At 48.6% G+C, this 57,671-nt stretch carries 43 protein-coding genes (1 of these 43 running past the window's edge); 25 read left to right on the top strand and 18 right to left on the bottom strand.

Annotation, left to right across the window (positions count from 1 at the left end; all coding sequences use genetic code 11):
• Positions 1–390: 390 nt before the first annotated feature.
• Both ST42_RS08045 and ST42_RS08050 read right to left on the bottom strand, forming a co-directional pair.
• Positions 391–597 (bottom strand): hypothetical protein, encoded by a 207-nt coding sequence (locus ST42_RS08045; protein WP_022317069.1) that lies wholly within the window; start codon positions 595–597, stop codon positions 391–393.
• 286 nt (positions 598–883) lie between these two features.
• Positions 884–1,672: an arginase family protein gene (locus ST42_RS08050; protein WP_044073140.1), complete on the bottom strand. Its 789-nt coding sequence runs from the start codon at positions 1,670–1,672 to the stop codon at positions 884–886.
• A 290-nt stretch (positions 1,673–1,962) separates the two neighbouring features.
• On the opposite strand from ST42_RS08050, the gene ST42_RS08055 reads away from it, so the two are divergent.
• Complete coding sequence (locus tag ST42_RS08055; protein WP_044073141.1) at positions 1,963–3,012, top strand: carbohydrate porin; 1,050 nt, start codon at positions 1,963–1,965, stop codon at positions 3,010–3,012.
• A gap of 122 nt (positions 3,013–3,134) precedes the next feature.
• Here the strand turns inward: ST42_RS08055 and pafA are convergent, their stop codons facing one another.
• The 4 genes from pafA to ST42_RS08075 all read right to left on the bottom strand — a co-directional run bounded on the left by pafA (position 3,135) and on the right by ST42_RS08075 (position 10,202).
• On the bottom strand, positions 3,135–4,769 hold the full coding sequence (gene pafA / locus ST42_RS08060; protein WP_052488284.1) for an alkaline phosphatase PafA: 1,635 nt from the start codon (positions 4,767–4,769) through the stop codon (positions 3,135–3,137).
• Between the two features lie 112 nt (positions 4,770–4,881).
• Positions 4,882–6,264 carry a right-handed parallel beta-helix repeat-containing protein gene (locus ST42_RS08065; protein WP_044073142.1) on the bottom strand — a complete coding sequence of 461 codons (1,383 nt, stop codon included), beginning with the start codon at positions 6,262–6,264 and terminating at the stop codon, positions 4,882–4,884.
• Positions 6,265–6,314: 50 nt separating this feature from the next.
• A complete protein-coding gene (locus ST42_RS08070) occupies positions 6,315–9,146 on the bottom strand; it encodes a TonB-dependent receptor (protein ID WP_044073143.1) in 2,832 nt (943 codons plus the stop codon).
• 3 nt (positions 9,147–9,149) lie between these two features.
• Positions 9,150–10,202 carry a metallophosphoesterase gene (locus ST42_RS08075; RefSeq protein WP_044073144.1) on the bottom strand — a complete coding sequence of 351 codons (1,053 nt, stop codon included), beginning with the start codon at positions 10,200–10,202 and terminating at the stop codon, positions 9,150–9,152.
• Between the two features lie 388 nt (positions 10,203–10,590).
• On the opposite strand from ST42_RS08075, the gene ST42_RS08080 reads away from it, so the two are divergent.
• Genes ST42_RS08080 through ST42_RS13200 form a run of 3 tightly spaced genes read left to right on the top strand, consistent with a single transcriptional unit; the run spans position 10,591 to position 13,076 of the window.
• Positions 10,591–11,589, top strand: coding sequence for an aminodeoxychorismate synthase component I (locus tag ST42_RS08080; protein WP_044073146.1), 999 nt, complete (start codon positions 10,591–10,593; stop codon positions 11,587–11,589).
• Between the two features lie 39 nt (positions 11,590–11,628).
• Complete coding sequence (locus tag ST42_RS08085) at positions 11,629–12,243, top strand: aminotransferase class IV (protein WP_052488285.1); 615 nt, start codon at positions 11,629–11,631, stop codon at positions 12,241–12,243.
• Positions 12,240–13,076, top strand: coding sequence for a helix-turn-helix domain-containing protein (locus ST42_RS13200; protein ID WP_022317059.1), 837 nt, complete (start codon positions 12,240–12,242; stop codon positions 13,074–13,076). The genes ST42_RS08085 and ST42_RS13200 overlap by 4 nt, the downstream gene beginning before the upstream one ends.
• 314 nt (positions 13,077–13,390) lie before the next feature.
• Here ST42_RS13200 and ST42_RS08095 read toward each other — a convergent pair whose 3' ends face one another.
• Entirely contained in the window at positions 13,391–13,930 is a 540-nt protein-coding gene (locus ST42_RS08095) for a hypothetical protein (protein WP_044073149.1), read from the bottom strand.
• Positions 13,931–14,203: 273 nt separating this feature from the next.
• On the opposite strand from ST42_RS08095, the gene ST42_RS08100 reads away from it, so the two are divergent.
• Positions 14,204–17,188: an ATP-binding protein gene (locus tag ST42_RS08100; RefSeq protein WP_197068931.1), complete on the top strand. Its 2,985-nt coding sequence runs from the start codon at positions 14,204–14,206 to the stop codon at positions 17,186–17,188.
• A gap of 396 nt (positions 17,189–17,584) precedes the next feature.
• Here ST42_RS08100 and ST42_RS08105 read toward each other — a convergent pair whose 3' ends face one another.
• Positions 17,585–18,220 (bottom strand): TetR/AcrR family transcriptional regulator, encoded by a 636-nt coding sequence (locus tag ST42_RS08105; protein ID WP_044073213.1) that lies wholly within the window; start codon positions 18,218–18,220, stop codon positions 17,585–17,587.
• A gap of 200 nt (positions 18,221–18,420) precedes the next feature.
• Between ST42_RS08105 and ST42_RS08110 the strand changes: the two genes are divergently transcribed.
• The 4 genes from ST42_RS08110 to ST42_RS08130 all read left to right on the top strand — a co-directional run bounded on the left by ST42_RS08110 (position 18,421) and on the right by ST42_RS08130 (position 24,073).
• Positions 18,421–20,715, top strand: a complete 2,295-nt coding sequence (locus ST42_RS08110; protein WP_042519472.1) for an NADP-dependent malic enzyme — start codon at positions 18,421–18,423, stop codon at positions 20,713–20,715.
• Between the two features lie 267 nt (positions 20,716–20,982).
• Positions 20,983–21,462, top strand: a complete 480-nt coding sequence (locus ST42_RS08120; RefSeq protein ID WP_022317368.1) for a hypothetical protein — start codon at positions 20,983–20,985, stop codon at positions 21,460–21,462.
• 85 nt (positions 21,463–21,547) lie between these two features.
• Complete coding sequence (gene nadC / locus ST42_RS08125; protein ID WP_022317367.1) at positions 21,548–22,396, top strand: carboxylating nicotinate-nucleotide diphosphorylase; 849 nt, start codon at positions 21,548–21,550, stop codon at positions 22,394–22,396.
• A 42-nt stretch (positions 22,397–22,438) separates the two neighbouring features.
• Complete coding sequence (locus tag ST42_RS08130; RefSeq protein WP_022317366.1) at positions 22,439–24,073, top strand: dipeptidase; 1,635 nt, start codon at positions 22,439–22,441, stop codon at positions 24,071–24,073.
• 235 nt (positions 24,074–24,308) lie between these two features.
• Here ST42_RS08130 and ST42_RS08135 read toward each other — a convergent pair whose 3' ends face one another.
• From ST42_RS08135 to ST42_RS08175, 9 genes are all read right to left on the bottom strand, one after another.
• A complete protein-coding gene (locus ST42_RS08135; RefSeq protein WP_022317365.1) occupies positions 24,309–25,373 on the bottom strand; it encodes a bifunctional 3-deoxy-7-phosphoheptulonate synthase/chorismate mutase type II in 1,065 nt (354 codons plus the stop codon).
• 171 nt (positions 25,374–25,544) lie between these two features.
• The gene (wecB, locus tag ST42_RS08140; RefSeq protein ID WP_044073152.1) at positions 25,545–26,636 is read right to left on the bottom strand and encodes a non-hydrolyzing UDP-N-acetylglucosamine 2-epimerase; all 1,092 of its coding nucleotides are present in this window, start codon (positions 26,634–26,636) and stop codon (positions 25,545–25,547) included.
• Between the two features lie 160 nt (positions 26,637–26,796).
• Complete coding sequence (locus tag ST42_RS08145) at positions 26,797–27,750, bottom strand: SPFH domain-containing protein (protein WP_022317363.1); 954 nt, start codon at positions 27,748–27,750, stop codon at positions 26,797–26,799.
• Positions 27,751–27,771: 21 nt separating this feature from the next.
• Positions 27,772–28,224: an NfeD family protein gene (locus ST42_RS08150; RefSeq protein ID WP_044073153.1), complete on the bottom strand. Its 453-nt coding sequence runs from the start codon at positions 28,222–28,224 to the stop codon at positions 27,772–27,774.
• A gap of 331 nt (positions 28,225–28,555) precedes the next feature.
• Complete coding sequence (locus ST42_RS08155; RefSeq protein ID WP_231556976.1) at positions 28,556–29,908, bottom strand: serine hydrolase domain-containing protein; 1,353 nt, start codon at positions 29,906–29,908, stop codon at positions 28,556–28,558.
• Positions 29,909–29,963: 55 nt separating this feature from the next.
• Entirely contained in the window at positions 29,964–32,384 is a 2,421-nt protein-coding gene (locus tag ST42_RS08160) for an ATP-dependent helicase (protein WP_044073155.1), read from the bottom strand.
• 57 nt (positions 32,385–32,441) lie between these two features.
• The gene (gene mtgA, locus ST42_RS08165; protein WP_042519467.1) at positions 32,442–33,188 is read right to left on the bottom strand and encodes a monofunctional biosynthetic peptidoglycan transglycosylase; all 747 of its coding nucleotides are present in this window, start codon (positions 33,186–33,188) and stop codon (positions 32,442–32,444) included.
• 66 nt (positions 33,189–33,254) lie between these two features.
• Positions 33,255–33,956, bottom strand: coding sequence for an OmpA family protein (locus ST42_RS08170; RefSeq protein ID WP_022317358.1), 702 nt, complete (start codon positions 33,954–33,956; stop codon positions 33,255–33,257).
• Positions 33,957–34,380: 424 nt separating this feature from the next.
• Positions 34,381–35,172, bottom strand: a complete 792-nt coding sequence (locus tag ST42_RS08175) for a DUF5715 family protein (RefSeq protein ID WP_044065933.1) — start codon at positions 35,170–35,172, stop codon at positions 34,381–34,383.
• Between the two features lie 146 nt (positions 35,173–35,318).
• Between ST42_RS08175 and ST42_RS08180 the strand changes: the two genes are divergently transcribed.
• The 9 genes from ST42_RS08180 to ST42_RS08220 all read left to right on the top strand — a co-directional run bounded on the left by ST42_RS08180 (position 35,319) and on the right by ST42_RS08220 (position 47,516).
• Positions 35,319–36,266 carry a PhoH family protein gene (locus ST42_RS08180; protein WP_042519466.1) on the top strand — a complete coding sequence of 316 codons (948 nt, stop codon included), beginning with the start codon at positions 35,319–35,321 and terminating at the stop codon, positions 36,264–36,266.
• A gap of 113 nt (positions 36,267–36,379) precedes the next feature.
• Positions 36,380–37,333, top strand: a complete 954-nt coding sequence (locus tag ST42_RS08185) for a phosphoribosylaminoimidazolesuccinocarboxamide synthase (RefSeq protein ID WP_022317355.1) — start codon at positions 36,380–36,382, stop codon at positions 37,331–37,333.
• A 39-nt stretch (positions 37,334–37,372) separates the two neighbouring features.
• Complete coding sequence (gene ubiE / locus ST42_RS08190; protein ID WP_042519465.1) at positions 37,373–38,110, top strand: bifunctional demethylmenaquinone methyltransferase/2-methoxy-6-polyprenyl-1,4-benzoquinol methylase UbiE; 738 nt, start codon at positions 37,373–37,375, stop codon at positions 38,108–38,110.
• A gap of 9 nt (positions 38,111–38,119) precedes the next feature.
• Positions 38,120–38,872, top strand: a complete 753-nt coding sequence (locus ST42_RS08195) for a shikimate dehydrogenase family protein (RefSeq protein WP_042519464.1) — start codon at positions 38,120–38,122, stop codon at positions 38,870–38,872.
• Positions 38,873–38,919: 47 nt separating this feature from the next.
• Complete coding sequence (locus ST42_RS08200; protein ID WP_231556978.1) at positions 38,920–40,089, top strand: AIR synthase-related protein; 1,170 nt, start codon at positions 38,920–38,922, stop codon at positions 40,087–40,089.
• 177 nt (positions 40,090–40,266) lie between these two features.
• Positions 40,267–40,980: an HAD family hydrolase gene (locus tag ST42_RS08205; RefSeq protein WP_044073157.1), complete on the top strand. Its 714-nt coding sequence runs from the start codon at positions 40,267–40,269 to the stop codon at positions 40,978–40,980.
• Between the two features lie 195 nt (positions 40,981–41,175).
• On the top strand, positions 41,176–43,863 hold the full coding sequence (locus ST42_RS08210) for a valine--tRNA ligase (RefSeq protein WP_044073158.1): 2,688 nt from the start codon (positions 41,176–41,178) through the stop codon (positions 43,861–43,863).
• A 164-nt stretch (positions 43,864–44,027) separates the two neighbouring features.
• Positions 44,028–46,406, top strand: coding sequence for a TonB-dependent receptor (locus tag ST42_RS08215; protein ID WP_044073159.1), 2,379 nt, complete (start codon positions 44,028–44,030; stop codon positions 46,404–46,406).
• 153 nt (positions 46,407–46,559) lie between these two features.
• Complete coding sequence (locus ST42_RS08220; RefSeq protein ID WP_042519460.1) at positions 46,560–47,516, top strand: helix-turn-helix transcriptional regulator; 957 nt, start codon at positions 46,560–46,562, stop codon at positions 47,514–47,516.
• Here the strand turns inward: ST42_RS08220 and radA are convergent, their stop codons facing one another.
• Positions 47,517–48,896: a DNA repair protein RadA gene (radA, locus tag ST42_RS08225; protein ID WP_042519459.1), complete on the bottom strand. Its 1,380-nt coding sequence runs from the start codon at positions 48,894–48,896 to the stop codon at positions 47,517–47,519.
• Positions 48,897–49,066: 170 nt separating this feature from the next.
• Between radA and ST42_RS08230 the strand changes: the two genes are divergently transcribed.
• The 7 genes from ST42_RS08230 to ST42_RS08260 all read left to right on the top strand — a co-directional run.
• Positions 49,067–49,903 (top strand): ABC transporter substrate-binding protein, encoded by an 837-nt coding sequence (locus ST42_RS08230; RefSeq protein WP_197065823.1) that lies wholly within the window; start codon positions 49,067–49,069, stop codon positions 49,901–49,903.
• 8 nt (positions 49,904–49,911) lie between these two features.
• Positions 49,912–52,137, top strand: a complete 2,226-nt coding sequence (locus ST42_RS08235) for a tetratricopeptide repeat protein (protein ID WP_044073161.1) — start codon at positions 49,912–49,914, stop codon at positions 52,135–52,137.
• Between the two features lie 140 nt (positions 52,138–52,277).
• Positions 52,278–53,126, top strand: coding sequence for a nucleoside triphosphate pyrophosphohydrolase (mazG, locus tag ST42_RS08240; protein ID WP_044073163.1), 849 nt, complete (start codon positions 52,278–52,280; stop codon positions 53,124–53,126).
• A gap of 54 nt (positions 53,127–53,180) precedes the next feature.
• Entirely contained in the window at positions 53,181–53,747 is a 567-nt protein-coding gene (locus ST42_RS08245) for a lipocalin-like domain-containing protein (protein ID WP_042519457.1), read from the top strand.
• 3 nt (positions 53,748–53,750) lie between these two features.
• Positions 53,751–54,689 (top strand): ribonuclease Z, encoded by a 939-nt coding sequence (locus tag ST42_RS08250; RefSeq protein WP_044065901.1) that lies wholly within the window; start codon positions 53,751–53,753, stop codon positions 54,687–54,689.
• Positions 54,690–55,219: 530 nt separating this feature from the next.
• Complete coding sequence (lepA, locus tag ST42_RS08255; RefSeq protein WP_022317340.1) at positions 55,220–57,001, top strand: translation elongation factor 4; 1,782 nt, start codon at positions 55,220–55,222, stop codon at positions 56,999–57,001.
• Between the two features lie 81 nt (positions 57,002–57,082).
• Positions 57,083–57,671, top strand: the 5' portion of a protein-coding gene (locus ST42_RS08260; protein WP_044065902.1) for a Crp/Fnr family transcriptional regulator. It continues 8 nt past the right edge of the window; 589 of the gene's 597 nt are visible here — the first part of the coding sequence; it begins with the start codon at positions 57,083–57,085; the stop codon falls past the right edge of the window.

Raw genomic sequence — 57,671 nt, forward strand, 5'->3', positions numbered from 1 at the left:
ACAAACTTGTACATTTGGTCACAGCCATGGTCAGAAATCGCCAAACATTCACCCCTGAATATAAAATCTCAGCATAAATTGAAAATAATGGTCAAAACATTTGGATATTAACATAGAAAGCGATTTGTAGCTAAAAACAACCTCTCTTTTGCTATGTTGACTTGCTTAAATGATGTATTTTGTGGCAAAATGCGAATGCATTTGAAAAATATTTGCACAAAATGAAAGGCTTTTAAAATAAATGGTATATTCAGCCCCCAACGCTCATTACACCGTTTGGGGGCTGAAAAAAGAAATATTGCTGTTTGGAGGAAAACTCCAGGCAGCAATATTTCTTTTTAAGCCAAATCAATTATTTTTACTTGTTGCGACAAGATTAATTAGAACAGGTTATTTTAAGCACTGTTCAATCAAGTCTTTTGCACTATTGGCGTGAAATACATTTCCTGTCTTGACATCGTTAAGTGCCTCTTCAAGTCCAGACATCTGTTGTGAGGTGTTGTTTATAGTCCATCCGAATTTTTTTGCTAAATCCTTGAGTAAGGACAAATCCATTTTGGGAATTGTTATTGAGGTCGTAAGTGTAGAAGTATTCATATTTTTGTTGTTTAAAGTGATTAATGCAAAAATAATTATTATTTCTTTAAGTTGCAAGAGTTTTCTTGTGAATCTTATTTGTCACTAACCTCCAATCTTCTTTGAACTCATTATTAGATACAAGAAAAGATATGATTGTTTCACTTTCTTTCGTCTGATAGCACAGAAAAGTTACACTTTTCAGCTGAAGCAGTCAAGAAATGGTGCAGTTTCCCCACGCCAAGGGGAATTTTGCAGGCATGGTTCTTTGTCAGTATAAAGAACCGGCACTTGTTTGTGTTTTTGTTCATTCTCGCTTTTGATTTGTATGAGTCTGTTGTTCTTCCGCCAATATCATTTTCATCAGTTCGGCATTGGCTCTGTTGTTGATTTCAGCGTTTCTCGTTTCAGAAAGATAGTCGAGAGTGGCAGAACATTCGCCGGTAATGTCAACGCCTATTACCTCCTCATGGGCATAGATAATGCGGATCACGGCTTGAAGCTGCAATAGCGACATGTCTCCATTGCTCCAATCAGTGACGGCGTCATGCTTTCTCAGCACGTCCTTGTCGATGGAGATGTAAACAGGCTCATGTATCAGTCTGCCGGCTTTTGAAGGCCATGCTTGATGATGGTCGATTTCGTCCTGACTATAGAACAACACCTTTTCTCTGAGATGAACAGGTATTTGTGAAATCAGTTCATCCGAAGCCCCCACGATAATGATATTTCTGACAAGTGGGTTCTTTTCCAACACATCAGTCACCCATCCTCCACACGACACGACGCCGTTCCATTGCGGTTCTTGCATGTCGGGATGATGGTCGAAGACAATCAGCGAGAACGGTTCCTGCAGTCTGGATACCCAATATTCAGTGAGATAATGGAAATCGCCGGAATCTATGAAATGCAGAGCCTTGGCAGGAAATGGTGAAAGTCTGCGGTTCAGTTCCTCCTTTGCCTGCTCATCACAATAGCAGTCCACGCCATTGATGTCGCTACAGTCAACATGGGTGATGTTCCGGTTTGAGGCAAACGATTCATAATTGTATATGCCTGTGAAATTCAGGAGTATGATGGGAAGTTTCTTTATCATGGATGCGAAAATACATATTATTCCCGATAGTGACAATAAAAAAAGCGTCTTTTGCCTGTTTTTTATCCGTCCATCATGAATGTGCATCCTGACCTTGAAACTATGTCTGCAGATTCGCCATACAGGCAATCAATCATCTTTTAGGCATGATTCCAATCAATTCCTAATACCTGTATGATGCCTTTCTAATCAAAAATAGGATTTTTTTTGTAATTTTGCACCGTAATAACAAGATATTCTTAACGACAGAATAATAGTATACTTACGGAAGAGCACCGTTTTTTTAGATTATGAAGACAACGAGACGCAACATCCTTCTGTCGGCACTATGCTGCATCAGCACCAGTATGGCGAATGCACAGAGTTTCTGGGGCAACTATACCACTGAGTGGCAATGGGATATGAATAAAGGTACCAATTGGGTGAACCTGCTGCGACTGGAAATGAGCGTTCCGCTATGGAAGGGCGGTTCCTTGGAAGCCGCTACGCTGCATGTGGCGAAGACTGGCGACGGCATCATCGACGACTGGCAGGGATTCTCAAACATAGAGGCAGACAATATGTTTGCCGGCATTGCCGTGTTGGGGTATATGCACGAATGGAAGGCAGGACACCTATTCGTGGGAGTGAGAAACGTGAATGAGGATTTCTTCACTTCCGATGTCACTGCACTCTTCACTAACAGTTCGTGCGGCATCTTCCCTACAATCGCCGCAAGCTATCCGATAGCCAACTATCCACTGTCAGGTCTGACGGTATATTTCGACGTGAGCAAGGGAGGATGGATATTCAAGAACAGCCTGTATAATGGGGTAGGCTACAACGGATGGAAGCACCATGACAATCCGTTTATCATCAATCCAAAGCGTGACGGCATCTTTAACATGTCGCAGCTGGAGTATTCCTGGCGTGGCGCTTTGTATTATGCCGGAGTTACTCTCCATACCCGCCGGTTCGTCTTCGACGACGAAGGTGAGATGGCGCCAGCCGATGAGGCTGTCCACAAGACGAGCTGCGCCTGGTGGGTGTATGGCGAACAGCCGGTGTGGAAATCAGACGGGAAGACCATCACCTGTATGGCACAATATTCAGAAAACACCTGCCGCGAGAGCGGTTGCTACCGTTATGCCGAATTGGGAGGCGCTTATACCGACAGTCTCAACATGTGTGGCATCTCCGGACAGTATGCACAGTTCTGTCAGGACAATGAATTCTCGCTGGAACTGACATGGCGGCGACAGCTCACCAAGTCGATAGCCATACAGCCGTCATTCCAATATATCAACAATGGTAACGGAAACTTCACTGTGCTCAGCACACGCCTTTGTTGCAGTTTTTGAAAGAGAGCACATTGCCCCGCATAAAAAAATGGTCATTAGGGCTGTAATCCTAATGACCGATCAAACAAAATAACCTCTTCTAAAAAATCAAGTTACAGACCAGCGCTAATGGCCGATTGGGGTTAAGGAAGAAGCGGTCTTCCTACACAACCGCTTGGTGCCTGCACATGTAGCAGGGCAGCTATTGTAGGAGCGATGTCCGTCATCTCCGTGAGCTCTGTGGTGCAGCCGTGGCTGATACCCCATCCCATGAAGATGAGGGGGATGTGTGTGTCGTAGGGAGTCCATGCTCCATGGTCGGTGCCTTTCATGCTGTGGGCATAGAAACCAGGTTTGAGCACAATTTGCACGTCACCGCTTCTGCCGTGGCAATAACCGTTGATGATGCGCCGTTTCACGTCGTCGGGAATGGTGGCAGTCATCACTTTGTTCATATCGCAGGCATAGTGCACTGAAGAGTCTGTCAGCAGTTCGTCAACGACACATTGTTTGATGCGGTCGTAGTCGAGATGCTGCTGGCGGATTCTGGCGATATCGAAGAACACCTGATAATTCATCACCTCACTTACTATCTTGCCACAACCGGGGAATGTCTCTGAGAGTCTGGCATTGAGACGGTCGGCGATTTCAGAGTTGCTCCATGCCCCAGCCGGGATGCGACGGTCTTGAAGGAAGCGGGCGTTGTTCATCGCTCCATGGTCGGCAGTGAGGAACACGAGATAATTCCCCTTGCCCACCTTCTTGTCGAGATAGTTGAGGAAGTCAGCGATGCTGCGGTCGAGTCTGAGATATGTATCCTCAATCTCAACGGCGTTGGGACCCACCTGATGGCCGATATAATCGGTGCTCGAACAGCTCACAGCCAGCAGGTCCACATCATCGTCTTCGCCAAGGTGCTCACCCTCTATTGCGGCGCGGGCCATATCGAAGGTCAGAGAATTGCCGAACGGTGTCTTGCGTATAATCTCATAACCATATTTCTTGTATAGCGACGGCAGGTCGAGAGGCAGCAGTGCCTTTTCGCCAGCCTTGATGCCGTCTTCATATTCCGTGTTGTCGGCAGTGCTCTCGATGTAGGAGTCTTTGGGATATATTGTCTGCCATTTTTCAGAGAGATATTTCTCGGCGTGCCTCTCGCGGTTGAAACGAGTCACCCATGCGGGCAGCTTGTCCATATAGTATGTGCTTGTCACGAAATTGCCAGTCTCGTCGTCAAACCAGAATGCCCCGTCTGGGTTATGTCCGGCAGGAAGGATAGAGGCACGGTCTTTCAGCGAAACGCCTACGACCTTAGATCGACCGTTGGTGGCGAGTTTCATCTCGTCGCTGATTGTGGTTACCCACAGGTAGCGCGGCGACATCTGTCCTGATTCGCTCTTCGTTCCCACGGGGGTCACCGTCTTGTCGGTGGTGCAATATACCTTCTTGCCGCCTTTATAGAAGTTGTTGCCAGCAATGCCGTGTATCGTTGGCACGCTGCCGGTATATATACAGGTGTGGCCTATCGCCGTGACTGACGGGATATATGGGATGCGAGTGTTCTCGAATGAATATCCCTGGTTGAGCAGGCGTTTGAATCCACCTTCTGTATAGCGCTGTTGATAACGGTAGAGATAGTCCCAGCGCATCTGGTCTATCACGATGCCCACCACGAGGCGAGGTCTTTGGAATGTCAGATTAGCGGACTTGCCGTCCTGTGCCTGCATGCCGTAGCATGACAGGAACAAGGCTGCAAGAACTGTGATTGTCTTTTTCATTTTCAAATCTTTACTTTGTTTCTTTATCCCCAATCGGTCATTATGATTTACTTGGATTTTAGTGTTTTAGAAGAGTGGATTTCAATCGTCAGACCGTCTGGAAGTATGGTAATTACATCCATGCTCCGAATCGTGTGCTTGGCAGTGGAGCGGTGAAATAATAGTTGATGTCGTTGTTGCTGTCGAGGAAGTTCACCTTCTTCATTCCGAAGAATGGGAGTCCGCCGGGGAAGAGACGGCTGAAATCTGTCACACCGCCAGAGAGGGCAGGACTGCCGGGCTGAAAGTTGAAATCCCATGTCTTGTCGAAAGCCAGTGGAGCACCTTTCTCCAATTTGTCAGCTTCACAGTTGATGTCCATATTGTCGCTTTGACGGAAATTCTTGAAGAGCGGGTCGAGCTGACCTGCCACGCTGCTCTTGATGTCGGTGTCAAACCATATAGCGAGCGATGCTCCCTTTGCCATCTGCTCCACGCCCTTCTCTGTAGAAGCGTAATAGTAGTTGGGAGTGAGGCGGCTGTGCTCAATGTCTACACCATCTTGTTTCGGCTGCTTCAGACCGTAGCGGCAATCATATACGAGGTTGTTCACGAAGACTGGCTTTGCTGCCTTCTCCACCCATACCGAACCACCTTTCTTGTTCTTGGAGCGGCGCCATCCGCAATCCACTATGGTGTTGTTGTAGACAGTCATCTCAGTGAGTGGAATCACTTCGCTGTTGCCGGCATTAGAAAGCTTGAATGCATTGGTGCAGGCGTTGTAGATGACGTTGTTGGCAACATCGAGCTTGCAGCCAGCTTTCACGTTGATAGCCTCGCCACCGTCGGCGGCATTGCCGGAATCGGCAAAGATGTTGTTTACGATCACGCCGTTGCCGCCGGTGAAGTATGTCTGGTCGTTGTAGTTGTCGTGGAAGAAACTGTCAGCAATGACGAACTTGCCGTTCACATTGCAGAAGTGGAAGGCAGGCACACCGCCGTCGATGGTAGTCTTGAACAATTTGTTCTGGAACGATGCCGACGATTCCGTCGGTGTGGCTCCGGCATAGGCGATGTTTACATGGCTGAGCACTACCTCCTCGGAATTGTATCCGCAGATTATTCCTCCCCAGTCTTCAGTCTTCTTGGTGTCGGAAGTGAAAGTGACCGGCTTCTCTGCCGTTCCCATACAATAGAGATTGCCAAGCACTACGATTTCTACAGGCACCTGAACCTCCGACTTGCATGTCACGGTGACTCCAGGCTCGATGTATAGCGAGGTGCCGACAGGTATCTCTACGCTCTCGCTCAGAGTGGTGTCCTTGGTCCATACCAGAGAGCCCTTGGGATATTCAGCCATGGCGGTTTTGATTACATCGGCAGAGCCCTGGTTCCCGTTGCTGCCGTTGTTGTTAACGTAATCGTATGGATTGATGTTGTCGTTCTCGCAAGATGTTGAGAACAATGTTGCAGCTGCCATAATCAGTGCACTGTATATTACTTTTGACCTTGTCATTTTATTTTTTTTTTGTGATTTGGGTTTCTGAAAGCTAAACACTCTTTGCATTACAGTTTGTATCTCACTCCGAGAAGGAACGTCCTGCCGTATTTGTATGTTCCCACGATGGTCTTGTCCTTCTTCTGTCCTTCGTATTCCAGATTGTCCGGGTTTACGGTTTTCAGATATCTCTCGCGCTTTGCGTCGAGCAGGTTGTTTGCCTTGAAGAATATCGAGATGCCGTTTTTGAACTGCTTCTCGGCGCTGAGGTCCAGACCGAACATCGCCTTGTCCCATTGGTCGGCATCTTTGAAGGGCGATACGAGAGCAAGTTTGGTGCCGGTGTACGAAGCGGCGAGTTGTGCGTTCCATCCGTTCTCCGTGTCTTTGTAGAGCAAGGAGAGGTTGGCGGTGTGAGGGGCCTGGTTCACGAGCGGACGGGTCTGTGTCACTCCTGTCTTATACTCAGCACTGCCCTCCTGGTATTCACGCTTTGATGTGGTGATGCGGGAGTGGGTGTAGGTGTAGTTTGCCTTCACACCGAAGTGGCGGATATATTTTATCACGTCGATCTCGAAGCCCATGTTCTTGGCGTTACCGAGGTTGTCTGGCATATAGTAGGCATCCGTTCCGGCACCAATCTTGCCGTCGGAAGTTACGAACACCTGCTCGATAGGATTCTTCAGGTATTTATAGAATACGCCGACGAGTATCTGCTCCGTCTTACTTGGAAACCATTCCCATCTCAGGTCCAGATTGTCGATGCGTGCACGTTTCAGGTTCGGGTTACCTTTCTCCTGATATTCCTCGCCCTGAATCTGATAAGGCACGATTTCATAGAATCCCGGACGGTTGATGCTGCGGTAGTAAGAGAGTCTCACGTTCATCTTCGCCGTCGGTGTCCATTTGAGCGATGCCGATGGCAGATAGTCCCAATAGCTCTGTTCGCCCACCTGTCCCATATTGCGGAAATGCTGAAGCATAGTGTATATCTGATTGGTGTGCTCAGCACGGAAACCGGCATACACTTCGCCTATCCTGCTCTTCAGAGTTACCATAGCATAGGTACCGCCGATATGCTCCTTTGAGTCGTAGTTGAGCTGTGAGGCTTGAGAATACGGAGTCTTGCACACCCAGTCGACATTGGCAAACTGGTCATAGCCGTTGCCGTCGAGCTTCTGCGAGATGTCGGCAGGATTGAAGATATACGAGTAGTATCTGTTGCTGCGCTTCTTGCGGCGATATTGTGCTCCGGCTTTCCATAGAGCGTCAACGCCGTTGCCGAAATGTGTGTCGTATGAGAAATTGATGTAGCCCGCCCAATCGGTGTCTTTGTTGTGTTGGAATCTGCGTTCGGCGTTCTTCGGCAGCGTCTTCGTGATGTTCTTGTCCGTGTTCCATATCGAACCGCCCACCACGTCGCCTTCAGCACTGGCATCTCGGCTGACGGAATTGGTCAGCGTGATGTATGTTCTGTCGGGGTCTTCCTCCTTGGCCTGTGAGAATATTCCTGACCAGTCCACGGTGAAGTCTTTAGTGAGATGATGTGTTCCTTTCAGGTTTGTGGCGAAGATGCTCTGTGTGGCAGATGTGGAGCGCACCTCGTCGTCCTGTGTGTATGAGTCGGCAGCGATATATTCTGTGCTGATGCCGTTGTCGTAGCGAACGCCTTTAGAGTTAGACCTAACGTACATGTTATACCATTCCAGCTTGTGTTCAGGCAGTGTCAGGTCTATCTTGGCGTGCAGACCAGAGGTTAGGTCGTGGATGCTGTAGTAGCGGTGGTGTAGGTTTGAGATATACATCGCCTGTTCTCCCGATGCCATCTTCACGGAGTTGTATGTACGCTCAGTGCCACGGAAGGTGTTCTGGATGCTTCCGGCGAGCATCACTCCGAGACGGTCTTTCCAGAAACGGTCGCCGATGCTCAGTCCGCCCACGAAGTTGGGGGCAGGAGTAGAGTGGCTCTTCAGGCGCACCGGACCGTTCTTGAAGTCGCTCATCGTAGCCTTGTAGTCAGCACCGTTAGCCTCGTATGGCGATTTGTGGGTATAGTCAGAACGGTCGGTTGTGAGATAGTCTCTGCCGTCTTTCCCAAAATAGTCGGTGGCTCCGATGGCGGCATTGGCCTGCAGCTGGAAGCGAGAAGGCGCATCCTTCATTACCATGTCTACCACACCTCCTGCTGCATCACCCTCCATATCGGCGGTGAGTGACTTTGAAACCACAAGACGGTCCATCATATCGGATGGGAAGATGTTCAGAGGCACATAGCGGTTCTTGTCGTCGGGGCTCGGAATCTTCACGCCATTCACGAGTGTGTAGTTGTATCTCTTGTCCATGCCGCGCAGGATGGCATAAGAAGCTTCTCCGGAGGCATCACGCTCCATAGTGACTCCCGACATGCGCTGGAGCACGCTTGCCACATTCACGTCTGGCGAGAGTTGGATGCTCTGCTGGCTCATCACGTTGAGCACTGTGCCGGCATTCTTCACCGTCTCCACAGCACTGCGGTCTGACCGGTATTCGCGGTGACCCGTTACCACCACTTCGCCCAATTGTCTGGAGTCTTCGTCCATGGCGATTGTCAACTGTCCGTCCTTGCCGTCTTCAGAACCTTTGGAGTAGTCTTTCGCAACATCCACCACCATCTCCTTTGTCTTGTATGACATATAGGTGATGACGAGGGTGAACTTGCCTTTTTCGGGCAGTTCGTGCAGAGAGAACGTACCGTCGAGACCTGTGGTAGTACTTATGTTGGGCAGTTCCTTCACCCGCACCACTGTGCCGATGAGCGGTTCGCCCGTCTTGTTATCCTTGACTATGCCGTCGAGCGTATGAGCACTGACGGCTGTAGTCGCAGCGGCAAGAAGAGCCGCACTGAAAAGAATCTTCTTCATCTGTTATTTTGATTTCTGAATCTCGTGAATCACTTTACCTTCCTTGTCAATCATATACATGCTGAGTTGTTTCTTCGAAGCAGAGATGACAGAGAAACCGTCATCGGAACTGCAGAACACGGTGCCCTTGACGGCCTGCACCGGACGGGCGAGAGATGCCGATGTGTTGACCACATAGTCGATGTCGTCGCCTTTCATCTTGATGTGTTGGAAGTTGTGGATATGTCCGCAGGCATATATAGCCACGTTCTTGTAGCGCTTCAGTATCGGGAGCACACGAGTCTGCATGTCTGTGCGCTCGCTTTCAGCTTTGTCGGTGTATGCATAGATGGGATGGTGTCCCACAACGATTACCCAGTCCTCCTTGGCATTCTTCAGCGTGTTGTCGAGCCAGTCTAGTTCTGCTTTCATATCCTGTTTGCAGGCATCGGGATAAACGTCGGAGTTCTGCTGGTAGCGGTCGATGAGCGGTGTGGTGTCGAGGAATACCACCCGAAGTGTGGTGCCTTTCTTGTTGAACACCTTGGTGTAGTAGCGGGCCGGCATCATCCAGCGGCGGCTCACCTTGCCATAGTCGAGCACCGCCTGAGTGTTGCCGCGGTATTCATGGTTGCCCAACACAGGAAACCAGTCGAGCATCAGTTCGGGATGCGAATAAACCTGTTCGAAGTTTGTCATCCACAACGGGTCGTTGACAGATGCCACACCGTTGAAATGATGGATGTCGCCAACGGCAAGCACGCATTCTGGACCTAAAACCTCTCCCATCTCTCCCATCAGTTCTGCAATGGGCTTTTGGTCATAATAACCGTTTCTGCCGAGGTCGTTAGCCATATAGAGCGTGATGTCGCCCTTCAGCTTCTTCCATTCCGAACGGACTGTCTCTGGCGTTGTGTTGCCTGGACCTCCAGCGGCCGCCACCGCTGCATTGGCGTTGACAGAAGCAACATTGCTCTTCTGAGCCTGCAAATTCAAACCACCCAGCAACATCATAGCCGCCATTGACAATACGGCAATCTTGTTTCTACCGCAAACTCCGAATTTCTTCTTTTTCATTTTCTTTGTTACCTTTATATTATACCTTAATGATTAAATTATGAATATTGATTTCAAAACGTTAAATTCTGCTGCAAAAGTACTGTCACTGTATGTCAAAGATGTTACATGCATTTTAATAAGCAGGTAAAAACGTGCTACAAAGGCGTTACACAGACAAACCGGAGATAACACAAATGGCAGACACCTCGTAGTTGGGAGTGTCAACTTCCAAGCAAGCCCTAATGACCGATTGGGGATAAATGCAGATAAGAAACGTAAGGTTGCGGTCTTTAAAAGAAAATTATTACCTTTGCATTATATATACAAGTATATAAGTATGAATCTTTCACCTTGCTTAGACCTATGGATACACGTCCATATATATTATAAGGTGTAGTATCGAGATATGAGACAAGAGATTATCGACCGCATGAACATCCTCGCAGCCGGGGGAGAACCATTCCTCTTCGTTATCGACTATGAGGGAGATGGCGCATATATACACAAGCTGTCGGAAATCAATCCGCAGGAATGCCTTTACGACTTTGAGGGAGTGGGCAATGTAGGCAAGATGGATGTCAGACCACTTCCAACGCCTGTTGAATGGCAGGTGGACGAACCTCGCTATGAGGACTATGAGAAGAGTTTCGCCATCGTGAAGAGCAATCTGATGGCAGGCAACAGTTATCTGACCAATCTCACATGCAAGGTGCCGGTGAGGTGCAGTCTCACGCCCGATGATATCTTTCTCCATGCCAGAGGCAAATACAAACTGCTGCTCAAGGTGGGGAAGGAGACAGGAGAAAGGAAAAGCATAGTGTGCTTCTCGCCCGAAACCTTCGTTAAGATAAAGGGCGGAAGGATATATTCCTATCCTATGAAGGGAACGCTCGATGCCACAATCCCAGATGCCGAAAGGGTATTGATGGATGATGAGAAGGAGGCTGCCGAACATGCCACTATAGTTGACCTTATCAGAAACGACCTCAGTAGGGTGGCGACCGACGTGAGGGTGGACAGATACCGGTATATCGACCTGCTGCATACAAACAAGGGCGACATACTGCAGACCAGTTCGGAGGTGAGCGGACAACTCCCTGCCGACTATCGCCGGAACATCGGTGACATACTGGCGGCACAGCTGCCGGCAGGGTCGATAACGGGAGCGCCAAAAGACAAGACCGTGGCAATCATCAGCCAGGCGGAAGGCTACAAACGAGGATTCTATACCGGAGTGATGGGCATCTATGACAACGGAGAACTCAATTCTGCCGTCATGATACGTTTCATCGAGCAAGACCAGAGCGGCATGTATTTCAAGGCAGGCGGAGGAATAACCTGGATGAGCGACTGCAGGAAAGAATATGAGGAGGTGATACAGAAGATTTACCTTCCGATGGGGTAGGAATGATTCTGTCGCAGTCTGTTCTATCATAAAAATATAATGAAAATGCACTTCGTAGAGACAATAAAGATAAAGGATGGCACAGTCATGGCACTGCCATATCATCAGACAAGGATGGAAAGAACCGTCAGACGCTTCTTTCCCGGCCTTGCCCTTCATGACATGCCCCGCCTCTGCGAAATCATTGACGCAAAGGCAGGCGAAGGAATATTGAAGGCACGGGTGGTGTATGGCGGGAAAGGAGTGGAGACAGTGGAATACGCACCCTACCACATGCGTGAAATGAAGACCCTGCAGGTGGTGGAAGGTGGCGACATAAGTTATGAATACAAAAGTACCGACCGCTCCCGTCTCAATATGCTGGCGGAGAAGAAAGGAAATGCCGACGAAGTGATAATCCTGAAGCACGGACTCCTGACAGACACATCGTTCACCAACATCGCCATCCACGACGGCAACGGATGGATTACGCCACGCTGCCCATTGCTCTATGGCACAAAACGGGCAGCGCTGCTCGACCAAGGTGTCCTCACCGAGGCTGATATCACCATCGGTGACCTTCAGCGGGCAACCCGCGTGAGCCTGTTCAACGCCATGATAGACTTCGGCGAGAGAGAGATTGCCGTTCATGATATAAACACGGAACTGATATGAACCAAAAGATATACAACCTGGAAGAATTTGCCTCACGATATCATCTGAAAGATATATTCGGAGCATACGCCGCCCACTTTGCCGTCACTCGGCAGGAGAGTGGGGACTTTGCCGATATGGTGACGGAGCGTGCGCTTTTCTGCCGTATCTTTCTCGTGAAGCAAGGCAGCTGTCGGATGGTCATCAACGGCAAAGACGGTGATGTGCTGGAACTCGGTGAGGGCAGTATGCTTATGGTCTCGGTCAATGATGTGGCAACGCTCCTGTCTGTTTCTCCAGACATCGATGCGGAATGCGTGCTGGTGGACGAGGAGTTTGTAAGTCATACATATTGCTTCCGCCTTTCCGCCGACAAATACAAGAGCGTTCTCGATATCTTCCATTTCATACGCGACATCGTGCGCCATCAGCATATCAACAAGATAGAGATGATACGAAGCATGTTCAATGTGCTCAATCTGATTATCGAGGAACTGCCATACGAACAATGTTCCGTGTCGCACGACATCGGCCACAAAAAAGGCATTTATGAGATTTTCCTCCATCATCTATACCGTAATTTCCGCAAGGAGAGACAGATCCGCTTCTATGCCGACAAGCTGAACGTCTCCACTGTGTATCTCTCCAGACTGGTGAAGGAAATCAGTGGCACTACCGTCAACGACCATGCCACATCATTGGTATACAAGGAAATATGCAATCTGCTCACGCACTCAGACATGACGATAGGCGAGATTGCCGACTATCTCAATTTCAGCGACCAGAGCGCCCTCTCCAATTTTTTCAAGCAGCGCTCAGGCATGACTCCGCTCGCATATAGAAACAGACAATAGGGGCGGAGAGACCGCAGGGACCTCTGCTCTATGATAGTTTTTTTACCCCAAATCGGTCATTAGGGCTTGCTTGGATTTTTAGAAGAGTGGATTCTGTTTGGCTTAACCCAAATCGGTCGTTAGGGCTTGCTTGGATTTTGATTTTTAGAAGAGTGGATTTTGGTTGGCTTTTAATGAGTAATAGCAAGCTATTGCGAATTAAAAACGGACAAAAGACGCCTTATAAAAAGCAAAAGACTGCAAGCAGTTATAAAATATCACATTTAACGGCCTAATGACCGTTTTGGGCTTAATATATCGTCAAAGATTTTTTCCTATCCCTTCTTCGTAAGTTGGAATGCCAGCCGCTCGTCACCAGACCAGCAGTGGATAACTCCGCAATAGCTGAACCCCTCGTTGGCAAGCAGATGTTGCATCACGAGATTGTCGCGATGTGTGTCGATGCGGATGTTGTCGTAGAGGGTGAGGGCATACTGCAGGGCGGTGTGCATGATGCCCGTTGCTTCGCCCGAACTGGCGATGCGGTGGATAGTGGCGTATGGTTTGTCGTTGGACCATTTGCCGTCGTAGATGATGTCGTAGGTAGGGTCGGCACCGCCACGCAGTACGAAAGTAGCCACTATTCTGTCTCCTTTCACGATAACGTAGCTGTCCCCGCTGTCAATGTCTTCCTGTAGAAGTTCCTCGCTTGGATATCCTTCTGTCCATTGATTGGGGTTGCCGGCTTCCGTCATGAATCGGCGGGCAATGGCGAATATTTCCTTCAGCCGTGGTATGTCGGCTGTTGTGGTGTGGCGGATGATGTAGTCGTCAGAGTTGCGGTAGTTGAGGCTGTATGTCGTTTTGTTATTCATGAAAGGAGAGGAGACTTTGTATCTTATGCAAAGATAGTGCAAACCGAATGCAGGACAACAAGCTTGCTTGATTGTTATGCTGAGGTGAAGCCTATCTTATGCAAAGATACTTGTTTTTCCCCCTTCTGCAAATTTTTCCAGTCAGTTTTTTGCAGTGTTGTCAAGTTGTAGTATATTTGCATCGATAGACATATTGCCGTATTAGTAGACTCCCGTTTTCTGGATGTCGGCAGAATGCGCAAAATACCAATCAGTACCACATTATTTTGGCGTATGACAGATCGCTACTATACCTTAAATACATTTCGAAAAATCCGACTATTATTCTCTGTGCGCAGCGCAGCCTTCCTGGTTACGTGTGCCATAATCCTGACTCTCATCATGTCGTGCCATAGTTCACCGTCGCCACGCGTCCTCGCCATGAAGCGTGATGCCGCCGACAGTGTGGTAAACGGCATGAAAGACAAAGAACAACTCGACAGCCTGGTGAAAGAAGCCGAAAAGAGCGGCGACTATATGCTTGAGATGAGATCACTCCAGAAGCGGGGACGCTTGTGGCGAGATGAAAACTGCTTCATGAAAGCCATAGCCTGTCATAATCGTGAACTGGAACTCGCAAGGAAACTCGGTGACACCATCGCCACAGTGCAGGCGCTGAACAATATCGGAACGAATTTCAGAAGAATGGGAGTGCTCGACGAGGCAGTGGACTACCACTATCGTGCGCTGCACCTCGGCGACCTGTTCAGTCGGCGAAACGACAAGACGGCAATGAAAAACCGTTTGGTATCCCTCAACGGCATCGGAAACATCAGTCTTACTCTCGGCGACACCGAAACGGCAGACTCTATGTTCCGCGCTGCATTGAAGGGAGAGAAGACACTCGGAAGCCACCTCGGACAGGCCATCAACTACGCAAATATAGGTTCGGTATTCGAAAAGCGAAACATGCTCGACTCCGCATGGGCATGCTACAAGCAGTCGATGCAGCAGAACAGACTCGCCGATTCCGACCTCGGCATATCGCTCTGCTATACCCACTTCGGACGCCTCTTCGAGAAGCAAGGCAGACGGACAGAAGCAATAGCCGAGTATCGCAAGGCATACGAAATAATGGGAACGTCAGAAGACAGGTGGCATGCCATGGAACCATGTCTCGCTCTTGCGGAGATATACATTAAAATCGGCGACGAAAACACGGCGATGACCTATCTCGCCACTGCCGACCGCCTTGCCCACGACCTGCATTCGCTCGAACACCAGGCGCAGATTGCCAAGCTGTACTACGACATCTATGCAAAGAAAGACGACTGCCGGCGCGCTCTTCACTACTACCGGACGTTTGACCAACTCAGCGACAGTCTGACGAGCGAGAAGAATATTGTTCACATGCAGAACATGCGAGTGCGCTATGAGCATGAGCAGAGGCGTGCCGAAGTGAATGCCCTGAACGAGGAGTATCAAACGGAGAAATCGCTTAAGTGGGTCAGCATTATGGCTGCAGTCCTTTTGTTCGTGCTCGGTGGTGTGACAATGAGTTTCATGCTCTACGCCCTTCGTAGCCGTAAGCGCAAGCAGATGGAGCAGCATCAGATGGAGGAGATGAGAATAAGTTTCTTCACTAACATAACACACGAGTTTCGCACCCCTCTCACCGTTATTCTCGGATATTCACGGATGATGGAGGAAGGCAAGGTGCCGGCAGGCGATATGGCAAAGGTGGGAAGCATGGTGTCAAGACAAGGCACGCGCCTTCTGTCGCTCATCAACCAGTTGCTCGACATACAGAAGGTGAAGTCGAATATCGGACATCCCGACTGGCATCATGGCGACATCGTGCTCTTCATGGCAAACATCATAGAGAGTCATCTCAATATGGCACACTCCAGACAGATAACCCTGATGTATGCCCCAAAGCAAAAGAAGATGATGTGTGACTTCGTGCCAGACTATGCCCAGAAGGTGTTGTGCAACCTTCTGACAAATGCCATAAAGTTCTCCAAGGAGGGAGGACAGGTGCTTGTGGCGCTTGAGGTGGAGAACGACATGCTGACCCTGCGCATTGCCGACTATGGTAGCGGTATACCGGAAAATGAGCAGCAGCATATCTTCGAACCCTTCTATCAGACAGAGAGCGACAAGAAGACCATCGGGTCGGGAGTGGGACTGGCCCTCGTGAACCAGATAGTGAAAACCCTTGGCGGCAGCATAACGCTCGACAGTAAGGTGGACGTCGGTTCGGTATTCACCGTAAACGTGCCCGTCAAGGCCCCGGCGGGTGTTGACGTGAAGCCGCTTGAGTCACTCGGAACAATCCCTGATGATATGCTGCTTGGAGCAAATACTAAAACAGGTGGCAATAACGGAACTTCCGGTTGTGGAGAGGATAATAATCCTGTGGCAGGCGACAAGAGTGATGCCCTCGTGGATATCGGTGCGAATAGTCATGATATGGATGATGATGGTGGTGATGTGGCTGACGGCTGTTCTGCTGATACCCGTCAGTTAGTGCTCATCGTGGAAGACAATGCCGATGTGGCGGAATACATGACAATGCAGCTTAAGGCAAGATACCGCCTCGTGTTGGCACGTGATGGTGAGGAGGGACTGCGCATTGCCACGGAGACGGTGCCCGACATCATCATCACTGATGTCATGATGCCACGCATGGATGGCTACGAACTGTGTCAGAGAGTGAAGGAATCGGAGGTGCTCAACCACATTCCTGTCATCATCGTCACGGCGAGGACAACCCAGAAAGACAAGCTGCGCGGACTGCAGATTGGCGTTGATGCGTATATATATAAACCATTTGATGCTGAAGAACTATCCGTAACTGTCGGCAACCTGCTGGAGAAACACCGCTTGCTGCGCCTGCGCTATATGCAGGCGCCAGCCGACGACAAACAGGCTGCCGTGGAGACGCTGCCGCCTTGCGACCGTGTGTTCCTCAATAGGGTGGATGCCGCAGTGGACGAATTGATGGCGACGGACCTCTCCGTAGACAGTGTGGCTATAGCCCTATGTATGAGTCAGCAGCAGTTGCGCCGAAAGCTCAATGCCGTGTCGGGCGACACACCGATGGCATATTTCCGCAAGCGCCAGATGCAGAAAGCCAAAGATATGCTGGACAACCGCGATGACATGTCGATCAGCGAGATAGGAATGAAGTGCGGTTTCTACGATATGTCGCATTTCACAAGAATCTTCAAGCAGGTGGTAGGAATAACACCGTCGCAGTATCGCAAGAAAGCATAACCCCCCAAACGGTCATTATGCCGTTTGGGGATAAAATCCGCTCTTCCGAAAAAAAACACAATCCAGGCTGGCCATGATGACCGATTTGGGTTAAACCCAAATCGGTCATTAGGCCGTTTATTGTATTTTTTAATTACTGCTTGCAGTCTTTTGTTTTTTATAAGGCGTCTTTTGTCTGTTTTTAATTCGCAATAGCTCGCTATTACTCATTAAAAGCCAAACAAAATCCACTCTTCTAAAAGAACAAAATCCAAGCAAGCCCTAACGACCGATTCGGGTTAAAAGCCAAACAAAATCCACTCTTATAAAAACACAAAATCCAAGCAAGCCCTAATGACCGATTTGGGTTTAAGCGATAAGAGAGTGGCTTGTTGATGGTTTTGAGGGCCGCCGGTGTCAATCTTCAGTCTTCTTGAGATACTGGTCAAGAAGCAGGATGCCCTTCTCGGTGCAGAAGCCGCGCAGCAACACTATGAAGAAGTTGCAGAAGATGTCGCTCAGCGAATATTTTTCGTAGAGAGCCTTATTGAAGCTCGCGTCCATCATTGAGTCGCAGATGTCCTGCAGGATTTCGTAGTTCAGCTCAGGCACGAAATATCCGTTCTCTATGCAGCGCTTCACGAAAAGCAGCGACTCCCTCTGCTGTTCCTCGTGGCGCGACCGCAGATATGCCGTCACCTTGTCGTATTTCTCAAGTTCAGTGAGGAAGAGAGGGGAGAGGTTGTCGAGGTCAGCGAATTTAAGCTTGAAGAACGTCACCACTATGTCGATTTCGTTTTCCGCCGTCAGCGCATATTCCTGGATATGCCTTAAAAGCTCTTCATGATCGTGCCGCGCACCCGCAAGCAGCAGGTCCTCCTTCTTGTCGTACACCTCATATAGAGTGCGCTTCGATATCGACAGCGCCGCTGCGATGTCGTCCATCTTCACTGCCTTTATGCCCCTCTGTTTGAAGAGCGGCATTGCCGTGCGCAGAATCCTGAGCTTCAGCTCCTGGCGATGTTCAGATATGTTGTTGTGGTCTGTTTGCATTTCCTTCATTGCGTTTTGATTTTACAAAGATAATAAAATATTTGTTATTTTTCTTCGTGCGCCCAAGTTTTTTAGTAATTTTGCAAAAACTCGTCAATTGGACGAACGGACATCCGGCAATGGCGGATTGTGGGGAAATATCCTCGCTGGCTTGTCAATTCGAGTGATAATGACACAAACAATTAATTCTTAAATTTCTTATGGTAAAAATCACAAAAGAAGCAGCGCTGGCCTATCATGAGGGAATGCGCCCAGGAAAAATCGAAGTCAAGCCTACCAAGGCTTACAGCACCCAGACCGACCTGAGTCTGGCATATTCGCCCGGTGTGGCGTTCCCGTGTCTGGAAATACAGCAGAAGCCCGACGATGCTTACAAATATACCGACAAAGGAAACCTCGTAGCCGTGATCAGCAACGGCACAGCAGTGCTCGGACTTGGAGACATCGGGGCAATGAGCGGAAAACCTGTGATGGAGGGCAAGGGACTGCTCTTCAAGATATATGGTGGCATCGACGTGTTCGACATCGAGATAGCTGAGAAAGACCCGGAGAAATTCTGCGAGACCGTGGAACGCATAGCGCCCACCTTCGGCGGAATAAACCTGGAAGACATCAAGGCACCGCAATGCTTCTACATAGAAGAGAGGCTGAAACGCACACTCGACATACCGGTGATGCACGACGACCAGCACGGCACGGCGATAATATCGGCGGCAGGACTCAAAAACGCACTCGAAGTGAACGGCAAAGACATTGCCAAGGTCAAGATCGTGGTGAACGGAGCCGGAGCCGCAGCCATATCATGCACAAAGATGTATGTGGCACTCGGAGCCAAGACAGAAAACATACTGATGCTCGACTCCAAGGGAGTGATAACCAGCGACAGGGAAAACCTGACCGAACAGAAGAAGCTTTTTGCCACCGACAGGCGTGACGTGCACACCCTCGAAGAGGCGATAAAAGGAGCCGACGTGTTTGTGGGACTCTCAAAAGGCAACGTGCTCACGCAAGACATGATACGCTCAATGGCAGAACAGCCAATCGTATTCGCACTCGCAAACCCCGTGCCCGAAATATCATACGAAGACGCCATGGCAAGCCGTCCCGACGTGCTCATGAGCACAGGACGCTCCGACTACCCTAACCAGATAAACAACGTGATAGGATTCCCATACATCTTCCGTGGAGCACTCGACGTGCACGCAACGGCAATCAACGAGGAGATGAAGCTGGCGGCAGTACACGCCATCGCAGATCTGGCGAAACAACCGGTGCCCGACGTGGTGAACGATGTGTACCACGTGAACAACCTCACCTTCGGACCTCTCTACTTTATCCCAAAACCCGTTGACCCGCGACTCATCACAGAAGTATCGGCAGCAGTGGCAAAGGCGGCAATCGACAGTGGAGTGGCAAGGACGACAATCACCGACTGGGCGGCATACAAGAACAAGCTGCGCGAGATGCTCGGACAAGAGACAAAGCTCACCCAGAAACTATACGATACCGCACGCAAACACCCGCAGAGAGTGGTCTTCGCCGAGGGACTGCACCCCACGATGCTCAAGGCGGCAGTGCAGGCAAAGGCAGAAGGCATCTGCCAGCCGATACTGCTCGGCAACGACGAACGCATAAAGAAACTCGCAAAAGAACTCGACCTGAGCCTCGACGGAGTGGAAATAGTGAACCTTCGCCACGACAGAGAGGCGGAGCGTCGCGAACGCTATGCCCACATCCTGGCAGAGAAACGACAGAGAGAAGGCTACACGTTCGACGAGGCAAACGACAAGATGTTCGAGCGCAACTACTTCGGAATGATGATGGTGGAGACTGGCGACGCCGATGCCTTCATAACAGGACTCTACACAAAATACTCAAACACCATAAAAGTGGCAAAAGAAGTGGTTGGCATACAGCCGGGCTACTCACACTTCGCCACGATGCACATCCTGAACACAAGCAAAGGAGTGTATTACATCTCTGACACGCTCATCAACCGTCATCCCGACAAAGACACGCTCATGGACGTGGCGAAACTGAGCGCTGCCACAGTGCGCTTCTTCAACGAAGAGCCGAACATAGCCATGATAAGCTACTCCAACTTCGGAACAGACGACTGCGGAAGTCCGCTGCAGGTGCACGAGACGGTGGCTGCCATGCAGAAGCAATTCCCGGAGCTGGCCATCGACGGAGAAATGCAGATAAACTTCGCCCTCAACAGAGAACTGCGAGATTCCAAATTCCCGTTCTCACGCCTCAAGGGCAAAGACGTGAACACACTCGTGTTCCCAAATCTGAGCAGCGCCAACGGAGCATACAAACTGCTCCAGGGACTGAACACCGATGCCGAGATAATCGGTCCGATACAGATGGGACTCAACAAGCCGATACACTTCACCGACTTTGAAAGCTCCGTGCGCGACATAGTGAACGTTACGGCAGTGGCGGTAATCGACGCATACGTGGCAAAACTCAAGGCAAAACACAATGCGTGACAAGCGGTCTGAATGAGAAAACGGACGGGCAAGACCATTTGTGGGAAATTCAGAAACAGGTCAAACACACACACCACAGAAAGGATGTGGAAACAAGAAAACACCGGGGAAAAGGCAGAATTGCCGCTCCTCGGTTTTTTTACCATTACTTATTTCGATTATACCCTTGCAGGTTCAGATAAAATGAGTATTTTTGCAGAGATAAACACAAGCCAGCGGCAAAATGAGTACCGAAGGCGGATTACGAATTAAACAGAAACATAAATTATGAAGAAAATTTTATTGCTGGCGATAGGATTCCTGATGACCATGACGGCAAGCGCACAGTTTGAACAAGGAAAATACTATTGCAACGGCTCACTGACAGGAATCAATCTGAGCTACAGCGGAGCAGAGAAGCTTAGCCTCGGAGTGGAGGCAAAGGGCGGATATCTGGTGGCAGACAACTGGATGGCACTGGTCATGGCAGGCTACAGCCACGACGAAGACGTGGATGACAAGTTCGCTGTCGGAGTGGGGGGCCGTTACTACATAATACAGAACGGACTGTATATGGGCCTCAACGCCCGTCTCGTGCATGGCGGAAGCGGATACAACGACATCATGCCGGGACTGGAGCTCGGATACGCATTCTTCCTCGGAAAGAGCGTAACGATAGAACCGTCAGTATATTACGACCAGTCGATAAAGAACCACTCAGACTATTCGAAAGTGGGACTGCGCATCGGAGTGGGAGTGTATCTGTAGGAAAACAAGACCTGTTCCTGACCTTATTTAAATAAGGTTAGGAGAAGTTCAACCCGTCAACTTTAATAATTAACAACAAAACATAATGTACACAGTAGAAGAATTGGAAGACAAGCTCATCGACCTGGCTTTCGCGGAAGACATCGGCGACGGTGACCACACCACGCTATGCTGCATACCAGAAGACGCAATGGGCAAATCACACCTCCTCATCAAAGAAGACGGCATACTGGCCGGAGTAGAGGTGGCAAAAAAAGTGTTTGACAGATTTGACAACACCATGAAAGTGGAGGTGTTGATAGGCGACGGAGCCGAAGTGAAAAAAGGCGACATCGCAATGGTAGTGACAGGAAAGGTGCGCTCGCTGCTACAGACAGAGCGGCTCATGCTCAACATCATGCAGAGAATGAGCGGCATCGCCACGATGACACACAAATACGTGGAGAAGCTGAAAGGCACAAAGACACACGTGCTCGATACACGCAAGACGACACCTGGAATGCGTATGCTCGAAAAGCAGGCAGTGAAGATAGGTGGAGGAATGAACCACAGAATAGGTCTCTTCGACATGATACTGCTCAAAGACAACCACGTGGACTTCGCTGGAGGTATAACAAACGCCATCGACCGCTGTCATGCATATCTGAAAGAGAAAAACCTCGACCTGAAGATTGAGCTGGAAGTGAGAAACTTCGATGAGCTTAACCAGGTGCTCACACATGGAGGAGTAAATCGCATAATGCTCGACAACTTCTCTGTGGCAGACACTAAGAAGGCCGTGGAACTCATTGGCGGACGCTATGAAACTGAGTCTAGCGGAGGAATAACGTTCGACACTATACGCGACTATGCGGAATGTGGCGTCGATTTCATCTCTGTGGGAGCTCTCACACACTCGGTGAAGGGACTCGACATGAGTTTCAAGGCTTGTTGAAAGGAATTCAAATAACAATAATTTTTTTGAAGAGTCAATATCATGAGAAAACTGTTTTTATCATTACTGTTATGTACAGGCGTGATCAACGCTCTGGCCTGCACCAACTTCATAGTGGGAAAGAAGGCAAGTGCCGACGGTTCGGTGATGTGTACCTATAGCGCCGACGACTACGGCATGTTCCTGGGACTATGCCATTACCCCGCCGGCAAACACGCCAAAGGGGAGATGCTGCAAATCTACGACTGGGATACAAAGGAATATCACGGACAGATACCACAGGCGGCAGAGACCTACAATGTGATAGGAAACATCAACGAATATCAGGTGACTATCGGAGAAACCACTTTCGGAGGAAGAGAAGAAATGGTGGACACGACGGGAATCCTTGATTACGGTTCGCTGATCTATATCGCGCTGCAGCGCTCCAAAACAGCCCGCGAGGCTATATCCGTGATGACCAGACTCGTGGAAACCTACGGCTTCTGCTCTGAGGGAGAGACATTCACAATCTGTGACCCAAACGAGGCGTGGATAATGGAAATGATGGGCAAGGGACCCGGCAGCAAGGGAGTAGTATGGGTGGCAGTGCGCATTCCTGACGATGCCATCTGCGCTCACGCAAACCAGAGCCGCATACGCACATTTGACCAGAAGGACAAGAAGAATGTGATGTTCTCCAAAGACTGCATAAAGTTTGCAAGAAGCAAAGGATGGTTCACAGGAAAGGACAAGGACTTCAGCTTCTGTGACGTTTACGCAGCGCCAACCTTCAGCGGTAGAAGAGCATGCGAGGCAAGAGTGTGGAGCTTCTTCAACCGCTTTGGCGACATGGACAAATATCTGCCCTATGTAGAGGGAAAAGTGAAAGACGCCGAACCGATGCCTTTATGGATCGTGCCAAACAAGAAGGTTTCACTGCAAGACCTTGAGGCAAGCATGCGCGACCACTACGAGGGCACACCGTTCGACCTGGGAAATGACTTGGGACAGGGTGTATGGGAAATGCCATACCGTCCGACACCGCTTTCATTCAAGGTAGATGGAAAGGCATATTTCAATGAGCGTCCGGTCTCTACACAGCAGACGGCATTCTCTTACGTGTCGCAGATGAGATCATGGCTGCCACGCCAGATAGGAGGAGTGTTGTGGTTTGGAAACGATGACGGCAATATGGTAGCATATACACCGATATACTGTGGAAACACAGTGCAGCCGGAGTGCTACAACACGCCGGGAGCCGACGCTGTGACATTCAGCGACAAAAACGCATTCTGGGTGTGCAACTGGGTCAGTAACATGGTTTATCCTCGCTACTCGCAGATGTTCCCGTCGCTCAAGGAGGTGAGAGACTCGCTCGACAACTCTTATATCGCAAACCAGGGCGAGATAGAGAAACAGGCACTCAAGCTCTATGGCGAGAGTGAGCAGAAGGCAGTAGACTATCTCACGGACTACAGCAACACCCAGGCGCAGCAGATGCTTGCAAGATGGAAGGAACTGGCAATTTACCTCATCGTGAAGTATAATGACATGGCTGTGAAACCTACCAAGGACGGCAAGTTCCTGAGGACCAAGACCGGCAATGGAGCAACCGTGAAGCGTACAGGTTTCCCAGAGAAGGTGGCTCGCGCATTGGTGAAGCAGACGGGCGACAGATTCGCATCGCCAGAGTAATCCACATGCAGCAGAACGCACATAATAAAGGCTAATATCGTCAATAATGATAAAGTCCCTGTCGGCGGAATTATTTCTGCAGGCAGGGACTTGTCTTTTCCTTGTTTACTGGTCTCACTCGTATTCACTCGTCCAACTCGTATATATTATCTTACTCGTCTATTTGTTAAATCGTAAATTTGTATATTATCTTACTTGTCAGTCGGTTTATTTGTTTTCTAACTCGTCAACCAGTCTACTTGTTTATCACCTCCATCTGTTGTCTCACCGACTCTTCGTGGATGGCTTCGAAGATTTCCTTCACGAATTCCGGCGACATGCCGAATAGCGCACCTTGCGCCCCTCGCTTGTCAAGAATCTCGTTGTAGCGGGAGGCCTGCAACACGGTCATATTGTGCTCCTTCTTGTATTGGCCGATGTCGCGGCAAATGCGCATGCGCTTGGCAAGGACTTCCATGATGGTGTTGTCGAGTTCGTCAATCTGCTTGCGCATTTCGTTTATCACCTCCGTAGTCACAGACTTGTCGCGTATGACGAGCAGACTGAGGATATTGTCGAGCATGTCGGGAGTGATTTGCTGTTTTGCGTCGCTCCATGCCTTCTCAGGGTCGCAGTGGCTCTCGATGATAAGTCCGTCCATGCCCAAGTCCATTGCCTGCTGGCACAGGGGCGCTATGAGTTCACGTCTGCCGCCGATGTGGCTCGGGTCGCAGATTATGGGCAGGTCGGGGATGCGGCGGTGCAGCTCGATGGGAATCTGCCACATGGGCAGGTTTCTGTACAGTTTCTTGTCGAAGCTCGAGAAGCCTCTGTGAATGGCTGCAATCCTCTTCAGACCTGCCTGGTTGATACGTTCCATGGCACCTATCCATAGTTCAAGGTCGGGGTTTACAGGGTTTTTCACGAGCACCGGAATGTCTGTTCCCCTCAGGCTGTCGGCAAGCGCCTGCATGGCGAAGGGGTTGGCTGTGGTGCGTGCTCCTATCCAGAGCAGGTCGATGCCATATTTCAGAGCCAGTTCCACATGCTCCGGCGTTGCCACTTCGGTGGTGATGAGCATGCCTGTCTTTTCTTTGGCTCTCTTCAGCCATGGCAGAGCCTTCTCGCCGTTTCCTTCGAAGCCTCCGGGCTTGGTGCGCGGTTTCCACACGCCAGCCCTGAAGATGTGGCAGCCTTTGGCGGCAAGCTGTGTGGCTGTCGTCATGACTTGTTCTTCGGTTTCAGCCGAGCATGGGCCGGCTATTACGAATGGTCTTCCGCCGTCGCAAGGCAGGGCTAATGGTTGCAGTTCTAATTCCATTGGAGGTCTGTTGTTTTTTTCTACCCCATGTGGTCGTCTGACAGTAAATGTCGTGTTTCATGACTTTCTGACGATCGGGGTTAAAAATCCCCGCTTCCTTATTGTTTTGAAGCGGGGACTTGTACTTGTTTATATATTCTTTCTTCCTTATTTAAGGACTTTTCTTGAGGCTTACAGTTTTGCCTCCTGCAGTATGTGTACGATGCGCTCCGAAGTCCTGCCGTCCCAACGGTCGGGCAGCGATGATTTTTTCCATCGTCCTTCCTCGATGTCTGTAACGCATTCTGCAAGTTTCTCAGCGTCTTCTCCCACGAGTATATTGCTTCCCACCTTCACGGTCTCTATGTGTTCTGTGTAGTTGTTCAGCGTTACGCATGGCACATTGTTGAATGTTGCCTCTTCAGCCACGTTTCCTGAGTCGGTCACTATTCCCTTGGCGTGAGCCGTGAGGTAGCCGAATTTCAGATAGGGCAGTGGGTCGATGATGTGGATGTTGTGCATTCCGTCAGCCAGTCTCTCCACTGTCTCCTTGGCTTTGTTTCTCAGTGCGGCTATTATGGGAGTGTTTTTCGCAGCTTTGCTCATAGACAGAAGCATGGCCTTGAGGTTTTCTTCTTTTTCTATCAGCGCCTTGCGGTTTAGCGTGAATACTATGTATTCTCCTTCCTTTATGCAGAGCTGGTCGAAGACGTGAGGCCTTGAGAGCCTTTTGTGGTTGAATCTGAGAGTGTCTATCAGTATGTTTCCCACTTCGTATACGTGTGACAGTTCCGCTCCCTCTCTGTTTACGATGGAGTTGCTGCCGATGCCAGCCGTGAAGAGGAAGTCAGAGAGCCCGTCGATGACGAGTCTGTTTATCTCCTTTGGCATCTTTATGTCGAAGGAGCGTGTTCCTGCCACGAGGTGTGCCAGTGCGATGCCGTGTTTCTTTGTCACTATCGCTGCCGCCATTGTCGATGCGAGGTCGTCTACCACTATCACCACGTCCGTCTTGTTTTCGGTGAGATATCTGTCGAATTCTGACATCACCCTTCCTGTCAGTTCGTTCAGGTTCTGGCAGTCAACACCCAGATATACATCGGGTCTTTTTATCATCATGTCGCTGAAGAGTGAGTCTTCTAGCGTAGGGTCGTTTTCACTCCCGGCATATATCAGTGAACTGTCGATGTCCTGTCCTGCGTTTTTTGCCTTTTCAATGGCGTGGATGAGCGGTGCCACCTTCATGAAGTTTGGTCTTGCTCCAACGGTTATGCAAATTTTCATTTCTTCTTGTCGATTGTCTTTTTTTATTTATGTGTGTTATTGTATTGCCTCTAACTGTTAGTTTTGCTTATGCTCAGTTGTCTGGCTTTGCTGTGTTTCTGCGTGTGGGCGTTGTTTATGCCTCTGCCAGTGGGCTTTGCTTATTCTCAGTGGGCTTTGCTTATTCTGATTTGAACAAGTCTTTTATTCCTCCGATGCTTCCCAGCAGGTTTGTGGCTTCATACGGCAGGTAAACGGTCTTTGTCTTGTCTCCTGCAGCAAGTTCCTGCATCATCTGTATGTATTTCTGCGCGAGCAGATAGTTTGCCGGATTGGTGCTCTTTCCCACTGCCTCGGTTATCTTTTCTATTGCCACAGCCTCGGCTTCGGCTTTTCTTATCTTTGCCTGTGCCTCACCTTCGGCGTTGAGTATTGCCATCTGCTTGTCGGCTTCAGCCTTGTTGATGATGGCGGTCTTTTCTCCTTCCGACTTCAGGATTGCCGCTGCTTTCTGTCCCTCGCTAGTGAGGATTGTGGCACGCTTGTTTCTTTCTGCCTGCATCTGCTTCTCCATTGCCTGCAGCACGCTCTCCGGAGGTGTGATGTCTTGCAGCTCCACTCTGTTCACCTTTATTCCCCATTTGTTGGTCGCGTCGTCTAGTACGGCGCGCAGCTTTGTGTTTATGGTGTCTCTGGATGTGAGCGTCTGGTCGAGTTCCAGTTCTCCGATGATGTTTCTCAGCGTTGTCTGCGTGAGTTTCTCTATAGCGTTCGGCAGGTTGCTGATTTCGTATACTGCCTTGAACGGGTCAACAATCTGGAAGTATAGTAGTGCGTTGATCTGCGTCTGCACGTTGTCTTTGGTTATCACGTTCTGCTTGTCGAAGTCGTACACCTGCTCTCTGAGGTCGATAGATGTGGCATACATGTATCTTCCTCTGCTCATGGTGATGATGGGTTTTGCCCTGTCGATGAACGGTATGATGATGTTTATGCCAGGCTTCAGCGTAGCGTAGTATCTTCCGAGTCTCTCTATGATTTTCGTTTCCGACTGTGGTATTATCACCAGGCTCTTCTTCACTAATATCAGTGCGCAAATCACTATTGCCACCAACACGTATAATCCGATGTTCATGATTGAGTATGTTTTATAGGTTTAACATTCTTTTTCCACAGTCAGTATTATGCTGTCCCTGTCTTTCACTATCACGTTCTGGCCCTCTTCGATGCAGCTTCCGTCTGCGGCTTGAGCCTTCCAGTCGTCACCGTCGAGTGCCACTCTGCCGAATCCGTTTTCCACTATTGTCTGGCTCACCCTTGCCTTTCTTCCGATGAGTGCGTCGGCATTGCTCCGTCTCAGGGATTCTCTGGGATGCAGCTTCTTCATCAACGTGGGGCGTATGAAAAACAGGCTGAGCACCGATGCCGCTGCAAACACAGCCAGTCCGGCATAGAACGGCAGTCCGAATGCTGACAATACCGCAGAGCAGATCGCTCCGATGGCGAAACACATAATGAAGAAGTCACCGTTGGTGAGTTCCAGAATCAGGCAAACGATACATACCAGTGCCCACATTTGCCAAAGGTGTTGTGCAAAATAGTCTATCATATTATTTAAGTTAACGATTTATAAGCTTTCTGCCCTCCCCAAGGGGAGACGCAGGCTACTCTTTCTGTTGTTTTGTTGGCAGCCTTTCTGTCTTGAAGTCAGCTGCTTCATAAGTCATTGATAAGCCGCATGTCTGCTTGGGCTTACGCTTACAAATTTACGTATTATTTACTTAACTTGCAACAAGTGGGTGTCAAAAAAGCCACATTGGCATGAATTATTTTCCAAATTGCTCTTTTTACGCTATTATAGCATGACGATTGTCCACATTTTCGCTGGCATTCATAATTCTCCCGAGCAGGAATTACAGTTCTTTTTTGTTGTACTTTCGTCATTCAGCGAGAAACAAGTTCCTCTTCGGGAATTTCGAACTGTATTCTTTTCTCAGTTTCTCGAATAGTCTCATGGTGTCTTTCGAGAATCCATGTCCCTTCCACGTGCTCGTGTTGGTGATGAGAATCCAGCATTCCGTGTCAGGGTATCTTAGGATAATGGCGCTTGTACCCGATAGCGAGCCTGTCCTTATCCATGGGCCGTTGGCTGGTGTGAAGTTCCATCCGATGGAGAAGTCGTAGTCAGGCATTTCACGTGTCATGAATTCTATTGCCCCTTTGCTCAGAATGTCTTTAGCTCCGGGCACGAGGTCTATCGCCGCCACGAACCGGCTCAGTTCAGCTGCCGAACCACACCATGCTCCTGCGCCTTGCAGCCGTGGAATGTCGTTCTCGCCGTAGCATTTCTCCACCATTCTTCCGCTGTTGTTGTATTCCAGCACAGGTTCCGATCCTTTGTGCATGTAGTATTTAACTTCGTTGCTCCTCCTGTCTTTTGGGTAGTTGCCGGCGATATGGAAGTCGAAGCATCCTGCGGGTCTGAATATGCTGTCGGTCATAAACTGCTCGTAGCTCATCCGCGTCTTCTTCTCTATTATCATCGAGAGCAGTGTGTAGCCCACGTTGGAATATCTTTTTGCCGTGCCCGGTGTGAAGCCTAACCTCCGCTTTAGCAGAATCTTCATAAGCGTCTTGTTGTCAGGAGCTTCCGTGAGTCTGTTCTGCATCATTATATAGCGTGTTGAGAACATGGGGTCGCCGGCTCCTGTTGTGAATCCGGCTTTGTGGCGGAGCAGCTGTTCCACTGTTATGTCGAAGTATCTCGGGTCCTTTATCACGTTTGTGAAAGCCGTGTCGTTGAGTATTCCTTTTGCTCCGAACACGTGTTCAGAGAGTTTTATCTTCTTGTCGTCGACAAGTTTCATTATTCCCACTGCCGTCAGCAACTTAGACACCGACGCCAGCCTCATGATGTTCGACGGCTGCATTTCCTGTCCTGCCTCTTTGTCCGCCCATCCGAAGCCTTTGGCATAGAGTAGCGAGTCGCCCCTGGATACTGCTATCTGTGCGCCGTTCAGTTCCCATCTCTCGAAATACCTCTTTAGTTCATTCTCCATTCCCTCCAGTGCCGGGGCGTCCGACATGCAGTTTGTCAGCGTGTCGTTGAGGTGTGTCTGTGGTATTTCTTCCTTTTCGGGCTCTTGGTGAGAACAGCTACTGCAGTCGGTAATCGATAGTGTTATAGCGGAACATATTCCTATGAATCCGGCTACGAGCATTGCCACTCTCTTCTTTCTGTATCTCACTTTTTTCTTTTTCCTCTTTCCGTTGTGATAATATGTATTTGTCATTTCTGATTCTGGTTGTTTGCGACTGTTTATCAGGTATTATGCTGGAGTAGTTTTCTTATTTTACCACTTTCAGCCGTGCGAATTTTACGAGCAGTTGCTTGGTTCCCAAGTTGTTGAATCTCACTGTGGCCTTGCAGTTTTCTCCTGTTCCTTCTATTCTCTCTATCGTACCCAAGCCGAAGCGTGAATGCTCCACCAGGGCTCCCTCTCTCAGCTCTCCGCCTGGCGTTGTCACCTGCGATAGGGCAGGGGCGTTGTTCTGTGTCGTTTGTGAGGTGTTGGCATAAGGGCTGCCGTATGCCGAAGTTGCGTTGCCGGAACTTATCCTCTTGTATTTTCCGAAGCTGTTAGGGGCGCCGTTTGTTGTGCTGCTGCCGTTTTCTCTCTTCAAGTATGTGTTTGCCGCCTGCCTTCTGCCGAAGAATGCGCTGCGGCTCTCGCCGTATGGGGCGCTGGAACTCTTTGCTCCGTATGATGATGCGGGCGATGATGTGAATCCTGTGCCGTTCGTCATGTCGTTCACCAACAGCAGACTGCGGTCTATGTCTCTGATGAATCTGCTCGGTGTGTCGAATTCCATCTTTCCGTAGCGGTATCTGTTTCTTGCGCATGATAGGGTGCAGCTTTTCTCCGCCCTTGTGATAGCCACGTATAGTAGTCGGCGCTCTTCTTCCAGTTCCCGCTGTGAGTTCAGCGCCATGGGGCTCGGGAATATGTTCTCTTCCAGTCCCACTATGAACACGTGTGGGAATTCCAGTCCCTTGGCGCTGTGTATCGTCATCAGGTTCACTTTCTTCTGCGTGTCGTCTTCTGAGCTTTCCAGATCAGTAAGAAGCGACACCTCCTGCAGGAAGTCTGTGATAAGAATGTTTCGCTGCTGTTCGGCATCGTCTTTGCGGCTTTCCACAAAGTCTTGCAGACTGTTCAGGAATTCCTCCAGGTTCTCCTGTCTGGCGATGCTCTCCGGTTCTTTGTCAGCATATAGTTCGGCAGCTATTCCGCTCTCCTTTATTATGTCGTAGCCCAGTGAGTATGCGTCGTCGGTCTGTATTCTTTCTATGAATGAAGCGATGAGCAGCCTAAAGGCCTCAGTCTTCTTCAGCGTTGCCGCTCCCAGGTTGAGTCCCGAATGCTGTGGCGCATTTATCACGCTCCAGAGGCTTGTGCCCGCGGTGGCTGCCGCTGCCGTTATCTTCTGCATCGTAGTGTTTCCGATACCCCTTGCCGGATAGTTTATCACCCTCTTGAGCGCTTCTTCGTCGTCGGGGTTTGCCACGAGTCTGAAGTATGCTATCACGTCTTTTATCTCCTTTCGCTGATAGAAGCTCAGTCCGCCGTAGATTTTGTATGGCATACTGCTTTTCCTGAGCGCCTCCTCAAACGACCGGCTTTGTGCGTTGGTTCTGTATAGAATGGCGAATTCGTTGTAGTCGCATCCTTGCTTTTTCATTGTGCGCTTTATCTCGCTGCATACTATCGACGCCTCTTCCTTGTCGCTGTATGCCATATTGAGCAGCAGCTTCTCTCCCTCGTCGTTTTCGCTGAACACGTCTTTCTTTATCTGTCTCATGTTGTGGCGTATCAGGCTGTTTGCCGCTGCCACTATTCTCTTCGTGCTGCGGTAGTTCTGTTCCAGCTTGAACACCTTTGTGCCCTTGAACGCCGTTTCGAATCCGAGCATGTTGTCGATGTTTGCCCCTCTGAAGGCGTAGATGCTCTGTGCGTCGTCACCCACGGCACATATCCTGTTGTGTCTACTTGCCAGCAGCGCCACGATTTTCTGTTGCACGGCATTGGTGTCCTGATATTCGTCCACGAGGATGTATTCGAATGCCGTGGCGTATTTTTCCAGCACGTCAGGGTTTTCCTGCAGCAGCAGATATGTGTTGGTGAGCAGGTCGTCGAAGTCCATGGCGTTTGCCATTCTGCATCTTTCGCTATATGCCTTGTACACTTTTGCCACATCGGGCATGTGTGTCTCGAAGTCTCTCGTCATGATAGCCCTGTCGTTGGCGTAGTCGTCGGGCGTTATTATGTTGTTTTTCGCCATGTTTATCCTCGAAGCCACTGTTGATGGCTTATACACCTTGTCGTTGAGTCCGAGTTCTTTTATTATGGCTTTGATGAGGCTCTTCTGGTCGGCATCGTCGTAGATGGTGAAGTTCTGGCTGTATCCAATTCTTTCCGCCTCTACGCGGAGTATTCTTGAAAACACGCTGTGGAAAGTTCCCATCCTGATGTATTGCGCCCTGTTATCGCCAGCTATTGCATTTATTCTTTGGCGCATTTCGTTTGCCGCCTTGTTCGTGAAGGTCAGCGCAAGGATGTTCCATGGCATGATGCCCTTTTCGAGCAGATATGCCACTTTGTATGTCAGCACGCGCGTCTTTCCCGAACCTGCTCCGGCTATTACCAGTGACGGTCCGTCGCAGTATTCTACTGCCGCTCTTTGGCTGTCGTTCAATTCGTGGGTCATTTCTTCTTTTCGTTGATGGGTTTTCGTTGTTGAAACTTGTTGAGTGCCGTGTGTGCTTTATCTTTTTCTGTTGCGGTAGATTCCTCCGCTTGATGTTTCGGGGTTGATGTCTTCTCCCTCTTTTGGGAACGACGGTATGAATTTCATCTGCTGCTCTATTTGGCTGCGCCTTTTCCTCATGTATGGTCCAGGGTCTTTAGAGCTGAATTTCCTCGGGTTGGGCAGCGTTGCCGCTATCAGCGCACAGTCAGCCCTGCTCAGGTCGGCGGCAGTGGTCTGGAAGTTGTCCGTCGCCACGGCGTCTACTCCGTATATTCCGTCGCCCATCTCTATGGAGTTCAGATACACTTCCATTATCCTCTGCTTGCTCCACATGAATTCTATGAGCACCGTGAAGTATGCTTCGAATCCCTTTCTCACCCACGAGCGCCCTGGCCAAAGGAACACGTTTTTGGCTGTCTGCTGGCTTATTGTGCTTGCTCCGTGCTTCTTCTTGTTCGAGAGGTTGTGTATTGCAGCCTGCTCAATGGCTTTGTAGTCGAACCCGTGGTGTAGCAGGAATCTTTGGTCTTCGCTTGCCATCACAGCCACGGGCATGTGTGGCGATATCTTGTCGATAGACACCCAGTGGTGGTGCATCTTCATTGTTTCGCCTTCTGCTGCCTGCTGGAAACATCTGATGAACATCAGTGGAGTGTAGTATACGGGCAGGAACCTGTATAGCACTACAACAAGAATGGTGGAGCCGAAGAAGGCTACCACCACCCATCGTATTATCTTGGTAATAATACCCAGTTTTTTCATTTTTCTTGTTTTGTTGACGAGTAAACGAAGGAAACTCTCATAGTCCTATCTATTATAGGTTTCCGTTTATTTCAGTGTTCCCTGCTGTGCTTCCTTCACCATTTCTTCGCTTGCATACATGTATATTTCCACGCGGCGGTTCTGCTGCTGTCCCTGTTTTGTCTCGTTTGAAGCTACAGGCGCTGTGCTTCCTTTTCCGGTGATGTTCTTGAACTGTGAAGCTGTCACTCCGTTGCTCTTCATGAAGTTGACCACCGACTGTGCACGGCTTTCAGACAGCGCCATGTTCTTGTTGTCGCTCTCTGCGGCTGTGCAGTTTCTCCATCCCTGGTTGTCGGTGTGTCCGTATACGTCGATTGCGCAGGTGTTGTATTTCTTCATCAGGTTTGCCAGATCTGTCAGGTTTGTCTTGCTTGCCTGGCTCAGGTCAGCTGAACTTGTCTGGAAGAGCAGTCCGGAGTCGAATGTTATCTTCACCGCTTTTAGTCCGTTGGCGTCGGTCACTTCCTCCACCTTTGCATTGTTCAGTTCCGCCTCGGCTTCAGCCTTCACTTTGTCCATGTGCTTGCCTATGAGCGCTCCGGCTCCTGTTCCCACGGCAGCTCCCAGCGCAGCTCCCACTGCGGTGTTGCCAGCCACTTTTCCGATTATCGCTCCCACGAGGGCTCCGCCTCCTGCTCCGATTAGTGCTCCGTTGCCTGTATTGTTTCCGCAGCTCACGATTGCCGCTGCACATAGTCCGATTGTCGCTACTTTGATTTTGTCCATTGTCGTATTATTTAGTCGTTATTCTTTGTCCTTGCAAATATATGGATTATTTTTCAATTCCAAGAATGTTGAATGTATAATTTTTCTAAACGTCCGTCTTCTCTTTCCTTGGTTCCTCCAATTGATATTTGGGTGAAAATGTTGCATTGTTGCATGTTGCATTAAGCACTTTCCAAGGTATTAGAAAAATATTTTGGGAAATGTTTGTATATAAATAAAGGCATCCGCATGTCGGAAAGACCTTAATGCAACATGCAACAATGCAACAAATCCGGCATACAAGGGCGCCGGAGTCATTGCTGGCCGTTTCCGTCGGGCAGACGTTTGTCGTGCAGTTCTCTCTTCCATACTGCCGTTTTGCAGATGCCAAATGGCTCAAATAAAATCGTAAACATCCCGTTTGCATTGCGGAAATGGGCGTGTGTTATCTCACGGTGATGTGGAAGCACCCCTGCTTCACCTCATATTTAATATAGCAGCGGTTTGCTACGCGCATGTCGCGCAGCACCTCGCTGAGCACCCATTTCAGGGTGTCGTTGCTCGTGGCCTTCATTTGTTTCCCTTCCGGGTCGTTCACCCTCGTGTAGCGGTTGTAGCAAATGTCGAATGTGGTGCCGTAGAGATGGCATGAGTTCTCTGTGGCGTTTCTGTTGGTGGTCCTGAGCCTTTCCACGTCTTCGCGCGTCCTCAATACGCTTGTCACGATACATTTGTGCAGCGGGATTCCCTTGATTGCCAGACTGTCCATAAACGACTGTCCGATGTCGCCCAGCAGGTTTGCGGCTCGTGGCACGAGATATGGCGTACTTCTCTTCAGCTTGTCGACGCAGAAGAACGGGTTGGCTCCGATATACACCAGTTCCTTGTGTCTCTTCTCGGCGTCGGCCCTGTTCAATACCGGTTTCACGCCATGCTCCTTGGCAGAGGCGAGCTGCACGTTGTTGCTGTCGGGGAAGGCGTCGCAGAAGCGCGGTACGCTGTATATGCGGTTCTTCACGATGTTTCCCTTTTCGTCGAAGAAACGTATTTCAGCCTTGACGCCCTTCTCTACGTCGTCGGCAAGAGCCGTTGCCGTCGGTGTGGCGAGAGTGTCGCCCGGCATCATCTCCTCTTTGCTTCCGCCTTCCGCTATTTTCGGAGATGTGCAGCGGATGATGGCAAGCACGGCCACGATGGTGAAGAATGCGAGGATATATTGTTTCTTTGTAATTTTCATGTCTTGCATTATGTAGTTCTTTTTTGCTGGCTTTTCCAGCTCGTCAACTTTTAATTTTGCAAAGGTAATGGAAATTTGTCGTTTAATATGTCGGCGGATGATAAAAATGTTGTAACTTTGCGGAACATTTCATAAAATTTATATAGGTGATAGAAAAGCATATCATTTTGGAAGACATAGATCCCGTGGTGTTCTACGGCAGCAACAACGTTCATCTTCAGATGATAAGGTCGTTGTTCCCCAAGCTGCGTCTGTTGGCCCGGGACAATGTGGTGAGAGTGTTGGGCGACGAAGAGCAGATGGCAGCATTCGAGGAAGTGGCAGAGAAGATACGTCTTCACATCCTAAAATACAATTCCATCGCCGAAGCAGACATCCTGAATATCGTGAAGGGCAGACCTGCCGCCGACGACTCTTCCTCGGGTGTGGTGGTCTACAACATTTCCGGCAAGCCCATCAAGAGCCGCAGCGCCAACCAGCAGCAGCTCGTGGAAGCCTTCGAGAAGAGCGACATGATCTTCGCCGTGGGTCCTGCCGGCACCGGCAAGACCTATCTCAGCATCGCGCTCGCCGTAAGGGCACTCAAGGAGAAGAACGTGAAGAAGATAATCCTGTCGCGCCCCGCCGTGGAGGCAGGCGAGAAGCTCGGATTCCTGCCGGGCGACATGAAAGACAAGATAGACCCCTATCTGCAGCCCCTCTACGATGCGCTCGAAGACATGATACCCGCCGTGAAGCTTCAGGAGATGATGGAGAAACACGTGATACAGATAGCCCCGCTCGCCTTCATGCGAGGCAGGACGCTCAACGACGCCGTGGTTATACTCGATGAGGCGCAGAACACCACCTCGGCACAGCTCCGCATGTTTCTCACCCGCATGGGATGGAATGCCAAGATGATAATCACCGGCGACATGACGCAGGTGGACCTGCCGCGCGGCACGCAGAGCGGACTGCGCGAGGCGCTCGGTATCCTGGGCGGGGTGGAAGGTATCTCGGTGGTCAACCTGACACAGACCGACATTGTGCGCCACAAGCTAGTCACCAAGATAGTAAAGGCATACGAGAAATTCGACAAATCGAAGAAAGAATGATGATTTTTCAACTGCAATGTTGTCCGTTATGTTTAAAATAACTACATTTGCAGACAATTATCACTTTGGCGATAACGACAAAGATTTATCTGACTTTTAATAAACATAAAGTAATGAAAGCATTAACAAACACTGATTTTCATTTTGAAGGACAAAAGAGCGTATATCATGGAAAAGTACGCGACGTTTACAACATCGGCGACGACCTCATCGTGATGGTCGCCACAGACAGAATCTCTGCTTTTGACGTAGTACTGCCAAAGGGAATCCCTTTCAAAGGTCAGGTGCTCAACCAAATTGCAGCAAAATTCCTTGACCATACAAACGACATCTGTCCAAACTGGAAATTGGCGACTCCAGACCCACAGGTCACCGTCGGTCTGAAGTGTGAAGGCTTCAGAGTGGAGATGATCATACGTTCCATCCTCACTGGTTCGGCATGGCGCGAATACCAGAAAGGCTGCCGCGAGCTGTGCGGAGTGAAACTCCCCGACGGAATGAAAGAGAACCAGCGCTTCCCGGAGCCGATCATCACACCGACCACTAAGGCCGACGAGGGACACGACATGAACATCTCAAAGGAGGAAATCATCGCCCAGGGTATTGTTAGCGCAGAAGATTACGCCGTGATGGAAGACTATACGAGAAAGATCTTCGCCCGCGGACAGGAAATCGCAGCCCAGCACGGACTTATCCTCGTTGACACCAAATACGAGTTCGGAAAACGCGACGGCAAGGTCTACCTGATTGACGAAATACATACGCCAGACTCAAGCCGCTATTTCTATGCCGACGGATACGAGGAGAAATTCGCAAATGGCGAACCGCAGAAGCAGCTCTCGAAAGAGTTCGTACGCCAGTGGCTTATCGAACACAACTTCATGAACGAGCCGGGACAGGTGATGCCTGAAATCACCGACGAATACGCTGAGAGCGTGAGTGACAGATACATCGAGCTCTACGAGCACATCACAGGCGAGAAGTTCGACAAGGCTGCCGAGACAGGCGACATCGCGGCACGAATAGAGCGCAACGTTGCAGAGTGGCTCGCTGCATACAAGAAATAACATACACATCCCCCAAATACCACACGCGTCAAAAATATAATGTACGGACAGGAAAAGATAAACCCATACGAGCAGAGCGGTCAGAAGGCAGCGCAAGTCGAGCAGATGTTCGATGCCGTGGCACATTCCTATGACACGCTGAACCACCGTCTCTCCTTCTGCATAGACAAGTATTGGAGAAACCACGTGGTCAGGAAACTGCAGGCTGTCCGTTCCGCTGACTCTGTACTCGACGTGGCGACAGGCACCGGCGACCTCGCCATACTGGAAGCCAGGAAACTCAAACCGGGCAAAGTGGTGGGTATCGATATCTCAGAGGGCATGATGCAGGTGGGAAGAGAAAAAGTGAAAGCGGCAGCCCTGCAGGATGTGATAAGTTTCCAGAGAGAAGACTGCCTCTCGATGACATTCCCAGACGCAAGCTTCGACGTGGTCACTGCAGCATTCGGCATACGGAACTTCCAGGACCTCGAAGCTGGACTGAGAGAGATGTACAGAGTGCTCAAGCCCGGAGGCACACTCTGCGTGATAGAGCTCACAAGACCCGTACACTTCCCCGTGAAGCAGCTCTTCACGCTATATTCACATACGCTACTCCCCCTCTACGGGCGCATGATATCAAGAGACAAGAGCGCATACAAGTATCTCATAGCCACCATAGAAGCCTTTCCGCAAGGAGAGGTGATGGTGGAAATACTGAAGAAAACAGGATTCAGCACCGCCGGTTTCAAACGTCTTACGTTTGGAATCTGCACATGTTATACAGCAATAAAATAATAATGACTTATGGACAAGTATGGACTAATCGGTTATCCTCTCGTGCATTCATTCTCCAAGAGCTTCTTCAACGAGAAATTCCAGAATGAAGACATAGACGCAGAGTATATAAACTTCGAGATCAAGACAATCGATGACCTGCCCGAGGTGCTGGCGACGAATCCTGAACTCAAGGGACTCAACGTCACGATACCCTACAAAGAGAAGGTGTTGAGCTTCCTCGACTATGTCAGCGTGGAGGCAAGAGCCATAGGCGCCGTCAATGTGATACGGGTGGAGAGCAAAGGCGACGACACATTCCTCAGGGGATACAACAGTGATGTCATCGGCTTCACGAAGAGCATAGAGCCGCTGTTGGAAAGCCACCACAAAAAAGCCCTCATACTCGGCACAGGAGGAGCGTCGAAAGCCGTAAACTACGGACTGAAGTCATTGGGGCTGGAAACGCTGCTCGTAAGCCGTTTCGAACGCCCGGGAACAATACAATATAAAGATGTGACACCTGAGGTGGTGAAGGAATACAACGTGATAGTGAACTGCACACCATGCGGACTCTATCCCCACACCGATGAATGCCCGGACCTGCCATACGAAGCCATGGACAGCCACAACCTGCTCTACGATTTGCTCTACAACCCCGACGAAACACTCTTTATGAAGAAAGGTAAAGAACAAGGGGCAATGACGAAGAACGGACTGGAAATGCTGCTCCTGCAGGCTTTCGCAAGCTGGGACTTCTGGCATGGCAAAGACAAAGTGTGAGAACAGGCTAAGTTCCATTTATTAAGCAAATATAAAACAAGAACAAGATGGATAAATCAAACAGGTATATGATGCGTGGCGTGAGCGCAGCAAAAGAAGACGTGCACAACGCCATAAAGAATATCGACAAAGGAATATTCCCGCAGGCTTTCTGCAAGATAATACCCGACGTGCTCGGAGGCGACCCCGAATACTGCAATATCATGCACGCTGACGGAGCCGGCACAAAATCATCGCTTGCGTATATGTACTGGAAGGAGACCGGCGACCTCTCTGTATGGAAAGGCATAGCCCAGGACGCCATCGTAATGAACACCGATGACCTGCTCTGCGTGGGAGCCGTGGACAACATCCTCGTATCTTCAACCATAGGCAGAAACAAAATGCTTGTGCCGGGAGAAGTAATTTCGGCAATCATCAACGGTACAGACGAACTTCTCCAGCAGATGCGCGAGATGGGAATAGGAATATATCCTACAGGAGGTGAGACTGCAGACGTGGGCGACCTCGTCAGGACCATCATCGTGGACTCTACCGTGACCTGCAGAATGAAGCGCAGCGACGTGATAGACAACGCAAACATACGTCCGGGCGATGTAATCGTAGGATTGTCATCATGCGGACAGGCTACATACGAAACCTCATACAACGGAGGAATGGGAAGCAACGGACTGACCAGCGCACGTCACGACGTGTTCTCAAAATACCTGGCAGAGAAATATCCGGAAAGCTACGACCACGCCGTTCCTGAAGAACTTGTATATAGTGGCGCAAAGCGACTCGACGACGAAGTGGAGGGTAGTCCGGTGAATGCCGGAAAACTAGTGCTCTCGCCAACACGTACCTATGCCCCAGTGATAAAGAGACTGCTCGACGAGCTGAGGCCGGAAATCCACGGAATGGTGCATTGTACGGGAGGAGCGCAGACAAAGGTGCTACATTTCGTGAATGACAACTGTAAGGTGGTGAAAGACAACATGTTCCCAGTGCCACCACTTTTCAAGACCATTCAGCAGCAGAGCGGCACCGACTGGAAGGAAATGTACAAAGTGTTTAACATGGGACACCGCATGGAAATCTATGTGCGACCAGAAATTGCCGACAAGGTGATAGAGCTGAGCAAGAGCTTCAACATCGATGCACAGATAGTAGGACACATAGAGGAAGGCAAGAAGAGCCTTACCATCAAGTCGGAATTCGGAGTATTTGAGTATTGATAGTAAGTTGACAAGTAAACGAGTTGACGAGTAAACAAGTAAACGAGTTGACAAGTTACGGAATAGATAAGTAGAAAGGCAGACGAGTTGACAAGGAGGTTCCTATTGACTGCTGACAGCAATCAGAAGCGGCAAAACTCCTCGTCAACTCGTCAACTTTTTAAAACCACATCCATCATGTTTCAGAATTTTATATCACAGTATCTTGCAACTTCCGGCTATCTCGAATTCCAGCCCAAGGCGGTAATGTTCGACATGGACGGCGTAATCTACGACAGCATGCCATACCATGCCCGCAGTTGGCACACCGCCATGCAGTCAATAGGCATAGAAATGCCGCCAGAAGACGCATACCGCTACGAGGGGATGAGGGGAGTGGAAACCATACAGCAGCTCTTCATTAAGCAGCGCAGCGAGAACATATCAGAAAAGGAAGCCCAAAAAGTATATAAACTAAAATCGGACGCTTTCAACGCCTGTCCCACACCATCGCTGATGCCAGGCATTAAAGAACTTATGGAAAAGGTAAAAGCCTCTGGGCTGAAGATCGTGATAGTGACTGGCAGTGCGCAGCACACACTCCTCGACAAACTCGACCGCGACCTCAAGGGACTTGTAAACCGCGACCTCGTAGTATGTGCAAATGATGTGGAGAAAGGCAAGCCAGATCCAGAACCTTATCTGAAAGGACTGCAGAAGGCAGGAGTAGAACCATGGCAGGCCATAGTGGTGGAAAACGCCCCACTCGGAGTACGTGCAGCAGTGGCAGCCCATGTGTTCACCATTGCCGTAAACACAGGTCCATTGCGCGACTCCATACTGCTGGCAGAAGGGGCAAACATGATATTCCCATCCGTCGCAGCTCTCGCCGGCGAATTCAGACTGGAATAGCAGACAAGTTGGCACACATCCCGGCAACGCTCAGTGAAAACCTTCCTCAACAAAAAAATACCAAATCTTGCCCATATAGAGAAAAAGGATTAACTTTGCAGAATTATTGCGCTTATGCAAAAGCAAAGAAGAAATAGCGGCAATGGATTAGGAAGCAAACAACAAGAATATAAAGCAAACAAAACGACATAATATATGGAATTAGCAAGCAAATACGATCCACAAAGCGTGGAGTCGAAATGGTATGACTATTGGCTTGACAACAAACTGTTTAGCAGCAAGCCTGACGGAAGAGAACCATACACAGTGGTAATACCTCCACCAAACGTGACAGGAGTACTACACATGGGACACATGCTCAACAACACCATACAGGATATCCTGGTGAGAAGGGCACGTATGGAAGGCAAGAACGCATGCTGGGTGCCTGGCACCGACCACGCCTCTATCGCTACAGAGGCAAAGGTGGTGAATAAACTTGCTCAGGAAGGCATAAAGAAAACCGACCTTACACGCGACGAGTTCCTCAAGCACGCATGGGCATGGACAGAAGAGCACGGAGGAATAATCCTGAAGCAGCTCAGAAAGCTCGGTGCTAGCTGCGATTGGGACCGCACAGCTTTCACAATGGACGAGACCCGTTCGAAGAGCGTGATAAAAGTATTCTGCGACCTCTACAACAAAGGACTCATCTACCGCGGAGCAAGAATGGTGAACTGGGACCCACAGGCACAGACCGCACTTTCAGACGAAGAGGTGGTGTACAAAGACGAACACTCGAAACTCTACTATCTGAAATACAGAGTGGTTGAAAGCGACGTGGAGAGAAAGAGCGAAGGCAACGTGATGCACAAAGACGAGAAAGGCTACTACGCTGTGGTTGCCACAACGCGCCCTGAAACAATCATGGGTGACACGGCAATGTGTATAAATCCAGACGATGAGAAAAACACATGGCTCAAAGGAAAGCACGTGATAGTGCCGCTGGTGGGAAGAGAAATACCTGTAGTTGAAGACGGTTACGTTGACATAGAGTTTGGTACGGGCTGTCTGAAAGTGACTCCTGCCCACGATATCAACGACCATGCCCTCGGACTGAAACACAACCTCGAGACCATCGACATATTCAACGATAACGGCACAATAAGCGAGGCCGCAGGAATGTATGTGGGCATGGACCGTATGGACGTGCGCAAGCAGATAGAGAAAGACCTCAAGGAGGCTGGACTCATGGAGAAAGTGGAAGACTACAACAACAAAGTGGGCTTCTCTGAACGTACCAACGTGCCAATCGAACCTAAGCTCAGCACACAGTGGTTCCTGTCTATGCAGCACTTCGCCGACGAGGCGCTGCCACCAGTGATGGACGACGAGATAATGTTCTATCCGTCAAAATATAAGAACACATACAGACATTGGCTGGAAAACATCAAAGACTGGTGTATCAGCCGACAGCTATGGTGGGGACACCGTATCCCGGCATATTATTACACTACGGAAGAAGGCAAGAAAGACGTGGTGGTGGCTGAGACAGCAGAACTGGCTTTGGAAGAGGCGCGCAAGAAAAATGCCAACCTCAGTGCCGGCGACCTGGAGCAAGATAGCGACTGCCTTGATACATGGTTCTCTTCATGGCTGTGGCCAATCTCTCTGTTCAACGGAATTCTCGATCCCGACAACGAAGAAATGAAATACTACTATCCAACTAGTGACCTCGTTACTGGTCCGGATATCATCTTCTTCTGGGTGGCACGTATGATTATGGCTGGTTATGAGTATAAGGGAAAGATGCCATTCAAACATGTATACTTCACGGGTATCGTGCGCGACAAACTCGGACGCAAGATGTCGAAGAGCCTCGGAAACTCACCAGATCCATTGGTACTCATAGATAAATACGGAGCCGATGGAGTACGCATGGGAATGATGCTCTCTGCACCGGCAGGAAACGATATCCTCTTCGATGAGAGCCTCTGTGAACAGGGACGAAACTTCAACAACAAGATATGGAACGCATTCCGTCTCGTGGAGGGATGGGAAGTGGCAGATGGCACTCAGCCAGAGGCAAACAAGATTGCTGTGGAGTGGTTCAATGCCAAGCTGCGTCAGGCAAATGCCGAAATAGACGACCTGTTCAAGAAATACCGTATCTCAGAAGCTCTGATGACAGTCTACAAACTTTTCTGGGACGAGTTCTCAAGCTGGTATCTGGAGATGGTGAAGCCGGCATATGGTCAGCCTATCAACAAAACCACATATGAAGCAACACTCAAGTTCTTTGAAAATCTGCTTAAGATGCTCCATCCGTTCATGCCGTTCATCACAGAGGAACTGTGGCAGCACATTTACGAGAGAAAGGACGGAGAGTCAATTATGCGCGACAAACTGGAAATCTCAGCTCCTACAGGCGAAGACATGAAACTTATCGAAGACATCGAGAGCGTGAAGCAGATCGTGGCAGGAGTGAGAACAGTGCGCAACCAGAAAAACATCGCCAACAAAGAGACACTCTCGTTGCAGTGTGTAGGTGAAAACGCTTTGAAAGACTACGACAGCGTGGTTGGCAAGATGGCCAACCTGACGAGCATCGACGTCGTGACAGAGAAGGACTGTACTGCAGCAGCCTTCATGGTGGGCACGCTGGAATATGCAGTGCCGTTGGGCGACATGATAGACGTGGCTGCCGAGATAGAGAAGATGGAGGCACAGCTGAAACATCTCGAAGGCTTCCTCGCCGGAGTTTCCAAGAAACTCTCAAATGAGCGATTCGTTGCCAACGCACCGGAAGCAGTGGTGGCTCTAGAGCGTAAGAAGCAGAGCGACAGCATGGAGAAGATTGCTGCGCTGAAGGAGAGCATAAGCTCACTAAAAGCACAGAAATAACAGTCATGGCTTGACTGTTTTGACAATGACAAAAGTGTATAAATGATTGAAGGACAGGTTGTTTAGACTTGTCCTTCAAACATTTAGAGTATACAATGCTTCACTCGTCAACTTATTTCTACACAAATACAATAATTTGGCTTTCCTTTCGTTAAATATATCATATGAAGAAGATAATTATACTCTCGATATTAATCTGTTTTGTGTGCATAAGCGCATTCTCGCAGACCTTCACCCTACAGGGAAGAGTGACCGACAGCAACAACAATCCCGTGGAACTTGCCACAGTGGCAGTGGTGAAACAGGGGAGAGTGACGCTTACGAACCTGAAGGGTGAGTTCTCACTGCATCTCAACTCCGCAGACAGCGTGGTGGTGAGATTCTCTATGGTGGGCTACAAAACCAAAACACGCGTGCTGCGCAAACCTAAAGGAAAGCAGACTTTGCTCATACAACTCTTCGACGACAACAACGAATTGGGCGAGGTGACAATCACGGAGAAGAGAAGACAAACCGGCACTACTGAGCAACTCGACGTGAAGAATGCCACGAATACACCGTCGGCAACCGGAAATGCTGTGGAAGAACTCATACAGCAGCAGGCGGGAGTGTCAACCCATAGTGAGCTTTCGTCGCAATACAATGTAAGAGGAGGTAGCTTCGACGAAAACAGCGTATATATAAATGGTGTGGAAATATACCGCCCGTTCCTCGTGAGAAGCGGACAACAGGAAGGACTCTCAATCATCAACCCCGACATGGTGAAGAGCATCGGTTTCAGTTCCGGAGGCTTTGAGGCTAAATATGGAGACAAAATGTCGTCAGCACTCGACATCACATACAAACAACCCAAGAAATTCGAAGCCAAGGTCACTGCCAGCATGCTCGGCGCATCGGCATACGTGGGATTCAGCAACAAGAAATTCTCATGGAGCAATGGTCTGAGATACAAGACAAACAAATACCTGCTCGGTTCGCTCGAAACTAAAGGAGAGTATAGTCCGAGTTTCCTTGATTATCAGACTTATCTCACATATAAACCCAACAAACGATGGGAGATAGAATTTATGGGCGACATCTCTGACAATCACTACAATTTCACACCTTCTGACAGAGAAACCAACTTCGGAACGATGGAGAACGTAAAATCATTCAAAGTATATTTCGACGGTAAGGAAAAAGACCTTTTCCGTACTTACTTTGGCACATTTACAATCACAAGACTATTTGGCGAAAAAACACGACTGTCGCTCATCGGTTCTGCATACAGTACCAATGAGCAGGAAAAATACGACATACAGGGACAATATTGGCTTACACAGACGGAAACGAGCGAGAATCTCGGAGTGGGCACATATATGGAACATGCACGCAACTATCTGAAAGCCAATGTGAAAAGTCTGAAGTTGGCTTTCTCTCACAAGGCAAAACGCCACGAAATACTCGCCGGACTGGCATACAAAATTGAACACGTGGACGAATATAGCAAGGAATATGAAATGCGAGACTCCAGCGGATATAATATCCCACACACCGGTGAAGACATGAAGATGATTTATTCGCTTAATGCCCGAAACAAACTTAACGCAAACAGACTGGAGGCTTATGCTCAGGATACATATAAATTCATGAGTCCAGGACAGCATACGTTCTTCACACTGAACTATGGTATAAGGTTTAGTCACTGGAACTTCAACCGTGAGACGATAATCAGTCCGAGACTCTCGCTGAGCATAGTTCCGCCTTTCAACAATGACGTGACATTCAGGTTTGCAACAGGATTATACTATCAGGCACCATTCTTCAAGGAACTAAGAGACACCACTACAGTGGAGGGGACAACATACGCCACTCTAAACAAGAAGATAAAAAGCCAGAGGTCTATACACTTTATCGCTGCCTACGACTATAAATTCAAACTCAATGACAGACCATACAAATTCACAGCCGAAGCTTACTTCAAGGCACTTGGCAACATCGTGCCATACAGCGTGAACAACGTGAAGATAGTATACGACGCAAGCCAGCAATGCAGTGGACATGCTCTCGGACTTGACATGAAGCTATATGGCGAGTTTGTGCCTGGTGCAGACTCATGGGTGAGCCTGTCGGTGATGAGTACCAAGATAAATCTGAAAGGCAAGAGCATACCTATGCCAACAGACCAAAGGTATTCCTTAAACCTTTATTTCACCGACTATTTCCCTGGAACAGACAAGTGGAGAATGTCGCTCAAACTGGCGTTTGCAGACGGTCTGCCCTTCGGTCCTCCACACAGAGATCTCTCGCAGCAGCAGTTCAGGGCTCCTGCATACAAGCGTGCTGACATCGGCATGAGCTACAGACTTTTCGACAGAGAGAAGAGCGACAAAAAGAAATCTGTATTCAAGAACGTATGGCTGGGCATCGACTGTCTCAACTTGTTTGGTATAAACAACGTGAACTCTTACTATTGGATAACGGATGTGACCAATCAGCAGTATGCCGTGCCAAACTATCTTACTGGAAGGCAGATAAACGCAAGGGTGTCAGTTGAGTTCTGACGCTACTTGCTCTGCAGAATTCTTTACTTCAGCAGTATAACATTCATCAGATAGGGGATGTCTGTTTTTCAGTTGAAAAATACCTAAAAATGATTATTGCAGGATTGCAAAATAATAATTTACTTTGCATGCTGAATATAAAGGAAGTGGAAGATGAAGAGTCAAAAACTATATGAAGCCGATGATAAGCTTATCGTGCTTATCAGTGACAACTATAACGTACTGCAAAGTCTTGGCAGTTTTGGTATTAATCTTGGCTTTGGAGACAAGACCGTGAATGAGGTGTGCGAGGCGCAAGGTGTTGATACTTACACATTTCTGGCAATCGTTAATCTCGTCATTAATGGCTACAAGGCCTTCGATGACTTCTCGAGATTGTCTATACCTACTATCATGCATTATCTTCATGCCAGCCATGAGTATTATCTTGATTTCCAGTTGCCTTTTATACGTAAGGAACTCGTAGAAGCATTAGACGAGAAGGACAATCTCGCTCGTCTGATACTCAAATTATATGATGAGTATGCCGAAGAAATCAAGAAGCACATGAAGTATGAGGAGAAATTCCTTTTCCCATACGTGGAGTCGCTTCTCGACAAACAACCGCTGCCAAACTATGACATTGATACATTTTCAAAACATCATGGTCAGACTGACCAGAAATTGCGAGAACTGAAAAACATCATAATCAAATATCTGCCTAGCGATGGATTGCGCAATAACCAGCTGTCTGCCACTCTCTGTGATATTTATAATAACGAGGAGTGGCTTGCCAAACATTCTGACGTGGAAGAAGAAATAATGATTCCTGCCATCCGTACGCTTGAGAAGAAATTGAAACAGAATGATGTGTCTGCAAAAATTTCAAGCATGATAAACACTAACCCTGGAAACCAGGACGCATTGAGCGAGCGCGAGAAAGAGGTGATAGTGAGTCTGGTGCAGGGAATGACTAATAAGGAAATTGCAAACCATTTGTGCATTGCCCCCAACACCGTCATTACCCATCGTCGGAACATTGCGAGGAAGTTGCAGATCCACACACCAGCCGGTCTTACCATCTATGCCATCGTGACAAATCTGGTGGATATATCTTCTGTTGAAATCTGATTATCCGAATAGATGTCTTAGGGCTTCTTCTACTTTTCTTACGGGAATGATGTTTATCCCTTTGATATTGCGGGCTTCGAAGGTGTGGAAATTCTGATTTGGTATGATGATATTGGTAAATCCGAGTTTCTGAGCTTCCGATACTCTTTGTTCTATTCTGCTCACGGGGCGCACTTCTCCGCTTAGTCCCACTTCTCCAGCCATACACCATCCTTGTTCTATGGCTGTATCCACATTGCTCGAAAGCACGGCGGCTATGATGCTGAGGTCCATGGCCTGGTCTGTTACGCGCAGTCCTCCGGCAATGTTTATGAATACGTCCTTTTGTATGAGTTTGAACCCCACGCGCTTCTCTAGTACAGCCAGCAGCATGTTGAGCCTCTTTTGGTCGAACCCCGTTGCAGAACGTTGTGGTGTGCCGTATGCAGCCGTTGAGACGAGGGCTTGAGTCTCCACAAGAAATGGCCTCACACCCTCTATCGCACACGAAATTGCCACTCCGCTTAGTCCTTCATGATCTTCAGAGAGCAGCAGTTCAGATGGATTAGAAACTGGTCGCAGTCCATTGGGCAACATCTCGTATATGCCAAGTTCTGATGTGCTTCCGAATCTGTTCTTTATGGATCTTAGAATTCTGTACATATGGTGTTGGTCACCCTCAAACTGTATCACTGTGTCCACGATATGCTCGAGGATTTTCGGTCCAGCCAGTGTGCCTTCCTTGTTTATGTGGCCTATCAGTATTATCGGTGTCCCCGAAGTCTTTGCAAATCTTAGTAATCTTGCGGCACACTCTCTTACCTGTGATACGCTGCCTGCAGAACTGTCCACGTCAGAAGTGCTGATGGTCTGTATGGAGTCTATCACCACGATTTCCGGTTTGACATTGCTTATACATGCGAAGATATTCTCCAACGATGTATCGCAGAATATAAGACAGTTGTCGCTTGGTGACTCGTTTATCCTCTGTGCCCTCATCTTCAGTTGGTGGGCGCTTTCCTCTCCGCTTACATACAACACCTTCTTGCTTATTCCCAATACCGTTTGCAGCGACAGTGTGCTCTTGCCGATGCCGGGTTCTCCTCCCAGCAGTGTCAGCGACCCCTTCACCAGTCCGCCACCCAACACTCTGTTAAGTTCATCGTCTTCCATATCGATTCGTGGGTCGTCAGTGCTTGAGATGTCCTTTATGTTCAGTGCAGAGAGGGTTTGGGGGCTGACGAGACCATTTGTCTTGAACGAAGATTCGCTGGATGGTCCGGCAGCCACTCTGAACTCCTTGAATGAGTTCCATTCTCCACATTGCGGACATTTGCCTATCCATTTGGGAGACTCCTGTCCGCAGTTGCTGCAAACATATATTGTCTTGTCTTTTGCCATATTTTTCGGATTACTTTAGACAAAAGTAATGATATTTTTCTGCATAACAAAATAAAGCGTTATCTTTGTGCTGTATTTATATATACCATATCTGTCTGATGTGGAGTGAAGCTTCATTCTTGGAACCGGAGGAACTTGGCTTCATATCCTTCATAATAAAGTAAATGGCAATGATGACAAACATAAATAAACTCTTTGGAGCCTTCGTAGCAGCTATTCTTATGGGGTGCTCTATTGGAGGCGGTGGCAAGACTACAGATAAAGACCAGATGGAGAGGAAGGCGAAAGACTCCTTGGCTCTAAAGGTTGGCGTTTCGCAACGCATCGACTGTCTGCCTGCTTTCGTAGCTCTGGATGAAGGCATATTCGACTCTTTGGGGGTTGATGTTAAGCTCGTCCACTACACTTCGCAGCTTGATTGCGACAAATCGTTGGGAAAAAAGACGATTGATGGAGCTTTCGTTGACGACAAACGCATAGAATATCTTGTCAACCATGGCAGACTTTCTTTTGAGAAGGTGTTGTCTACAAGAATGGAATGGAAACTTGTGGCAAACAGAAAGTCGCGTGTCACTAAGATAAACCAACTGTCAGACAAGCTGGTGGCGATGACAAGGTTTTCTGCCACAGATTTCCTTTGCGACAAGATGTCCGACAGCATAAAGGGAAAGAAGGAAGAGTTCTTCCGTGTGCAGGTGAACGATGTTGATATTCGCCTGAAAATGCTTCAGAACGGCGAGATAGACGCGGCATGGCTTACAGAACCGCAGGCTTCTGTTGCCAAGAAAAGCGGAGGTGTGGTGTTGATGAATAGTAACAGTTGTTCGAAAGACCTGTCTGGACTGTTCTTCACATCCTGTGTAGAGTCAGATAAGCGCAAGAAACAGCAGATAGATACTTTTGTACGTGCTTATAAAATAGCACAGGAACGCATCGCGAAGCAAAATGCAGCTGGTTATTCTCAAATGATAAGGCATTACTTCAAATATAGTAATGTCTCTAAATAGTCTGTGTTATGGATAAGAATGAATTGAAACAGTTTTCCGTAGCCCTTCGGCTAGTTGAAGGCAAAGACCTCGGAGCGGCGTTAGATATCATACTGCCCTATGTAGAGTCGCATCCTTATGTTCCTTATTCTGAAGATGTGAAGGACATAAAGGAGAATTTCCGCCTCATGCTTCATTACATGGAGCTAGGCGTGGAGGACGACATGCGCGAATCTATGTACAATGATATGCTGGACAAGTTGAAGGGGGGTATTCGTAATCTTAGGTCCGACTATAGACGCAGAAACGTTGATTTCTATAAGGATGCCTATTCGAGAGCCTCAGTGAAGACAAATTCTTTCTCAGAGAAGGCTATACGGATGCAGATGGAAGACTTCGTTTCAGATTTGGCTATGTTGCAGCTTGAATCGGTAGAGAAACGCGACAAAATGGCGGATGAGCTATATTTGTCTCATTATTCATTCATGCAGGCATTGTTCTGTCATATCGTAGTTTCTGAACTTTGGACTGAAGAACAGGCTAGTGCCATTGGTGACATTATTCTATCGCCCACAGTGGATTCAGGAGACGCTCAAGTGGTCGTCAGTGCCATGATGTTGTCGGTGATGAATAATTTCGACATTAACAAGTTCCGTGTGCTTGTCAGAATATACAGTGAAGCCAAAGACGAGGCACTGAAGCAGAAGGCTCTGATAGCATGGACTCTGTCGGTTACTGATGGTGTAGATTCTGCTCTGCAATTGCAGATAATGTCGCCTCTGCTCTCTCGTGATGATGTGGTGAGAGACCTGCTCGACTTGCAGAAACAAATGGTATTCTGCATGAATGCCGAAAATGACAACGACATCATACAGCGAGACATCATGCCAACATTGGTAAAGAACAGCAATCTCACGTCTTATCGTCTTGGCATCGAAGACAATGATCAGGAACTGAGGGATATCCTGGATCCTGAAGCCGACGACAGGTCGATGGAAGAAGTGGAGAACAAGTTCCAGAAGATGATAGAGATGCAGAAGAGTGGAGCGGACATCTATTTCGGAGGCTTCTCACAAATGAAGCGTTTCTCCTTCTTCTATAGTCTTCCAAACTGGTTCTTTCCATTCAGCTTGAACCATCCCGAACTTCACCGCGTGAAAGATAGTCTAAAGCGCAACAGGTTTCTGACCAACTTGATGGCAACAGGTCCGTTCTGCGACAGCGACAAGTATTCTTTTGCCCTTGCCGTTGTGTCGGTGATAGACAAGATACCGTCGGACATGATAGAAATGATGAATCATGGCGAGATGCCAAAGCAACAATTTATTAGTGATGAAGAAATGGCCACTCCTGCCTATTTGCGCAGAAGAGCACTTCAAGATCTATATCGCTTCTACCGCCTCTATCGCTGGCATAACCAGATATACAATCCTTTCGACACAGATAATGTGCTCTTCATGGCTTGTTCTCTTTTTGACAACACAGCAGTAAGTGAGAAACGCGTTGAGTTGGGCAATTTCCTGTTGTCGCGTCGTGAAGCGATACTGTTATCCAAACTGATGCCCAAGCTACAGTTCGACGGTTCTGTAGCTGGATATCTGGTGAAGGGTGGCTATTATCTTGAGATGTCGAGAGATTTCGTTGAGGCTAAAGAATGCTTTATGAAAGCTGCATATTTCTCGGGCGATGACATAAGGGCGTTGAGGGGAATGGCAAAAGCCGCTTTCCATTCCAACGACCTGAAAATGGCTGAGAATGCATATCGCAAACTCTATACCCTTGAGCCAGACAATAAGTCGTACGCTCTACACTATGCAATAGTATGCTCCAAGATGGGAGATTTCGAACAGGCTGCGAAAATACTGTATGAGCTTGATTACAAATATCCGGAGTCCGCCAATGTAAAGAGAGTCCTGGCTTGGACTCTTATGGGTGAGAACAAACTTGAACAGGCAGCGAAAATCTACGCCAAACTGCTCGATAGTGATACTGTGGGTGACATGGATTTACTTAATGCAGGCTACTGCAAGTGGTTCATGAAAGACATTTCAGGTGCTACCACCTTGTTTGCCGAATATTGCGAGAATTTGTTGAAGTCAAGAAAAGACTCTTCTGCTCCCGACTATCTGTCCATTTCGAATATCCTCGACGAGGATTTCATCAACGATGGAGCTATGCTCAACTGCTTCGGCATTACCGCTGTTGAAATGATATTGATAAAACGTATAACGTATAAATTGACCAGAGACAAGTGAAATCCAAGAGGAGAGATTTAGCCTTGGACTGATGGCCTGTCTGTAGGGTGGTTTCCTTGGTTCTTTCATTTGGAATTGTTGGAAATGGGTTCCCCAAACGACTTGTCCACATGTTGACTCGTAAACTTAAAAGAACTAAAATGCATACAAGAGAAGAAAAACTAGAGGCCTTCGGGCGTTTTCTCGATGTGCTCGACACGTTGAGAGAGAAATGTCCTTGGGATAAAAAACAGACAAACCAGAGCCTGAGAACAAATACGATAGAAGAGGTGTTTGAACTAAGCGATGCCCTCATGAAAGACGATACGCTGAATATTTGCAAGGAACTTGGAGATGTGTTTCTCCATATCTGTTTCTATGCTAAGATTGGTGAGGAGAAAAGCGCGTTTGACATTGCCGACGTCTGCAACAAACTTGCTGACAAGCTTATATTCCGCCATCCCCATGTGTACCACCCTTCACAGGTCGGTGCTTCATCACCTAAGCCATTGCCTTATGGTGAGGATGACAAGCCTTCTGATATGCAGAATGCCGACACGGCACAGAAGGTTATAGAGAACTGGGAACAGATAAAACTGAAAGAGAAAGATGGCAACAAGCGTGTGCTTTCAGGTGTTCCGGATGCTCTGCCGACATTGATAAAGGCATACCGCATTCAGGACAAGGCGCGCAACGTAGGATTCGATTGGGAAGACCGTGGTGATGTGTGGAAAAAAGTGCGTGAGGAAATGTCGGAACTGGAGGAGGAACTGCGGAAGGGTGACAAGGAAAAGTCTAAAAAAGAACTTGGCGATTTCCTGTTCAGTGTCATCAACGCAGCCCGTCTTTATAAAATCAATCCCGATGATGCCCTGGAGCTGACCAACCAGAAGTTCATGCGTCGATTCAATTATATTGAAGATCATTCAATCAAATTGGGTAAACCTTTGACGGAAATGACTTTGGATGAGATGGATAAACTTTGGAATGAAGCAAAGTCTAATGAATAAAGGATGGCGGAAACACCGTTGTCTTATTGTTGAAAACATAATAAATCATACAATATGAGGAAAGTATTTTTGTTTATTGCTGTATGTCTTGCATTCTCCTCTCTGGTAGGATGCGATGGCAAGAAAAAGACTGACGGCGACAATGCCCCAACACTGGTGGACAGCAATGCTGCGGCGGATTCCACGCTTTATGGCATATGTGGCGAAGGCACGTCCATGTCGGTTTTGGAACTTATTACCGACAAGGGTGACACTCTTTCCCTTCTGCTGGAGGGTGCAGACACCTGCAGCAATGTGCAGGGAGGATTGCTTGCCGGCGACCATTTGGCTGTGATTTCTTGTAAGACAGCCGATGGGGAGCTATTTGCCAAATCGGTTCTCAACATAACATCCTTAATGGGTAAATGGACGAGCATAGACCGTCATTTCGTGATAGAAGAAGGTGGAGTGGTGACAGGCGACGACAGTGAGCCTAACCCGTACGTGGAGTGGAAGATAAACAATGGCAGACTGGTATTGAGCTCCGACACTTTCAGCGTATATGGTCTCGGCCCGGATTCTCTGCTGCTTGAAAACCAGAAGGGAATATATGCATATAAGAGAGATGTAAAGCAACATTAGCATATGGCAAGATTTCGTGTTCATATACTTGGCTGTGGCAGCGCACTGCCAAATTTAAAGCATAATACCACGGCACAGCTTGTTGAGGTGCACGACAAGTTTTTCATGGTGGACTGTGGTGAGGGTACCCAGCTGCAGCTGCGCAAGAGCCGTGTCCATTTCGGCAAGGTAAACGCCGTGTTCATCTCGCATCTGCATGGTGACCATTGTTTTGGACTGATGGGGCTTGTCTCTACTTTCGGATTGCTGGGGCGCACGGCTCCATTGCATATCTATGCACCGAAGGAGATGACGGAGCTGTTCGATCTGCAGAGACGTATGTTCTGCCAGACTTTCGAGTATGAATTGGTGTTCCATCCGTTGGAAACCACAAGGAGTGAAGTCGTATATGAGGATAAGAGTCTTACGGTGACCACTGTTCCTCTGTCTCATCGTGTGCCCTGTTGCGGATTCTTGTTTAAGGAGAAACCGCTGCAGCCACACCTCAATAGGGAAATGCTCGATTTATATGAGATTCCGCGTAGCCAGTTCAATAATATCAAACAGGGGCAAGATTGGACGACCGCTGATGGCGAGACAATTCCGAACTCCCGTCTTGTCCTACCGGCAGACAAGCCTCTCTCGTATGCATTTTGTTCAGACACGCGCTATATGCCAGACCTTCACAAATTGGTATACGGTGTTGACGTGATTTATCATGAGTCTACTTATGGAGATAAAGATGCTGCCAATGCCCGCAAATATTATCATTCCACTGCCTCAGAGGCTGCCCGTGTGGCATCCGATTCCTGTGCAGGACTCCTTCTTCTTGGCCATTATTCTTCTAAATATGCCGATGAGACCTGTCTTCTTGATGAGGCGTGCCGTGTTTTCCCCTCGGTGGTCCTGACCAATGAAATGGATGTTGTCGATGTGGCAAATAGGTGTAAAGTAGAGGAGTGACATATTGGCAAGTACGTGGAATGACGCTGTTTAATGAATTGTTTTCAGCCGTTTTCAGCTAGTAAACCATTGGTTGTTGCCTGCTGAAACGGTTGTTTCTTGTATTCTGACAGGTACTTTGTTTTCCTTGCCCAGACATTTATGGGATGTTTAATGTCTTGTAAAAGATGTTTCCTGAACTGCGACACTTTGCCAACTGAACTCCTAGTCTCTTCTTGTCTGTTTATATAAACGTGTTGTTATTTTGATAGTTATATGTGTATATTAAAAATACTCGTTTGGGCATATTGGGGAGCAGTGGCATAGTTGTCGTAGTTGATTATTCCTTTCGCCTTCCTGTGTCTTTTTACTTCTTTTCCGTTCGGAAAGTTTCCAACATGCCAAACTTTAATCATAAAAATAAAGTTTCTTGATTATTCATTGTGACAGTCGGAAAAAAAATGTATATTTGCAAATAGAAATATTGTGGACGCACATGCCGTACGGCTTTACGTCACTACATTGATATATATTGTAACTACAAAACCCTAATGGAGAATATAAGAAACTTTTGCATCATAGCACACATCGACCACGGCAAGTCTACACTTGCCGACAGGCTTTTGGAATATACCAATACCATCAAGATCGTTGAGGGACAGATGCTCGACAATATGGATCTTGAGAAGGAGCGAGGTATCACCATCAAGAGCCATGCCATTCAGATGGAATATAACCACGAAGGTAAGGACTATATACTGAATCTCATTGACACTCCGGGACACGTAGACTTTTCTTATGAGGTGTCGCGAAGCATTGCGGCATGCGAGGGAGCGCTACTCGTGGTAGATGCCACACAGGGAGTTCAGGCGCAGACTATCAGTAACTTGTATATGGCTATCGATCACGACCTCGAGATAATCCCGGTAATCAATAAGATTGACATGCCTTCGGCTATGCCGGAAGAGGTGGAAGACGAGATAATTGAACTTATCGGATGCGACAGGAAAGACATTCTCAGAGCTTCCGGAAAAACCGGAGAGGGAGTGGAGGATGTACTGAAGGCTGTAATAGAGCGCGTTCCACATCCCACAGGAGAGCCGGAGAAGCCCCTGCAGGCACTCATCTTCGACTCTGTATTCAATCCTTTCCGTGGCATTATTGCATACTTCAAGATAGAGAATGGAAAGATCAGCAAAGGCGACAAAGTGAAGTTCTATAACACAGGAATGGAATATACAGCCGACGAGGTAGGAGTGCTCAAGATGGATATGATTCCACGCAAGCAACTCTCTACAGGAGAGGTGGGATATATAATAAGCGGTATAAAAGACCCGACAGAGGTGAAGGTCGGTGATACCATAACCCATGTGGCGCGTCCGTGCGCCAAGGCCATAGATGGATTCCAGGAAGTGAAGCCGATGGTGTTTGCCGGTGTTTATCCTATCGACCCCTCAGAGTATGAGAACCTGCGCACGTCGCTTGAGAAACTGCAGCTCAACGATGCCTCATTGACCTTCCAACCAGAATCGTCGGTGGCCCTCGGATTCGGATTCAGATGTGGGTTCCTCGGACTGCTTCATATGGAGATTGTTCAGGAGCGGCTTGACAGAGAATTCAATATGGACGTGATTACTACCGTGCCAAACGTTTCATATATGGTATACGACAAGCACGGTGAATCAAAAGAAGTGCATAATCCATCGGGACTGCCCGATGCCACGATGATAGACCACATTGAGGAGCCTTATATCAAGGCGTCGATAATCACCGATACCAACTATATCGGTCCTATAATGAAACTCTGTCTCGACAAGCGAGGCGAATTGCTCAAGCAGGAGTATATCAGTGGAAATCGTGTGGACCTTCACTTCATGTTGCCATTGGGAGAGATTGTAATTGATTTCTACGACAAGCTGAAGAGCATCTCTAAAGGCTATGCCTCGTTCGACTACCATGTGGATTGCTACCGCCTGTCTAAGCTTGCTAAGCTCGATATCCTGCTCAACGGAGAACCGGTGGATGCATTGTCGACTCTCACCCATCAGGACAACGCAGTGGCTTTCGGCAGAAGGATATGCGAGAAACTCAAGGAACTGATACCTCGGCAGCAGTTTGATATTGCTATACAGGCTGCCATAGGAGCAAAGATCGTGGCGCGCGAGACAATCAAGTGCGTGCGTAAGGACGTAACGGCAAAATGCTATGGTGGAGACGTGAGCCGTAAACGCAAACTGCTCGAGAAACAGAAAAAGGGAAAGAAGCGCATGAAGCAGATCGGCAATGTGGAAGTGCCTCAAAAGGCATTCCTGGCTGTACTGAAACTCGACTGACGCCATGGATTCCTGGACTGGATGTGGAAAACCTGCAATGAAATAAATATATAAACAAAATTAACAGGAGGGGAAGTCATCATGAAAGAACCAACCTTGACAAAGAGAGACATTGCCAGGGAACTGGCAAGAAGATACAGCACAATGGCACACGATGAGCTTGACATTTTGGAGAGTATTCTCGTGCCCATGAAGTTTGCACGTGGCGAAAAGGTGGTGGAATCTGGAGATGTGAGTGACGCCATCTATTATGTGGAGCGTGGCATGGTTCGCGAATTTTATTTCAAGAACAACAAGAGCGTGACTGAATATCTTGCTGCCGATGGCACTATAGTTATGAGTATCGAAAGCCTTTTCAGAGAGGAACCGTCAAAACTTGTCATCGAGGCCCTTGAGCCTACTATCGTATATGCACTGCCCAAGAAAAGGCTCGAGGAGGTGGCGCTTCATAACGTGAACATACAGATTCTCTACAGGAAGATTCTGGAGGAGAGTCTCATAATATCGCAGCGCAGAGCAGACCTGTTGCGCTTTGAGAGTGCGAAGGACAGATATCTGAAACTTTGCAAACTTAATCCTAAGGTCATAATGAAAGCACCGCTTGTATATGTGGCAAGCTATTTGCAGATGACGCCGGAAACGTTGAGTCGTGTGCGCTCTGCTGTGGCGA

It is taken from the genome of Prevotella pectinovora (assembly GCF_000834015.1).
GTDB classification, from domain to species: Bacteria; Bacteroidota; Bacteroidia; order Bacteroidales; family Bacteroidaceae; genus Prevotella; species Prevotella pectinovora.

What these genes read in the sequence shown, in the direction of transcription:
- ST42_RS08045 (WP_022317069.1), bottom strand. Translation starts at nt 597, where the DNA reads ATGAATACTTCTACACTTACGACCTCAATAACAATTCCCAAAATGGAT.
- ST42_RS08050 (WP_044073140.1), bottom strand. Translation starts at nt 1,672, where the DNA reads ATGATAAAGAAACTTCCCATCATACTCCTGAATTTCACAGGCATATAC.
- ST42_RS08055 (WP_044073141.1), top strand. Translation starts at nt 1,963, where the DNA reads ATGAAGACAACGAGACGCAACATCCTTCTGTCGGCACTATGCTGCATC.
- pafA (WP_052488284.1), bottom strand. Translation starts at nt 4,769, where the DNA reads ATGAAAAAGACAATCACAGTTCTTGCAGCCTTGTTCCTGTCATGCTAC.
- ST42_RS08065 (WP_044073142.1), bottom strand. Translation starts at nt 6,264, where the DNA reads ATGACAAGGTCAAAAGTAATATACAGTGCACTGATTATGGCAGCTGCA.
- ST42_RS08070 (WP_044073143.1), bottom strand. Translation starts at nt 9,146, where the DNA reads ATGAAGAAGATTCTTTTCAGTGCGGCTCTTCTTGCCGCTGCGACTACA.
- ST42_RS08075 (WP_044073144.1), bottom strand. Translation starts at nt 10,202, where the DNA reads ATGAAAAAGAAGAAATTCGGAGTTTGCGGTAGAAACAAGATTGCCGTA.
- ST42_RS08080 (WP_044073146.1), top strand. Translation starts at nt 10,591, where the DNA reads ATGAGACAAGAGATTATCGACCGCATGAACATCCTCGCAGCCGGGGGA.
- ST42_RS08085 (WP_052488285.1), top strand. Translation starts at nt 11,629, where the DNA reads ATGAAAATGCACTTCGTAGAGACAATAAAGATAAAGGATGGCACAGTC.
- ST42_RS13200 (WP_022317059.1), top strand. Translation starts at nt 12,240, where the DNA reads ATGAACCAAAAGATATACAACCTGGAAGAATTTGCCTCACGATATCAT.
- ST42_RS08095 (WP_044073149.1), bottom strand. Translation starts at nt 13,930, where the DNA reads ATGAATAACAAAACGACATACAGCCTCAACTACCGCAACTCTGACGAC.
- ST42_RS08100 (WP_197068931.1), top strand. Translation starts at nt 14,204, where the DNA reads ATGACAGATCGCTACTATACCTTAAATACATTTCGAAAAATCCGACTA.
- ST42_RS08105 (WP_044073213.1), bottom strand. Translation starts at nt 18,220, where the DNA reads ATGCAAACAGACCACAACAACATATCTGAACATCGCCAGGAGCTGAAG.
- ST42_RS08110 (WP_042519472.1), top strand. Translation starts at nt 18,421, where the DNA reads ATGGTAAAAATCACAAAAGAAGCAGCGCTGGCCTATCATGAGGGAATG.
- ST42_RS08120 (WP_022317368.1), top strand. Translation starts at nt 20,983, where the DNA reads ATGAAGAAAATTTTATTGCTGGCGATAGGATTCCTGATGACCATGACG.
- nadC (WP_022317367.1), top strand. Translation starts at nt 21,548, where the DNA reads ATGTACACAGTAGAAGAATTGGAAGACAAGCTCATCGACCTGGCTTTC.
- ST42_RS08130 (WP_022317366.1), top strand. Translation starts at nt 22,439, where the DNA reads ATGAGAAAACTGTTTTTATCATTACTGTTATGTACAGGCGTGATCAAC.
- ST42_RS08135 (WP_022317365.1), bottom strand. Translation starts at nt 25,373, where the DNA reads ATGGAATTAGAACTGCAACCATTAGCCCTGCCTTGCGACGGCGGAAGA.
- wecB (WP_044073152.1), bottom strand. Translation starts at nt 26,636, where the DNA reads ATGAAAATTTGCATAACCGTTGGAGCAAGACCAAACTTCATGAAGGTG.
- ST42_RS08145 (WP_022317363.1), bottom strand. Translation starts at nt 27,750, where the DNA reads ATGAACATCGGATTATACGTGTTGGTGGCAATAGTGATTTGCGCACTG.
- ST42_RS08150 (WP_044073153.1), bottom strand. Translation starts at nt 28,224, where the DNA reads ATGATAGACTATTTTGCACAACACCTTTGGCAAATGTGGGCACTGGTA.
- ST42_RS08155 (WP_231556976.1), bottom strand. Translation starts at nt 29,908, where the DNA reads ATGACAAATACATATTATCACAACGGAAAGAGGAAAAAGAAAAAAGTG.
- ST42_RS08160 (WP_044073155.1), bottom strand. Translation starts at nt 32,384, where the DNA reads ATGACCCACGAATTGAACGACAGCCAAAGAGCGGCAGTAGAATACTGC.
- mtgA (WP_042519467.1), bottom strand. Translation starts at nt 33,188, where the DNA reads ATGAAAAAACTGGGTATTATTACCAAGATAATACGATGGGTGGTGGTA.
- ST42_RS08170 (WP_022317358.1), bottom strand. Translation starts at nt 33,956, where the DNA reads ATGGACAAAATCAAAGTAGCGACAATCGGACTATGTGCAGCGGCAATC.
- ST42_RS08175 (WP_044065933.1), bottom strand. Translation starts at nt 35,172, where the DNA reads ATGAAAATTACAAAGAAACAATATATCCTCGCATTCTTCACCATCGTG.
- ST42_RS08185 (WP_022317355.1), top strand. Translation starts at nt 36,380, where the DNA reads ATGAAAGCATTAACAAACACTGATTTTCATTTTGAAGGACAAAAGAGC.
- ubiE (WP_042519465.1), top strand. Translation starts at nt 37,373, where the DNA reads ATGTACGGACAGGAAAAGATAAACCCATACGAGCAGAGCGGTCAGAAG.
- ST42_RS08195 (WP_042519464.1), top strand. Translation starts at nt 38,120, where the DNA reads ATGGACAAGTATGGACTAATCGGTTATCCTCTCGTGCATTCATTCTCC.
- ST42_RS08200 (WP_231556978.1), top strand. Translation starts at nt 38,920, where the DNA reads ATGGATAAATCAAACAGGTATATGATGCGTGGCGTGAGCGCAGCAAAA.
- ST42_RS08205 (WP_044073157.1), top strand. Translation starts at nt 40,267, where the DNA reads ATGTTTCAGAATTTTATATCACAGTATCTTGCAACTTCCGGCTATCTC.
- ST42_RS08210 (WP_044073158.1), top strand. Translation starts at nt 41,176, where the DNA reads ATGGAATTAGCAAGCAAATACGATCCACAAAGCGTGGAGTCGAAATGG.
- ST42_RS08215 (WP_044073159.1), top strand. Translation starts at nt 44,028, where the DNA reads ATGAAGAAGATAATTATACTCTCGATATTAATCTGTTTTGTGTGCATA.
- ST42_RS08220 (WP_042519460.1), top strand. Translation starts at nt 46,560, where the DNA reads ATGAAGAGTCAAAAACTATATGAAGCCGATGATAAGCTTATCGTGCTT.
- radA (WP_042519459.1), bottom strand. Translation starts at nt 48,896, where the DNA reads ATGGCAAAAGACAAGACAATATATGTTTGCAGCAACTGCGGACAGGAG.
- ST42_RS08230 (WP_197065823.1), top strand. Translation starts at nt 49,067, where the DNA reads ATGATGACAAACATAAATAAACTCTTTGGAGCCTTCGTAGCAGCTATT.
- ST42_RS08235 (WP_044073161.1), top strand. Translation starts at nt 49,912, where the DNA reads ATGGATAAGAATGAATTGAAACAGTTTTCCGTAGCCCTTCGGCTAGTT.
- mazG (WP_044073163.1), top strand. Translation starts at nt 52,278, where the DNA reads ATGCATACAAGAGAAGAAAAACTAGAGGCCTTCGGGCGTTTTCTCGAT.
- ST42_RS08245 (WP_042519457.1), top strand. Translation starts at nt 53,181, where the DNA reads ATGAGGAAAGTATTTTTGTTTATTGCTGTATGTCTTGCATTCTCCTCT.
- ST42_RS08250 (WP_044065901.1), top strand. Translation starts at nt 53,751, where the DNA reads ATGGCAAGATTTCGTGTTCATATACTTGGCTGTGGCAGCGCACTGCCA.
- lepA (WP_022317340.1), top strand. Translation starts at nt 55,220, where the DNA reads ATGGAGAATATAAGAAACTTTTGCATCATAGCACACATCGACCACGGC.